40 protein-coding genes, 3 pseudogenes and 1 riboswitch (2 of these 44 only partly in view) are annotated in these 57,671 nt (G+C 72.0%); of the genes and pseudogenes, 24 read left to right on the forward strand and 19 right to left on the reverse strand.

All coding sequences use genetic code 11. From position 1 onward, the window contains the following. The 3 genes in view from OG867_RS28990 to OG867_RS29000 are tightly spaced (at most 52 nt apart) and all read right to left on the reverse strand, a layout consistent with a single transcriptional unit that may run on beyond the window. Positions 1-181, reverse strand: the start of a protein-coding gene (locus OG867_RS28990) for an isochorismatase family protein (RefSeq protein WP_328899004.1). The gene continues 452 nt to the left of window position 1, outside the view; only the first 181 of its 633 coding nucleotides appear in the window; it begins with the start codon at positions 179-181; its stop codon lies beyond the left edge, outside the window. 33 nt (positions 182-214) lie between these two features. Next, the gene (locus OG867_RS28995) at positions 215-1,873 is read right to left on the reverse strand and encodes a (2,3-dihydroxybenzoyl)adenylate synthase (RefSeq protein WP_406289810.1); all 1,659 of its coding nucleotides are present in this window, start codon (positions 1,871-1,873) and stop codon (positions 215-217) included. Positions 1,874-1,925: 52 nt separating this feature from the next. Then, entirely contained in the window at positions 1,926-2,771 is an 846-nt protein-coding gene (locus OG867_RS29000; RefSeq protein WP_328899002.1) for a 2,3-dihydro-2,3-dihydroxybenzoate dehydrogenase, read from the reverse strand. 421 nt (positions 2,772-3,192) lie between these two features. Further along, a riboswitch (cyclic di-AMP (ydaO/yuaA leader) is annotated at positions 3,193-3,377 on the forward strand. Between the two features lie 3 nt (positions 3,378-3,380). On the opposite strand from OG867_RS29000, the gene OG867_RS29005 reads away from it, so the two are divergent. The 3 genes from OG867_RS29005 (at position 3,381) to OG867_RS29015 (ending at position 7,385) form a co-directional block, all read left to right on the forward strand. Next, entirely contained in the window at positions 3,381-4,247 is an 867-nt protein-coding gene (locus OG867_RS29005) for a transglycosylase SLT domain-containing protein (RefSeq protein WP_406289813.1), read from the forward strand. 305 nt (positions 4,248-4,552) lie between these two features. Beyond that, a complete protein-coding gene (locus OG867_RS29010) occupies positions 4,553-4,741 on the forward strand; it encodes an antitoxin (protein ID WP_328899000.1) in 189 nt (62 codons plus the stop codon). Positions 4,742-4,880: 139 nt separating this feature from the next. Continuing rightward, the gene (locus OG867_RS29015; protein ID WP_406289817.1) at positions 4,881-7,385 is read left to right on the forward strand and encodes a SpoIIE family protein phosphatase; all 2,505 of its coding nucleotides are present in this window, start codon (positions 4,881-4,883) and stop codon (positions 7,383-7,385) included. A 36-nt stretch (positions 7,386-7,421) separates the two neighbouring features. Here OG867_RS29015 and OG867_RS29020 read toward each other — a convergent pair whose 3' ends face one another. Then, on the reverse strand, positions 7,422-8,894 hold the full coding sequence (locus OG867_RS29020; protein WP_406289820.1) for a DHA2 family efflux MFS transporter permease subunit: 1,473 nt from the start codon (positions 8,892-8,894) through the stop codon (positions 7,422-7,424). A gap of 79 nt (positions 8,895-8,973) precedes the next feature. On the opposite strand from OG867_RS29020, the gene OG867_RS29025 reads away from it, so the two are divergent. Next, complete coding sequence (locus OG867_RS29025) at positions 8,974-9,684, forward strand: TetR/AcrR family transcriptional regulator (RefSeq protein ID WP_406289822.1); 711 nt, start codon at positions 8,974-8,976, stop codon at positions 9,682-9,684. On the opposite strand, the gene OG867_RS29030 is transcribed toward OG867_RS29025, so the two are convergent. The 3 genes from OG867_RS29030 to OG867_RS29040 all read right to left on the reverse strand — a co-directional run bounded on the left by OG867_RS29030 (position 9,674) and on the right by OG867_RS29040 (position 12,487). Further along, a complete protein-coding gene (locus OG867_RS29030; RefSeq protein ID WP_406289824.1) occupies positions 9,674-10,471 on the reverse strand; it encodes a thioesterase II family protein in 798 nt (265 codons plus the stop codon). The two genes, OG867_RS29025 and OG867_RS29030, sit on opposite strands and share 11 nt — an antisense overlap. A gap of 67 nt (positions 10,472-10,538) precedes the next feature. Next, positions 10,539-11,858 (reverse strand): geranylgeranyl reductase family protein, encoded by a 1,320-nt coding sequence (locus tag OG867_RS29035; protein WP_406289827.1) that lies wholly within the window; start codon positions 11,856-11,858, stop codon positions 10,539-10,541. A 143-nt stretch (positions 11,859-12,001) separates the two neighbouring features. Further along, the gene (locus OG867_RS29040; RefSeq protein ID WP_406289830.1) at positions 12,002-12,487 is read right to left on the reverse strand and encodes a potassium channel family protein; all 486 of its coding nucleotides are present in this window, start codon (positions 12,485-12,487) and stop codon (positions 12,002-12,004) included. A gap of 301 nt (positions 12,488-12,788) precedes the next feature. Here OG867_RS29040 and OG867_RS29045 point away from each other — a divergent pair, with 301 nt between their 5' ends. Further along, the gene (locus tag OG867_RS29045) at positions 12,789-15,431 is read left to right on the forward strand and encodes a SpoIIE family protein phosphatase (RefSeq protein WP_406289832.1); all 2,643 of its coding nucleotides are present in this window, start codon (positions 12,789-12,791) and stop codon (positions 15,429-15,431) included. A gap of 90 nt (positions 15,432-15,521) precedes the next feature. On the opposite strand, the gene OG867_RS29050 is transcribed toward OG867_RS29045, so the two are convergent. Continuing rightward, positions 15,522-17,705, reverse strand: a complete 2,184-nt coding sequence (locus OG867_RS29050) for a discoidin domain-containing protein (protein WP_406289834.1) — start codon at positions 17,703-17,705, stop codon at positions 15,522-15,524. Between the two features lie 465 nt (positions 17,706-18,170). Between OG867_RS29050 and OG867_RS29055 the strand changes: the two genes are divergently transcribed. Further along, on the forward strand, positions 18,171-19,613 hold the full coding sequence (locus OG867_RS29055) for a helix-turn-helix domain-containing protein (RefSeq protein ID WP_406289837.1): 1,443 nt from the start codon (positions 18,171-18,173) through the stop codon (positions 19,611-19,613). Between the two features lie 67 nt (positions 19,614-19,680). Here the strand turns inward: OG867_RS29055 and OG867_RS29060 are convergent, their stop codons facing one another. Next, entirely contained in the window at positions 19,681-23,163 is a 3,483-nt protein-coding gene (locus OG867_RS29060) for a M28 family peptidase (protein WP_406291213.1), read from the reverse strand. A 346-nt stretch (positions 23,164-23,509) separates the two neighbouring features. Here OG867_RS29060 and OG867_RS29065 point away from each other — a divergent pair, with 346 nt between their 5' ends. After that, positions 23,510-24,430 (forward strand): aldo/keto reductase, encoded by a 921-nt coding sequence (locus OG867_RS29065; RefSeq protein WP_406289839.1) that lies wholly within the window; start codon positions 23,510-23,512, stop codon positions 24,428-24,430. Beyond that, complete coding sequence (locus tag OG867_RS29070; RefSeq protein ID WP_328898990.1) at positions 24,427-25,419, forward strand: aldo/keto reductase; 993 nt, start codon at positions 24,427-24,429, stop codon at positions 25,417-25,419. Before OG867_RS29065 ends, OG867_RS29070 begins: the two co-directional genes overlap by 4 nt. On the opposite strand, the gene OG867_RS29075 is transcribed toward OG867_RS29070, so the two are convergent. The 3 genes from OG867_RS29075 to OG867_RS29085 form a co-directional block, all read right to left on the reverse strand. Beyond that, positions 25,420-26,493, reverse strand: a complete 1,074-nt coding sequence (locus tag OG867_RS29075) for a serine/threonine-protein kinase (protein ID WP_328904241.1) — start codon at positions 26,491-26,493, stop codon at positions 25,420-25,422. It abuts the gene before it with no gap. Between the two features lie 203 nt (positions 26,494-26,696). Beyond that, the gene (locus OG867_RS29080; RefSeq protein WP_164398671.1) at positions 26,697-27,170 is read right to left on the reverse strand and encodes an Lrp/AsnC family transcriptional regulator; all 474 of its coding nucleotides are present in this window, start codon (positions 27,168-27,170) and stop codon (positions 26,697-26,699) included. Positions 27,171-27,310: 140 nt separating this feature from the next. Next, positions 27,311-27,901, reverse strand: coding sequence for a lytic polysaccharide monooxygenase auxiliary activity family 9 protein (locus OG867_RS29085; protein ID WP_328898989.1), 591 nt, complete (start codon positions 27,899-27,901; stop codon positions 27,311-27,313). A 333-nt stretch (positions 27,902-28,234) separates the two neighbouring features. Here OG867_RS29085 and OG867_RS29090 point away from each other — a divergent pair, with 333 nt between their 5' ends. Then, positions 28,235-29,728, forward strand: a complete 1,494-nt coding sequence (locus tag OG867_RS29090) for an FUSC family protein (protein ID WP_406289842.1) — start codon at positions 28,235-28,237, stop codon at positions 29,726-29,728. 103 nt (positions 29,729-29,831) lie between these two features. Beyond that, positions 29,832-30,878: a lactonase family protein gene (locus OG867_RS29095; RefSeq protein WP_406289844.1), complete on the forward strand. Its 1,047-nt coding sequence runs from the start codon at positions 29,832-29,834 to the stop codon at positions 30,876-30,878. An 87-nt stretch (positions 30,879-30,965) separates the two neighbouring features. Here OG867_RS29095 and OG867_RS29100 read toward each other — a convergent pair whose 3' ends face one another. Together OG867_RS29100 and OG867_RS29105 are read right to left on the reverse strand one after the other, a co-directional pair. Continuing rightward, entirely contained in the window at positions 30,966-31,889 is a 924-nt protein-coding gene (locus OG867_RS29100; RefSeq protein ID WP_406289846.1) for a sirohydrochlorin chelatase, read from the reverse strand. Positions 31,890-32,027: 138 nt separating this feature from the next. Next, positions 32,028-33,038, reverse strand: coding sequence for a BadF/BadG/BcrA/BcrD ATPase family protein (locus OG867_RS29105; protein ID WP_328898985.1), 1,011 nt, complete (start codon positions 33,036-33,038; stop codon positions 32,028-32,030). 85 nt (positions 33,039-33,123) lie between these two features. Between OG867_RS29105 and OG867_RS29110 the strand changes: the two genes are divergently transcribed. Continuing rightward, entirely contained in the window at positions 33,124-33,801 is a 678-nt protein-coding gene (locus OG867_RS29110; protein WP_328898984.1) for a uracil-DNA glycosylase, read from the forward strand. Between the two features lie 4 nt (positions 33,802-33,805). Here the strand turns inward: OG867_RS29110 and OG867_RS29115 are convergent, their stop codons facing one another. Both OG867_RS29115 and OG867_RS29120 read right to left on the reverse strand, forming a co-directional pair. Beyond that, positions 33,806-34,894 carry an exo-alpha-sialidase gene (locus tag OG867_RS29115; RefSeq protein WP_328898983.1) on the reverse strand — a complete coding sequence of 363 codons (1,089 nt, stop codon included), beginning with the start codon at positions 34,892-34,894 and terminating at the stop codon, positions 33,806-33,808. A 115-nt stretch (positions 34,895-35,009) separates the two neighbouring features. Further along, positions 35,010-36,068 (reverse strand): LacI family DNA-binding transcriptional regulator, encoded by a 1,059-nt coding sequence (locus OG867_RS29120; protein WP_328898982.1) that lies wholly within the window; start codon positions 36,066-36,068, stop codon positions 35,010-35,012. A 214-nt stretch (positions 36,069-36,282) separates the two neighbouring features. Between OG867_RS29120 and OG867_RS29125 the strand changes: the two genes are divergently transcribed. The 11 genes and pseudogenes from OG867_RS29125 to OG867_RS29175 all read left to right on the forward strand — a co-directional run bounded on the left by OG867_RS29125 (position 36,283) and on the right by OG867_RS29175 (position 49,697). Continuing rightward, a complete protein-coding gene (locus OG867_RS29125) occupies positions 36,283-37,536 on the forward strand; it encodes an extracellular solute-binding protein (RefSeq protein WP_406291215.1) in 1,254 nt (417 codons plus the stop codon). A 2-nt stretch (positions 37,537-37,538) separates the two neighbouring features. Continuing rightward, the gene (locus OG867_RS29130) at positions 37,539-38,468 is read left to right on the forward strand and encodes a sugar ABC transporter permease (RefSeq protein WP_328898981.1); all 930 of its coding nucleotides are present in this window, start codon (positions 37,539-37,541) and stop codon (positions 38,466-38,468) included. A 4-nt stretch (positions 38,469-38,472) separates the two neighbouring features. After that, on the forward strand, positions 38,473-39,366 hold the full coding sequence (locus OG867_RS29135) for a carbohydrate ABC transporter permease (RefSeq protein WP_328898980.1): 894 nt from the start codon (positions 38,473-38,475) through the stop codon (positions 39,364-39,366). Between the two features lie 52 nt (positions 39,367-39,418). Then, entirely contained in the window at positions 39,419-41,833 is a 2,415-nt protein-coding gene (locus OG867_RS29140) for a glycoside hydrolase family 3 N-terminal domain-containing protein (RefSeq protein ID WP_406289850.1), read from the forward strand. A 73-nt stretch (positions 41,834-41,906) separates the two neighbouring features. Continuing rightward, a pseudogene (locus OG867_RS29145) lies at positions 41,907-42,808 on the forward strand (endo-1,4-beta-xylanase); the annotation flags it as partial. A gap of 442 nt (positions 42,809-43,250) precedes the next feature. After that, positions 43,251-43,457 (forward strand): annotated as a pseudogene (locus OG867_RS29150) (RNA-guided endonuclease TnpB family protein); the annotation flags it as partial. 2 nt (positions 43,458-43,459) lie between these two features. Continuing rightward, a pseudogene (locus OG867_RS29155) lies at positions 43,460-44,215 on the forward strand (glycosyl hydrolase); the annotation flags it as partial. A gap of 39 nt (positions 44,216-44,254) precedes the next feature. After that, positions 44,255-44,635 carry a hypothetical protein gene (locus tag OG867_RS29160; RefSeq protein WP_328898977.1) on the forward strand — a complete coding sequence of 127 codons (381 nt, stop codon included), beginning with the start codon at positions 44,255-44,257 and terminating at the stop codon, positions 44,633-44,635. 63 nt (positions 44,636-44,698) lie between these two features. Further along, positions 44,699-44,977 (forward strand): DUF1876 domain-containing protein, encoded by a 279-nt coding sequence (locus OG867_RS29165; RefSeq protein ID WP_164399364.1) that lies wholly within the window; start codon positions 44,699-44,701, stop codon positions 44,975-44,977. Positions 44,978-45,095: 118 nt separating this feature from the next. Further along, the gene (locus tag OG867_RS29170) at positions 45,096-46,193 is read left to right on the forward strand and encodes an NADH:flavin oxidoreductase/NADH oxidase (protein WP_406289852.1); all 1,098 of its coding nucleotides are present in this window, start codon (positions 45,096-45,098) and stop codon (positions 46,191-46,193) included. 231 nt (positions 46,194-46,424) lie between these two features. Then, positions 46,425-49,697: a LamG-like jellyroll fold domain-containing protein gene (locus tag OG867_RS29175; protein ID WP_406289854.1), complete on the forward strand. Its 3,273-nt coding sequence runs from the start codon at positions 46,425-46,427 to the stop codon at positions 49,695-49,697. A 95-nt stretch (positions 49,698-49,792) separates the two neighbouring features. Here the strand turns inward: OG867_RS29175 and OG867_RS29180 are convergent, their stop codons facing one another. Then, the gene (locus OG867_RS29180; RefSeq protein ID WP_328898974.1) at positions 49,793-50,797 is read right to left on the reverse strand and encodes a LacI family DNA-binding transcriptional regulator; all 1,005 of its coding nucleotides are present in this window, start codon (positions 50,795-50,797) and stop codon (positions 49,793-49,795) included. A 156-nt stretch (positions 50,798-50,953) separates the two neighbouring features. Here OG867_RS29180 and OG867_RS29185 point away from each other — a divergent pair, with 156 nt between their 5' ends. Next, positions 50,954-51,793, forward strand: coding sequence for a phytanoyl-CoA dioxygenase family protein (locus OG867_RS29185; RefSeq protein ID WP_406289856.1), 840 nt, complete (start codon positions 50,954-50,956; stop codon positions 51,791-51,793). Between the two features lie 50 nt (positions 51,794-51,843). Here OG867_RS29185 and OG867_RS29190 read toward each other — a convergent pair whose 3' ends face one another. Together OG867_RS29190 and OG867_RS29195 are read right to left on the reverse strand one after the other, a co-directional pair. Further along, positions 51,844-54,114: an AbfB domain-containing protein gene (locus OG867_RS29190; protein WP_406291217.1), complete on the reverse strand. Its 2,271-nt coding sequence runs from the start codon at positions 54,112-54,114 to the stop codon at positions 51,844-51,846. Between the two features lie 148 nt (positions 54,115-54,262). Next, positions 54,263-56,707: a beta-L-arabinofuranosidase domain-containing protein gene (locus OG867_RS29195; protein ID WP_406289858.1), complete on the reverse strand. Its 2,445-nt coding sequence runs from the start codon at positions 56,705-56,707 to the stop codon at positions 54,263-54,265. A 510-nt stretch (positions 56,708-57,217) separates the two neighbouring features. Between OG867_RS29195 and OG867_RS29200 the strand changes: the two genes are divergently transcribed. Continuing rightward, positions 57,218-57,671: the start of an ABC transporter substrate-binding protein gene (locus OG867_RS29200; protein WP_328898971.1), read on the forward strand. The gene runs 635 nt beyond the window's last position; 454 of the gene's 1,089 nt are visible here — the first part of the coding sequence; it begins with the start codon at positions 57,218-57,220; its stop codon lies beyond the right edge, outside the window.

A 57,671-nucleotide genomic window follows, 5' to 3' on the forward strand; every position in this document is an offset into this window, starting at 1 on the left:
CGGTGTTCGCGAGCATGCCGGTCAGCGGCTCCTCGCCGGGGCGGTACGCGCGCAGGAAGTGGTTCTGGAGGTCGTGGACGAGCAGCACGGCGCGCGCCGGGTCGACGGTCCAGCCGACCCGGTTGGCCGGCAGCTCGTCGGCGCCGGGCAGGGGGTAGGGGACGATGGCGGGAAGTGCCATGAGGGGAGCCTTTCGGTGCCGCGCGGGACGGACTCAGTTCTGTGCGGGGGGAGTTGACACGGAGGCGGGGGCCGCGTCGGTACGCAGGCCCTTCTTGCTGACCTTGCCGATCCCCGTCTGCGGGAAGACGTCCACGAATGCGACGAGGTCGGGCACCTTGTACGCGGCGATGCCGCGTTCGCGTACATGCCGTTTGACGGCGAGCGCCCCGGGCGGTTCGGCGCCCTCGCGCAGAATCACGTACGCCAGCGTGCGTTCACCGAGATACGGGTCGGCCACACCGACCACCGACACGTCGTGCACCGAGGGGTGGGCGAGGATGATGTTCTCGATCTCCTCCGGCGCGACCTTCTCGCCGCCCCGGTTGATCTGGTCCTTCGCCCGCCCCTCCACGACCAGATGGCCGCTCGGGGTGCGGCGCACGATGTCCCCCGTGCGGTAGAACCCGTCCTCGGTGAACGCGGTCCTGTTGTGCTCGGGCGCGCGCCAGTAACCACGGATCGTGTACGGACCCCGGGTCAGCAGATGCCCGAACCGCCCGTCGGGGACGTCCTGTCCGGCGTCGTCCACGACGCGGATCTCGTCGTCCTCGGAGATCGGCCGGCCCTGGGTGGAGACGACGGTCTCGTGGTCGTCGTCCAGACGGGTGTAGTTGACGAGGCCCTCGGCCATGCCGAAGACCTGCATCAGCCGGCAGCCGAGCGCCGGTTCGAGGCGCCGGGCGGCCGTCTCGCTGTATTTGGCGCCGCCGACGAGGATCAGTTCGAGGCTCGACAGGTCCTGCTCCGCCGAGGCGGCCGCGTCCGTCCACACCAGGGCGAGCGGCGGGACCATGCCGGTCATGGTGACGCGCTCCCGCTCGATGACCGGGAACGCCGTGGCCGGGTCGGGGCGCGGGCACAGGACGACGGTGCCGCCCGCGTACAGCGTGCCGAGCCAGCCGGGCGAGCTCATCGGGAAGTTGTGCGCGGCGGGCAGGATCACGAGGAAGCGGGTGTCCGCGTCGACGCCGCAGATCTCGTTGGAGCCGCGCAGCGAGTAGATGTAGTCGTCGTGCGTACGGGGGATGAGCTTGGGCACCCCCGTGGTGCCGCCGGACAGCTGGAGGAAGGCCAGGTCGTGCGGCTCGGGCCCGTCCTCGGGCTCCCCGGACGCGTCGCACGGCACGTCGGACAGGGCGGTGTGCTCGCCCGGGTCGCCGACGACGAACACGTGCTTCAGGGTGGGCGCCTGTGCCTGTACGGCCGTGGCCAGCGCGCGGTGGTCGAATCCGGCGTGCCGGTCCGGGACGACATAGGCGACGGCCTCGGCGAAGGAGCAGAAGTAGCCGATCTCCGTCTCGCGGTGGGCGGGCAGCGCGTAGACGGGGAGCGCGCCGATGCGGAAGAGGGCGAAGACGACCTCGGCGAACTCGGGGATGTTGGGCAGCTGGACGACGACCCGGTCGCCCTTGGCTATCCCGTGCGCCCGGAAGCCGGCCGCCAGCCGGGCCGCGCGTTCGTCCAGCTCCCGGTACGTCCAGGCGCGGCGCTCGGGCGCGGGGTCGATCAGCGCGACGCGGTCGCCGTGGGCCTCGGCCCGTTCGCGCAGCATGCTCGTGAAGGTCTCGCCGCGCCAGTGCCCGGCCGCGCGGTAGCGGGCGGCGAACTCCGCGGGCCAGGCCGGGGCGTCTTCGTACGGTGAGGCAGTCATCGTTTCAGGTCTCCAGGGGGAGGTCCGGTTTCGGGGGCGCCGGGCGGACGGGTCAGGCGCGCAGGGTGGCGCCGCCGTCGACGTACAAGTCGTGCAGGGTGATGTGGCGGGCCCGGTCGGACACGAGGAAGGCGACCGCCTCGGCGATGTCGGACGGCTCGGCGATCCGGCCCAGCGGGATGCCCGTGCGGTAGCTCGCCAGGTCCCCGGCTATGACGCGCCGCGCGGCGGGCCCGTCGTCGTGCGCCTCACCGGCCGGCCACATCCCGCGCTGCATGTCGGTGAGCGTGGAGCCGGGCGAGACGGTGTTGCAGCGGACGCCCCGGGGGGCCAGTTCCAGGCCGAGGCACTTGGTGAACATGACGGACGCGGCCTTGGACGCGGCGTACGCCGCCATGGTCGTACGGGGGATGCCCGCGGCGTTGGACGCGACGGTGACGATGCTGCCCGCGCCCCGGTCCGCCATCCGGCGCGCGACGGACCGCGAGACGTGGAACACCCCGTCGGTGTTGACGGCGAACGTCGCCCGCCAGTCCTCGTCGGTCAGCTCGGTGACGGGTGAACAGCGCAGTATCCCGGCGACGTTGACCGCGATGTCGAGGGCGCCGAGCGTGTCCTCCGCCTCGGCGACCAGGGCCTCGACGGCCGCCGCGTCCGTGACGTCCAGTGCCCGGGCCACGACGCTCCCCCCGTACTCCCCGGCGAGGGCGTCGACGCCCTCCGGGGCCGCGTCGGTCGCCAGGACCCGGCAGCCGCGCGCGACGAGGGCCCGCACGACGGCCTCGCCTATGCCGCGTCCGGCTCCCGTCACGAGGGCCAGCCTGCCGGTGAGTTCCTCGTCGGCGGGGGCGGCGGGGGCGGCGGGACGAGGGGACGAAGGGGCGGAACGCGGCGCCATGGTTCTGGGGTCTCCCTATGACGGTGAACAAGGGGCGGCAATACTTAGGTAAGCCTAACCATAGAGTGATCGCGCGAACGAGGGGTCCGAACCGGCGATTCCGGCCGCTCGTGGGTCGTTTGATGTCCCTTTTGTTCCCGCATGGGAAAAAAGTCAATTACGGGCGATCGGGGCGGTTTTGATGCTGCCAAATGGACACAAAACGGACGAACGCGTCATTCCGGTCTCAGTGGGCAGCGTCACGTCGGCTGTTTCTGACGCGCAATCCGATCTCCCGGTTCCCAGTCGTCCCAAGAAATTTGACTTCCCCCGGCGCGGGCGATCATGAGCATTTCCTTTGATGGATCTTGCAAAACAATTGTGATCAGCAATTCCGGGCTTGTTCCGGCCGTCGTTTCTCGCTTACGGTCCCGTCATCAATCCGGATGGAACGCCGAATCCTGCCACCGTCCGGGAACCCGACCACTCACGTACGGCAGGAGCGGGGGAACCAGGTTTGCCGCCGGTCCGGAATCCGGAGCGGCTAGGGGTGAAGTCGCCATGCGCGACCGGACATCTCCCGTCCGAACCCGACAGCTCACCTCGCAGGCGATGGAGAGGAAATACCCCATGCCCATCACGGGTAAGCACCGTCGTGCCACGTCCGCGTCCCTGACCCGCGGTTTCATCGCCGTCAGCGCGGGCGGAGCCGTTCTCGCGCTCCCCCTGATCACGGCCGGATCGGCTTCCGCCGCCCCCGCCAAGACCGTCGTCGCCGAAAAGGCAGCGGCCCCGACTTCCGTCGCCGGCAAGGAAATTGCCGTGCGCAAGGCCGCGCCCACCACCTATTCCGTGGTGTCCGGCGATTCGCTTTACAAGATCGCCCAGGGGCATTCCCTCGGCGGTGGCTGGGAGCGGCTGTACAAGGACAACCGCGGTGCCGTCGGCGGCAACCCCGACCTCATTCACCCGGGCCTGAAGCTCACCATCGGTGCCAAGTCCGAGGCCGCCGCCCCGAAGGCCGCCGAGAAGAGCGCATTCAAGGCGGAGACCGCCGAGAAGAACGGCGACACCGCCCCCCGGACCGAGAGCGCCGACCGCGCCGACCGTTCCGAGCGCACCGTCGTCCCGGTCGCCGCCGAGAAGCCCGCCGAGACCAAGACGGCCGTCGCGTACACCGACGACCTCGACGGCTGGATCAAGGAATCCCTGGCGATCATGGCGCAGCAGGGCATCCCCGGCAGCTACGACGGCATCTACCGCAACATCATGCGGGAGTCCTCGGGCAACCCGATGGCGATCAACAACTGGGACATCAACGCCGTCAACGGCACCCCCTCCAAGGGGCTGCTCCAGGTGATCCAGCCCACCTTCGACGCGTACCACGTGCCCGGTACGTCGATGGACCTCTACGACCCGGTCGCCAACATCACGGCCGCGTGCAACTACGCCGCCGCCACGTACGGCTCGATGGACAACGTCTTCGGCGCGTACTGATCCAGACCGGCCCCGCCCTCGGGGCGGGATCGTGAGCAGGGGTGGAAAGAAGCGGAAGCGCTCCTTTCCACCCCTTTCGCATGCCGTACCGCTCTTGTCGCGGAAAAGCCGTACAACCCTTGTGGCACAAGCGATGTCGAACAGGGCGTCCGGGAAGACAGCGGGCTCTTCCCGGCACCCCCCGGGCGAAGGCCCACGTCGGCGAGGCGATTGGCGAGTAGGGCGTCCGGACCCGGCCGTCCCGGAATGCGAGGGCACGGCGGGGCGTGGATGCTGGAACGGTCAGCGTCTCTAGGAGGTCAGTCATGGGCATGCTCGACAAGATCAAGGACATGATCAAGGGGCATCCGGACCAGGCCCGCCAGGGAGTCGAGAAGGGCGGCGACTACGTCGACAAGAAGACCGGCGGCAAGTACGGCGGCCAGGTCGACTCGGCTCAGCAGAAGATGAACGACCAGTTCGGTGACCACCGCCCGCCCGACGAGGGCCGGTAGGCGCTTGCACGGACCGTGCGGGAGCGGTGGACGCCACAGTCGTGGTGTCCACCGCTCCCGCGTGTCCCGGCCCCCCAGGCCGCGCGGGCCGGGACGCCTCCGACGTGCCGCACCGGCCGCCCGGGAGCATCCTGGCTGTGTGACCTGGCACGGCGCGGCCGGGCGGCTGCCGTTCGGTCCGAACGACGGCCCGCCCCGAGGACCGGAGGACAGCCGGGCGCCGGACGACCTGTCCCTGGTGCTCGCCCAGTCCGTCGTGAACGCGATCGAGGCGGTCGACGGGCGGGCCGGCGGGATCTACCTCCCCTCGCGCACCCCCGGCCTGCTCCGGCTCGCCGTCCTCGCCGGATTCCCCGGCCCCCTGCTCCGCCCCTGGTGGCGGATGCACGTGAACCGGCCGTTCCCGGTCGCCGAGGCGTTCCGCACCGGCAGCCCGGTGTATCTCACCGATGCCGAGGACGCCATGCGGCGCTTCCCGCAGCTGATGGCCGGACTGCCGTTCCCCTTCGGCTCCCTGTACGTGCCGGTGCTGCGCCACCGCGAACCGGTCGGCGTCCTCGTCGTCCTGCGCGGTGCGACGGGCGACGAGCCGGTCCCCGCCGCCGACCGGGACCGGCTCCAGCGCATCGCCGACGGCCTGGGCGCCGAACTGGCCGGCCTCGCGGACGTCGGCACCCGGCCCGAGTGGGAGGGCGAGCCGCTCCCCGTACAGCTGCCCGCCAGGACCTCGCCGCCCGTGCGCATCGGCCGCTTCGACTGGAACCTCGCCACCGGCGCCGTGGAGGCGGACGCGGATCTCGACACGATCCTCGGCACCGGCACCGACGGCTTCCCCGGCACCATCGGGGCCCTGGCGGCCAGACTGGCGCCGGAGGACGTCTACGGCCTCTGGGCGCTGGCCCGGCAGGCGGCGGACTCCCACGGCCCCGTCGTCCGCCGGATGCGGCTGCGCGGCCCGGACGGCCGCTCCCACCTGCTGGAGGTCTCCGGACGCCGGGACGACGGCGCCGGCCGCGGCGGGCACCTGACCGGCTTCCTGGTGGACCTGGGCATCGGCCCCGTCGTCGCCGAGGCCGCCGACCGGCTGCCCCGCGGCATCTTCTCGCTCGACCGCTTCGGCCGGATCACCTACGTCAACCCGCTCGCCGAGGACATGCTCGGCCGGCCCCGGGCCGCCCTGGTCGGCCGGGTGTTCTGGGAGGCGCTGCCCTGGTTCGCGAACCCGGCGTACGAGGACCACTACCGGGCGGCGATGCTCTCCGACGCCCCGGTCCACTTCCTCGCCCGCCGCGACCCGCCCCCCTGGGTCTCGGTCTCCCTGTACCCGGGGCACGACGGCCTGACCGCGGTCCTCACGCCCACCGACACGCCCGCCTACACCCCGGACTCCGTCGTCTCGCCCGGACTGGGGCTCGGCTCACCGGCCGACCGGTCCGCCGCCCTCTACCGGCCGGTCGCCCTCGCCATCGCGCTCACCGAGGCCGTCACCGCCCGGCAGGTCTCCCGCGTGGTCACCGAGGAACTGCTCCCCGCCTTCGGCGGCCGGCAACTGGCGATCTACCTGCTCAAGGAGGGCCACCTCTACCTGGAGTGGGAGACCGGCTTCCCGCACGGCTTCCTGGACCGGTTCGACGCGGTCGGCCTGGACGCCCGTATCCCCGGCGTGGAAACGCTCACCACCGGGCGCCCCATCTTCTTCGAGTCGATGCAACGCCTGGCCGCCGCCTATCCGGGCATCCCCATGGACGCCGACGTCGGCGCCCGCGCCTTCCTCCCGCTCATCGCCTCGGGGCGGCTCGTCGGCTCCTGCATCCTCGGCTTCGACCAGCCGCGCGGCTTCAGCCCGGAGGAGCGTACGGTCCTGACCGCCCTGGCCGGGCTCATCGCCCAGGCCCTCCAGCGGGCCCAGCGCTACGACACCGAGGCGGCCCTCGCCCGCGGCCTCCAGGACGCCCTGCTGCCGCACCGGCTGCCCGCCGTCCGCGGCATCGACACCCAGGGCCGCTACCTCGCCGGCACCCAGGGCATGGACGTCGGCGGCGACTGGTACGACGTGATCGAGACGCACGGCCGCCTCGCCCTCGTCATCGGGGACGTGCAGGGGCACGGCGTGTCCGCCGCCGCGACCATGGGCCAGGTCCGCAGCGCGGTACGGGCCTTCGCGCTCAGCGGCCACGACCCCCAGGAGGTCATGAGCGGCACCAACCGCCTGCTCATCGACCTGGACACCGGCCAGTTCGCGAGCTGCTGCTACATCGTCACGGACCCGGCCACCGGCCGGACGCACGCCGTGCGCGCCGGGCACCCCCAGCCCGTCCTGCGCCGGCCCGACGGCACCACCGAGGTCATGGACCTCCCGGGCGGCATCGTCCTGGGCATCGACCCCGAGGCCGGCTACCCCGTCACCGAACTGCACCTCGACCCGGGCGCCACGCTCGCCCTGTACACCGACGGCCTGGTCGAGCAGGCGGGCATCGACATCGACGTCGGGGTCGAGCGGCTGCGCTCCACCCTCGCCGGCGTGGGCACCGCCCCGCTCGCCGACACGGCCGACCACGTCATCCGCCGGGCCCGCCAGGCCGCGGACCGGCCCGACGACATCGCCCTGCTCCTCGCGGCCCGGTGGACCGGGGACGACGCCTGACCGGGGGCAGCCCACCCAGGTCCGCCGCGCGCGCCGTCAGGTGGGGCCGGTGACCGGCTCCGGGCCTGCGGACGTCTCCTCCGGGGCCCCGGCGGCGGCCGGTACGGGCTCGGGCTTCCCGGGCAGCAGCAGACCCGCGGCGAAGACCACCACGGCCGCGGCGACCGGCCACCAGAAGGCGTCGGAGAAGGATTCGGCGGTGGGGGCGGCGTGGGAGCCGCCGCCCTGGAGGATCAGGGCGACGACGGCGATACCGAGCGAGGCGCCGATCTGGTTGAGGATGAAGACCGCGCCCGTGGCACCGGCGACCGACTCGCCCGGCACCGTCTTGTAGACCGAGCCCATCGTGGGCGCGCCCACCAGTCCCATGCCGAAGCCGGCGGCGAACTGCGCGGCGGTCAGGGCGGCCTGGGACGTACCCGGGCCCGAACCGGTGAAGACCAGGGCGCCGACGCCGATCAGCAGCGCACCGGCCGGGACCAGCCTCCGCGCGCCCACCTTGTCCGCGAGGCTGCCCGCGACCGGCATCCCGATCAGGGTGCCGAGGCCCAGCGGGGCGAGCAGCAGCCCGGACTCCAGCACGGTGTGGCCGCGCACCTGCTGGTAGTACAGCGGCAGCAGGAACAGCAGCGAGAACAGACCACCGCCGAGCAGGAACATCGTGGTCACGCTCGCGCCGAAGCCCCTGCCGCCGAACAGCCGGAGGTCCAGCAGCGGCGTCACCGAGGTGCGCAGCGCGTGCACGGCGTACGCGGCGAAGAGGGCGACGCCCACCGCGAGCCCGACGAGCACCTTCGTACTGCCGAAGCCGTCGCCGCCCGCCCGGGACAGCGCGAACACGATCGCGGCGAACCCGGGGGAGAGCAGCGCCACGCCCAGCGCGTCGAACGGCACGGGGTCGCCGCTCGGCGGCGGATCCGCCGGCAGCACCCGGACGGCCAGCACGATCGCGGCCAGCGCGAAGGGGATGTTGACCAGGAACATCCACTGCCAGGAGAAGTGGTCCAGCAGCAGCCCGCCGACCACGGGACCGACCACCGGGCCCAGCGTGATCGGCACGGAGACCAGGCCCATGACCCGGCCGATCCGGGCGGGCCCGGCGGCGCCCGCCACCACGGTCATCATGATCGGATCGACCATGCCGCCGCCGAAGCCCTGGACGACGCGGAAGGCGATCAGGCTCTCCGCGTTCCGGGCGAAGGCGCAGAGCGTCGAGCCGATCAGGAACACCGAGAGCCCGAGCAGCCACATCCGCTTGGCGCCGAACCGCGCCACGGCCCAGTCGGCCAGCGGAATCGCCAGGGCGACCGCGAGCAGATAGCCGGTGGTGACCCACTCGATGGTGGCCAGTGTCGCGTGGAACTCGCCGCCCAGCGTGCTGATCCCGACGTTGACGATCGTCGCGTCCAGATACGACATCATCCCGCCGAGCACCATGACGCCGACCAGCGTCAGCAGTGCGGCATCGAGCCGGGCGGGCCCGCTCCCCACCGGCTTTGTTACAGGCACGGCAACTCCTTTGAACTAGCTCAGTCAGAAAATTTAACTGGGTAGTTAAATCAGGTGGCTGGCACCGTAGCATGGGCGTATGAGCGTGGGCGAGAAGGAAGAGATGGGCGGGCGCCCGGCGGACCGCGGGCGCCTCGACAAGCGCCGGGCGATCGTGGAGGCGGCCCTGCGGGTCTTCGCGCAGGTCGGATACGCACAGGCGAGCCTGGACGTGATCGCCGCCGAGGCCGGGGTCTCCAAGCCGACGATCTACAACCACCTGGGCTCGAAGGAGAGGCTTTTCCGTTACGTCCTGACGGAGACGGCGGCCCGCTCCCACGCCAAGACCCTGGACGTCCTCACCGGCTTCCCCACCGACCCGGGCCGGCTGCGCCCCGCGCTCGAGGACCTGGCCGCCAAGCTGGTCGACTGCTACTGCGACGAGCAGTCCGAGGCCGTACGCCGGCTGCTGTACGCGGAGGCCGTGCGCTTCCCGGACCTCTTCGACGCGGTACGGGCCAGCGGGCCCGACCAGTTCACGGAGGCGCTCGCGGGCCGCCTCGCCCGGCTGGCCAACGCCGGGCACCTGCGGATCGGGGACCCGGTCAGGGCGGCCAACCAGTTCATCGCGCTGGTCTACGACGAACTGCCGGGGATGAGCGCGCTGGGCACCCGCCCGCTGGACCCGGCGGAGGTCGCCGAGGTCGTCACCGCGGGCGTCGACACCTTTTTGCGCGCTTTCGGCACCGAGAAAGCCCCCGACGCGCCGGGTGCGGCGGGGTCGGGGGCTTCCGGCGGGGTCAGCGGCTGAGCGGCCCCCGCGCCGGAGCGGCGGACAGCGAAACCGCCAGCTCCTCGACGGCCGGCAGATGGTCGTTCAGGAAGAAGTGCCCGCCCGTCAGGATCCGCATCGCGAACGGGCCCGTGGTCGTCTCGCGCCACGGCCCCACGTCCTCCGGCGTCACCTCCGGGTCCCCGTCCCCGGTGAGGGCGACGACCGGGCACGACAGGAGACCGCCGCCCGGCACGTACCCCGCGACGGCCGCGTAGTCGGCGCGCAACGCCGGCAGGATCACGTCGAGGAGTTCCGGACTGGCCAGCACGGCCGGGTCCGTGCCGCCGAGCTCGCGGACCCGGGCGAGCAGCGCCTCGTCCGTCTCCGGCCATCCGGCCCCCAGGCGCGAGGGCGCCCGCCGGCCGGACACGATCAGCGCCGCCGCCCCCTGGCCCGGTACGCCGGACAGCCGCAGCGCCACCTCGTGGGCGAGCGAGGCGCCCATGCTGTGCCCGAGGAGGACACGCGGCCCGGCCGGGGCCGGGCCGGCCGCCAGGGCCTCGGCGATCAGGTCGGCGAGCCGGTGCAGATCGTCGAGGGGCTCCTCGCGGTAGCGGTCCTGGCGGCCCGGATACTGCACGGCACGCACGTCCAGCGCGTGCCGCACGGCGTCGGACAGCGGGCGCCAGAACCCCGCCGCGCCGCCCGCGTGCGGGAAGCACACCAACTCGGCGCGGGCGTTTGTGGGGTGGTAGCGGCGCAGCCAGGTTTCCGGACGCGCGCCCGCTCCCCGGCCGGCCTCTTCGGTCTCTTGCTTGTGCATGGATCGCCTTCGGTTCCTACATCTGGTGTGCGGGGCGTCCACCAGTGAACGGTGGACACGTTCCGGATCAGCGTCGCCGGGCGCCCGGCGTGGGCACCAAACGGACCGCTGTGTTCAGGACATGGTCGATCGCGTCGCGCGAGGGGTGCTCCGTGAGGTTGGTGAGCAGCCGGGCCAGGGTGTTGAGCAGGGCCGGCGAGCCCATCACGTACCGGTTCAGCACCGGCTGGAAGCCCGACCGGCTGAAGACCAGATCGGCCGCCGTGTTGCCGAGCCGGTAGTAGCGGCCCCAGCGCCGGTTCATCTCGGCCGGGTAGTGGCGCAGTGCCCGCTCCCGCCTCGGCCCCGGCGGCAGTGCCAGCGCGAGCGCCGTCGTCTCGGCGGCGACCTCGCCCGCCTCCATCGCCTGCCCGATGCCCTCACCGTTCCACGGGCTCACCATGCCCCCGGAGTCCCCGACGAGCAGGAGCCCCCGGGTGTACAGCGGGTGGCGGTTGAAGCCCAGCGGCAGGGCGGCGCTGCGCACGGGTCCCTCGGCGTTCTCCTCCCGCAGCCCCCACTCCTCGGGCGTACGGGCGAGCCACCGGTCCAGCGTGGCCCGCAGGTCCGCGCTGCCGTGCCGGCGGTGGGGGAGCGCGCCCAGACCGACGTTGACCCGGCCGTCGCCCATCGGGAAGATCCAGCCGTACCCCGGCAGATAGGCGTCGCTCTTCGGGAAGCGCAGGTCGGCCCACAGCTCCAGGAAGTCCTCCCGCGAGCGCTCCGGGCTGCGGTAGTAGCGCCGGGCGGCCGTGGCGATCTGCCGCTTGGCGTCCCGCTCCAGGCCCATGGCCAGCGCGATCCGGGCCGAGGCGCCGTCGGCGGCGATCACGATGGGAGCCCGGTGCACCACCGTGCCCGCGCCGGACACCGCCGACACCCCGGTGATCCGCCCGGCCCGGTCGGTCACCGGTTCCTTCACCTTCACCCCGGTACGCAGCCGGGCCCCGGCCGCGACGGCGTGCCGGGCCAGGATGTCGTCGAAGTCGTGCCGGCTGCGGGTGAGCCCGAAGTCCGGGAAGCCGCCCAACGCCGGCCAGTCGATCTCCACCTGCCGGGGACCGGCCACCCAGCGCATCCCCCGCGACCGGGTCCAGCCCGGGGCCTGGATGTCGACGCCCATGCGGATCAGCTGGTGCACCGCGCGCGGGGTCAGCCCGTCCCCGCACACCTTCTCGCGGGGGAAGCGGGACTTCTCCAGGAGCAGCACATCGACCCCGGCCCGCGCGAGGTGGTAGGCGGCGGACGAACCGGCCGGGCCCGCGCCGACCACGATGACCTGCGCCTCCTCGGCCGCGCCGTGAGCGGTCTCCTCGTCCGACGGCGACTGCTCTCGCGTCTCCCGCATGGGGCTCCTCTGCTCGCTCGGCACCGCCGCCGGGACGACGGCCCTGTACACCGACATCCTGCCGGTTTCCGGAGCCCCCGGGGCGGGTGATCGAAAAAGGGGTGCCCGGACCCGCGCCGTTCACACCCGGAGCGCCCCGCCGCTCAGCCAGGCGGCCTGCGCCCCGCATCGGCGAGCAGCCGCTCGATGCGGTCGAAGCGCTCGTGCAGCAGCCGCTCCGTCTCGTCCCGCACCTGGCGCGCGGCGTGCCCGGCCTCGGCGGCGAGCCGGTGACGGCGCCGCTGCTCGTGCCCGACGAACCAGGTCGCGAGCGCGGCCGTGACCATCCCGTACGTCGTGATGCCGACGCCCATCACGACGGCGGCCACGACCCGCCCCCACGGCGTCACCGGGAAGAGATCCCCGTAACCGACGGTCGTCGCGGTCTCCACCGACCACCACAGCGCCCGCGGATAGGACGTGATCGTGGCGTCCGGCGCGTGCCGCTCGGCCAGGAGCACCAGCCAGGAGCCGGCCAGCATCGTCACGGCGAGCAGCACCGTCGCCCAGCCCGCCGCCTTCAGATGCAGCGAGCGGTTCTCCCGGCCGAGCAGCAGCTCGACCGCCTTGGTCAGGAATACAGGCACCATTTCCGGATCATCGGACGACCGCACCGCTCCCGGCGCCCGGGCACGCGCCCGTCGCCCGCGCGTCACCCGATCGCGCCCGGCCCGGCCCGCCGGGGAACGCGGACCGGTCCCGCACACCGATCGCCCTGCGACGATCCGTGTTAAACCTGGATATGTGGGTGGCACAGGTCGATTCCGGGCGATATTTCACCGCTCCGCCCGGCGTCCGCAGCGACACGAGGGCGGCCGCCCGGGCGGCGACGCACCCGCGCCCTCGAAGCCGCCCCGCGGGCGGACCTCCCGAGGACGCGGACCGATCTCGATGTTCAGCGTCCGCACCGTCGCCGGACAGTTCTTCGTCCTCATGCTCGGTATCGTCATCCTGCTCGACGCCGCCGCCGTCGTCGCCCTCGTCGTACAGGGCCGCCGCGACAGCATGAACGCGGCACGCACCCAGTCCTTGAGCGTCGCGCAGACCTTCGCCCACGCCCCGGGCGTGGCGGCGGCCCTCGACAGCAAGGACCCCACGTCCGTCCTCCAGCCGCGCGCCGAGGAGATCCGGCAGAGCACCGGCGTCGAGAACGTGGTCGTGGCCGGCACCGACGGCATCCGCTACACCCACCGCGACCTCGCCCTCATCGGCAAGAGGATCAGCGGCCCCTACAAGGAAGCGGTCGAAGGGGAAGCGGTCACCCGCACGGTAACGGGAAGCCGGGGCAGAGCGGTTACCTCGCTGGTGCCCGTCGAGCGCCGGGACGGCTCCGTGGCCGGGCTGGTGGCGGTCGGCATCAAGGTCGAGGCCGTCAACCGGCTCGCGTACCCGAGCGTCCCGCTGACCATCGGCGCCGGGGTCACCGCCCTCGCCCTCACCGCGGCCGGCGCCGCCCTGGTCGGCCGCCGGCTCAGCCGCCAGACGCGCGGGCTCGGCCCGGCCGAGATGACCCGGATGTACGAACACCACGACGCCGTCCTGCACGCCGTGCGCGAGGGCGTCCTCATCATCGGCGCCGACCACCGGCTGCTGCTCGCCAACGACGAGGCCCGGCGGCTGCTCGACCTCCCGGCGGACGCCGAGGGCCGCGCGGTGACCGACCTCGGGCTCGCGTCCGGCACCGCGGAGCTGCTGGCCTCCGGGCAGGTCGCCACGGACGAGCTGCGGCCCGCCGGGGACCGGCTGCTCGCCGTCAACCTCCGCCCCACCGAGGAGCGCGGCGGCCAGCCCGGCATGGTCGCCACCCTCCGCGACACCACCGAACTGCGGGCCCTCACCGGCCGCGCGGAGACCGTACGTGAACGGCTGACGCTCCTCTACCGGGCGGGCGCCCTGATCGGGACCACCCTCGACGTCACCACCACCGCCCAGGAACTCGCCGACGTCGCCGTCCCCGGATTCGCCGACTGCGTCACGGTCGACCTGGCCGACGCCGTCCTGCGCGGCGGGGAGCCGCGACCGCCCACCGGCGACACCCTGGACCTCCGCCGCACCGCCGTCCGCACCACCGCCGAGGACCAGCCGCTCTTCACGGCCGGCCGCGTCATCGGCTACCGGCCGACCACCGCCGAGGGCCTGGGTACCGGCGTCGGGCACACCTGGATCATCTCCGACCTGGCAGCCTCCCGGCAGTGGCGGGAGACCGAGCCGGAACAGGCCGGCCGCGTCCTGGAGCACGGCTACCACTCCCTGCTCTCGGTCCCGCTGCGGGCCCGCGGAGTCATCCTGGGCATCGCCAACTTCTGGCGCGCGCAGAACGAGCACCCCTTCGACCTGGACGACCTCTCCTTCGCCGAGGAACTGGTGGCCCGCGCCGCGGTCAGCGTCGACAACGCCCGCCGCTACACCCGCGAGCACGAGATGGCCGTCACCCTTCAGCGCAGCCTCCTCCCGCGCGGCCTGCCCGAGCAGAACGCCCTGGACGTCGCCTACCGCTACCTGCCGGCGCAGGCGGGCGTGGGCGGCGACTGGTTCGACGTCATTCCGCTCTCCGGCGCCCGGGTCGCCCTCGTCGTCGGCGACGTCGTCGGGCACGGACTGCACGCGGCGGCCACCATGGGCCGGCTGCGCACCACGGTCCTCAACTTCTCCACGCTCGACCTGGCGCCCGACGAACTCCTCAGCCACCTGGACGAACTGGTGGTCAGGATGGACCAGGACGAGGAGTCGGGCGGCGGCGCGATCACCGGTGCCACCTGCCTGTACGCGATCTACGACGCCGTGTCCGGCCGCTGCACGATCGCCAGGGCCGGCCACCCCGGGCCCGCCCTCGTGCTGCCCGACGGCACGGTCAGCTTCCCGGAGATCCCGGCCGGACTGCCCCTCGGGATCGGCGGCATGCCCTTCGAGATGACCGAGCTGGACGTCCCCGAGGGCAGCCGCCTCGTCCTGTACACGGACGGTCTGGTCGAGCGCCGCGACCGGGACATCGACGACGGCATGGAACTGCTGCGCCGCTCGCTCGCCGACCGCGACCGCACCCCCGAGGAGACCTGCGACGACGTGCTGGAGGCCATGCTGCCCAGCCGCGCCAGCGACGACGTGGCCCTGCTGGTCGCCCGGACCCGCACCCTGGACCCGTCCCGGCGCGTCCAGTGGGACGTGCCCCCGGACCCCGCCGCGGTCGCCGGAATCCGTAAACAGGCCATGCGCTGGCTCTCCGACCGGGGCCTGGACGAGGAGGGCTTCGTCACCGAGCTCATCCTGAGCGAACTCGTCACCAACGCCATCCGCTACGGCTCCGAGCCCATCACGGTCCGGCTGCTCTACGACCGGGCCCTGACCTGCGAGGTGTCGGACTGCAGCAGCACCTCCCCGCACCTGCGCTACGCCACCACGACGGACGAGGGCGGCCGGGGCCTCTTCCTCGTCGCCCAGTTCGCGGAGCGCTGGGGGGCCAGGTACACCGACCGGGGCAAGGTCATCTGGTCCGAGCAGACGCTCGGCGGCCCGCCGCCGTCCGGTCTGCTGTAGACGAAGGACCGGACGACGGACGCGGGGCCCGGCAGACTGCCGGGCCCCGCGCCGGTTCACCTCAGGTGCCGGATGTCCTGCGTGTCCCCGTCAGGGGTAGGACACCACCTGCGACGGCACGGTCGAGGTCCCGGAGGTCGGCGAACCCGTGTCGTTGATGACGTGGTTGTACTGGCCCTGGCCGCCGAGCGAGACGACGATCAGGTCGTGGAACTTCACGCCGGCCTTCACCGGGGCCTCGAAGCCGTGGTCCTGGCGGATGCTCGGGTCGACGTTGAAGTAGCAGTAGCTTCCCAGTCCCCAGCCCTCGTGGGTGTTGACCGAGTCGTCCACCTTGTAGGCGGCGTAGCCCTTGATGGTGCCGTTCTGCACAGCCGCCTGGTTGGGGGCGTCGTACGCCTTCTCGTTCTGGAAGAAGATCGTCTTGCCGTTCTCGCCGGACCAGCGGACGTCGTACTTGTTGAAGTGCTCCACGAAGAGTCCGGTGGCCAGGACGTTGTCGCCGTTGACCTGGAGGCCGTAGTCGGAGCGGTTGGTCTCCCAGCCGATGCCCTCGCCGTGGTCGGCGCGCCACAGCCAGGTGTGGTCGATGATCGTGTCGTTGCTGTTGATCACCATGCCCGTGGTCGCCTTGCCGGCGCCCGCGCCGCCGACCCGGACGAACACGTCCTGGACGCTGGTCGGGTTGGCGGAGTGGTTCGCGGAGGCGCCGTCGGGGCCGACCTGCACGAGGACCTGGGAGTTCTGCGGACCGGCGTCGACCAGGAGGCCGGCCAGCTTCACGCCGTCCACGTCACCGACCTTGAGGGCGGTGACCCCGTTGTCCGGGATGATCGTCGCCAGACCGAGGCCCAGCACGACCGTGTTGGCGCGGTCGATGTTGATCGTCTGGTTCACGTGGTAGATGCCGGGCGTGAACAGCAGGTGCAGGCCCTGCTGGACGGCCGCGTTGATGGTGGCGGCGGTGGCCCCCGGCTTGACGACGTAGAACTGGCTCAGCGGGATGGACTCGCCCTGCGGGGTCCCGTTCCAGGAGACGCCGCGCGCGTTGGTGCGCTTGGCCGGGACGAAGACCTTGTAGTCGTTGCCGTCCAGGTAGAGGAACGGCTTCTCGCGGGAGACCGGGGTGTTCTGGAGGGTGGTGTAGGGCGGCTCGGGGAAGCTCTGGGCGGGCGCGCCCTCGACGCCGGAGAACGTCATGTTCCAGACGCCGTTGCCCCAGCTGCCGATGGAACTGTCGCGGGTGTACCACTGCTGCTGCGAGTACGGGCCGACCTGGCCGTCGATCTTGCTGTCGGCGATGTACCCGCCGCTCGCCCAGCCGTAGCCGTTCGGGGCGAGGTTGAGGCCGCCCTTGACGTGCATCCGGCGGAACGGCGCGGCCTGGGAGACGGCCCAGCGGTCGGTGCCGTTGACCGGGTTCAGTGCCAGGTTCTCCGCCGAACGCCAGAAGTTCTGCGTGGCGTTGCCGTTGAACCAGCCCGCGTCCACGGTGACGTCACCGTTGAACGTGGTGTCGTCGGGCTTGAGGCCGAGACCGGCGATCGACGTGTAGAAGCCGATCTGCGCGTTGATGTTGTTGTACGTGCCCGGCTTGAACATCAGCGCGTAGCGGCCGTTGCCGAACTGCGCCGACTCCTGCTGGTGGAAGATCTCGTCCACCTTGGCCTGGATGTTGGGCGTCGACGGGTCGAAGACCAGGACGTTCGGGCCGAGGTCACCGCCGCCCGGGATCTGCGGCCCGCCGTCGCCGCCGGTGGTGCCGAACACCTGGAACTCCCACAGCGAGTAGCCGTACCCGGTGGCGCGGGCGGTGCCGGTGAGTCGCACGTAGCGGGCGGTGCCCGAGACGTTCAGCGTCTCGTTGCCGCCGGGGCCCGTGGTGGTCGAGTAGGCGGTGCTCCACGTGTTGTTGTCCGTGGAGAACTCGATCTTGTAGCTCTTGGCGTAGGCGGCCTCCCACTTCAGCGCGATCTGGCTGACCGAGGCGGAGGTGCCCAGGTCGACCTTGATCCACTGCGGGTCGGAGAACGCGCTCGACCAGCGGGTGCCGTTGTCGCCGTCGACGGCGGCGGTGGCGGGGGTGCCGCCGCTCTCCTGGCTGGAGGTGGTTACCGTCTTGCCCTGCGAGAGCAGGGAAGGGGCCGCGCTGACCGAGGCGGAGGGCACGAAGGCGAGGAGCGAGACGACGAGACCGGCGACGGCGGCCAGTACGCCGGTGCGTCTTCTTCCGGTCGAACGTGCGGGTCTGCGGAGCGAGGGGGGTCCATACATGGGGGCTTGTCTCCTGAGTCGCGGAACGGGTGCACGACACGAAGCCGGAGAGCGCTCTCTCCGGCGATGGGGATACTTCACCCCCGGCTCACGACACGTCAATAGGTGTGCACCGACGGCTTGTTCGGGTGGCCTTGAGGACAACAGTTGACGACGGAAAGCTCACGAGTGTCCGCGTTGCGGCCATCTTGACAGCGCCCGATGCAGGGGAACTGACGCAGCGTCGGTTCAGTTGATGGCGAGGTGCGTACGAGGAGTGAATGAGACGGCGCCGATCGTTGCCACCGCAACCACCGGGCGCGTACCGAGGGCGCCCCGGCCCCCGCACCGCGAACGCCCGCGCCTGTTACCGGACATGTTGTTCCCGCCCCGGGGACAGCGGGCCCGGCCCCTCGCTATCCTCCGGGACATGAGCCGTGAGCGAGGCGCGAGAAGCACCGCTGACCAGGCACGACGAGGCCCCGAGTGACCGAGGCGACGGGCCCCGCGCCCGCGGACGCCCGGAGTGTCCAGGCATGGCGGGCATTCGGCGCCCGGCTGCGTCTGCGGCGCAGGCGGGCCGGTCTCACCCAGGCCCAGGTGGGCGCCCGGGTCGGCTACGACCACACCGCCATCAGCAAACTCGAACACGGCAGCCGCCGCACCCCGCTCCCACTGGCCCGCCGCCTGGACCAGCTGCTGGGGGCCGACGGGGACCTCGTCGTCGCCTGCGAGGAGGCCGAGGAGAGGGAGCGTGCGGAGGCGGTGCCCGCAGCGCCCGGACCGCTGCCCGACCCGGTCCGGCAGGGTCCCCTGCCCGGCGAGCCCGCCGGCGGCGCACTCCCGGCGATGCTCCCGCCGGGGACCGTCCTGCCCGGGCGGCTGCCGGCGTACGGCCTGGTCTGCCCGCTGCACGGGCCCGACGGCTGCACGGTCCCCGCCCTCGCCGACGTCGTCGCCCTGCACGCGCGGTTCTGCGCCCTGGCGCCCGAGACCGCGGGCCGCCCCGCCCTGGACACCGACACGGTGCACGCCCTGACCGCGCTGCTCGCCGTCTGCCTGCGCGCCGACGAGGAGCGCGCCTGGCCCGGAGCGACCGCCGTGGTCGAGCGCACCCTGCACGCGATGCTCCGCTGGATGGCGCTCCCGGCCGCCCCGTACCAACGCCAACTCGCCCCGCTGGCAGCCGAGTACGCGCAGTCGGCCGGCTGCCTCAGGCTCCTCTGGGGGCGCAACGGCACCGCGATGGCCTGGCTCGACCGGTCCCTGGTGTGGGCGGCCATGTCCGGTCATGTCGGCGTGCGGGTCGCGGCGCTCAGCGACATGAGCACCCTGGCCCGGCTTGAGGGCGACGGCCCCTCCGCCCTCGCGTACGGCGCAGCCATCCGCCCGGCCGCGGCGGGCCGGCACTGGGCGGGGGCGATGAGCGACCTGTACCAGGCGCGCGGCCACGCGGTGCGCGGCGACGCCGGCCGCACCCTGCACCACATCGCCCGGGCCTGGGCGCAGATGGACCTGGCCGACGAGCGGGACGAGGCGGAGGCGCCCTGGCTCTCCGTCGCCTCCGTGCGCCTGCGGGTGGAGTCCGGCGCGGCGGGCGCGCTGCGCGACCTCGCCGTCGCGACGGGGGAGCGCCGTTACGCGTTGCGCGCCCTGGACGCGGCCGGCAGCGCGATCCGGCTGCTGCCACCGGGCCTGCACTCGGCCCGCAAGCTGTTCCTGGCCCGCACGGCGGACGCGTACGTCTGCGCGGGCGAACCGGCCGCCGCGTCGACGGTGGCCGGCTCGGTCCTGGACAGCACCGAGGTACACCCCGCGACCCTGCTCGGCCAGGAGTTGCGCGGCCTCCACGGACGACTGGCCGGCTGCGCCGACGGGAGTACGGAGACCGAGGAGTTCGTCCGGAGGCTGGCCGCCGTCGTCCACTGAGGGCGGACAACGCCAGGGGGCGGGGCGTGTGAACCACGCCCCGCCCCCGTACACGCGCCTGGTGGGATCAGCTCACATCGAGGGCCACATCGTCCACGACGAAGCTGGTCTGCAGATAGGCGTCCTCCTTACTGGTGAAGCCCAGCGTCACGGTCTGCCCGGCCGCCGACGCCACGTCGAAGGTCTTCAGCACATAGCTGTTGGTGGCGTCGAGGTTCGAGTACGTCGCCAGGGTCCGCGACCCCAGCTTCACGGTGAACGTGTCGTACGCGTTCCCGTCGGGCGTCTCGGCGGTGTCGGTCCGCAGATAGAACGACAGCCGGTACGTCGAGCAGCCGGCCGGAACGGTCAGCGACTGGGTGGCGGTGTCGCTGTGGGTGCTGCCCCAGCCGCCGAACCACGCCTGGTACGAGCCGCTGTGCGCGGGCTTCTCGGAGGTCCGGTTGTTGATGACGCCGCTCGTCTGCGTCCAGGGCGAAGTCCCGTTCTCGAAACCGCCGTTGCTCACGGCCTGCCGGGGCGGGCAGTTGCCGCCGCCACCGACCACCAGCGAGTACGTGGTGGTGTGGGTGGCCGTGCCGGTGCCGGTCACGGTGAGCGTGTACGTACCCGCCGCGGCCTGGGCACTCGCGGAGACCGTCATCGTGGCCGACGACCCGGACTGCACGGAGGTGGGCGAGAAGGAGACGGTGACGCCGGCCGGCGCACCGGACGCCGTCAGCCGCACGCTCTGCGCGGAGCCGCTGGTGGTGGCCGTGGACACGGTCGCGGTGACCGAGGAGCCCGGTTGGACGCTGCCCGAGACCGGGTTCGCCGAGACGGAGAAGTCGTCGGCGGGCGCGGTGGAGCCGACCGCCGTCTTCCACAGCGTGTACGCGACCCCGTCGGCGCTGCGGTCGAGTGCGGTGGCGTTGATGTTGGCGGTGGTGTCGCACGACTGGTGGTAGCAGGGGTCGTACGAACGGCCCGCCGTGCCGCCCCACTTGGCCGCCTGCGCCGAGGTCTTGGTATCACTGGCACCGGTGGCGTAGCCGGAGGTGGCGATCCCGCCCTGCTGGAAGGAGTAGTCGTCGGAGCGCCCCTGGCCCTCGACGTTCTCCTCCGGGGCGAGCCCGAGGGAGGCCCAGTACTCCTTCATCGGGGCCGAGGCCGCCGAGTTGAGGTTGTTGATGAAGTAGCCGCCGTTGACCGAGGCGACCATGTCGAAGTTGTAGTACGCGGTGATGGCGCTCCGCTGCGCCGAACTCAACTGGCTGACGTAGTACTGGGAGCCCTGGAGCCCCTGCTCCTCGCCGTTCCACCAGGCGAACCGGACGTGCTTGGTCATGGTGGGGTTCTGCTGGGCGAGGGCGAGCGCGTTCTCCAGCAGGGTCGCCGAGCCGGAGCCGTTGTCGTTGATGCCGGGCCCGGCGGAGACGCTGTCCAGGTGGGCGCCGAACATCACGGTGCGGTCGGCGGGGTCGCCCGGCCAGTCCGCGACGAGGTTCTTGCCGGTGTAGGTGCAGGTGGCGCAGGTCTGCTCGGTGACGGTGTAGCCGGCCGCCTGGAGCTTGCCCTTCACATAGGCGAGCGAGGCGTTGTACCCGCTGCCGCCGGCCCGCCGGTTGCCGCCGTTCTGCGAGGCGAGGGTGTTGAACTGCGTCAGGTGGGCCTGCACGTCGGCGACGCTGATGTCGGGCGCGGTGCCGCCGGGGTTGCCGCCGCCGTCGTTGACGGTCAGCGTGTACTGGGCGGTGTGCTCCTGGGTGCCCGCGCCCTTCACGGTGAAGGTGTACGCGCCGGGGGTGGCGGCCGACGTGGTCGACACGGTCATCGTGGACGTGGCGCCGGACTGCACCGAGGACGGGCTGAACGAGACGCTCACCCCGCCGGGCAGGCCACTCGCGGACAGGTTCACGGTCTGGGCACCGCCGGACGAGATCGTCGTACGGACGGTGGCCGTCACCGGGCTGCCGGGCTTCACCGAGCCGGAGGCCGGGTCGAGGGACAGCGAGAAGTCGTTGTTGCCGCTCGGCGAGCAGGCCGGGTCACCGCTCTGGGCGGGCACGCTGACCGCGTCCCACGCCGCCTTGGCGCGGTTGTACAGGGTGCAGGTGGTGTCGAGGTTCTTGGCCGCGGTGAGGGTGGCCGTGCGGTAGCGCTTGTACGTCATGCCGCTGGTCTTCAGGAGCATGCCGCCGTAGAACACCTTGCCGGCGCTCTGGATGCCCACACCGGTGACCGAGGAGTTGTTGCAGGTGGGGCTGGAGGGCTTGCCGCCACCGGGGTTCGAGCCCTCGGCGAGCAGATAGAACCAGTGGTTGAGGGGCCCGGCCGCCGCGTGCTCCTCGGTGCTGGGTATGGAGGAGCTGTAGCAGTTCGGGTCACCGATCTGACCGGGGTTGTACATGATCCGGATCGGCCCGTCGCCGACGAGGTTGATCTTCTCGCCGACGGTGTAGTCCGGATCGTCGTACGGGGCCGGCTCATTGGTGTACGCCTCGGTCAGCGCGCCCATGATGTCGCCGGTGGCCTCGCCGAGCCCGGACTCGTTGTTGGCGCCGCCCGGGGTGTACTGGTCGATGCCGTGGCCGAACTCGTGGCCCACCACGTCCATGGCGCCGATCCACTGGTTGGCCTGGTTGTGGCCGATCGAGACCGTGGAGCCGTCCCAGTAGGCGTTGACGTCGTTGAGGCCGACCTTCACCGGCCAGCTGCGGCCGTTGCCGTCGTGGCCGTTGCGCCCGAGCCAGTCGCGGAGCATGTCCCACTCGTGCTGGGCCGCCCACATCACGTCGACGCAGCCGGTCTCCTTGCTGGACGCGCTGCCGGTGCCCCAGGAGTCGGTGGACTTGGTGAACACGCTCCCGGTGCTGTGGTCGGCGCAGCTCAGCCCGGGGCGGTTCGGGTCGCGCAGCGAGTAACTGCTCCCGGAAGAGGTGGTGTTGATGGTGAGCGGACTGGGCCCGTTCCACTGGCTGTTGCCGGTGCCGGCCCGGACGTCGTCGTAGCTGTCGATGACCGCTCCGGTGCCCGCGTCCACGAAGACGTGCAGCCGGCTGGGCGCCTTCGCGGTCCGGCCCGTGAGCACGGTCTCCCAGGCCAGCCGGGAGCGCTTGTCGGTGGCCCGTACGACGAGCCGGTGGCTCTCGACCCCGTCCACCGCGCGCAGTTGCCTGCGCGAGGTGGTCTCGGCCGCCTTCGCGGAAACGGTCGCGGTGGTGGGCACGTTGATGCGCCGTGAGACCGCCGACTGCGAACCGCGCACCCGGCCCTTGGAGTCGGCCACCACGACGGCGTCCCCGCCGACCACGGGCAGGCCGCGGTAGGTGCGCTCGTACGCGACGGAGTAGAGGCCGTTGATCCACGGGGTGACCATCCGGCGCTCGTAGCGCTCCTCCGGCCCCTTGGCCAGAGTGTCGAGTCCGCTGGCCGCGGCCTTGTCGGCAGCCGCGACGGCGGTGGTGAGTGCCTTGGGGGCGGGCGGCGGGGTGGGGTCCGCCGAGGCGGACGGGCCGCTGACGGCGACCAGCATTCCGGCGAGGACGGCCAGGGTCGTCCCGGCCGTCATCGGTCTGCGTTTCATCGAGGCTCCTCATGGTGTCCGTGATCGAGCGACCGAACACTCACATGTGGTCATGACCCCGTCAATGAACTGCGAGCCCCTGCAAGGGAGTTGGCAAGTCTCGTCAAGTCGGGCGGACGCGCCGCGGGAAACGCATGCGAAAAAGGAGGATGGACAGGCGGGGAGGCGGACGGTATCCTGCACTCTCACCAGAACGGTGATCTACACGCAACTGTCGAGGCGAGAGTATCACTGAATCGGCAAGTCGCGCAAGCACTTCCGGCCCCCTTCACACGGACCCCTCCTCATACGGGCCCTCTTCTCACCCGAACCCACAAGGAAGGCACCAGCCTTGACCTCGCACTCCCTCACCGCAGCGGCCGCCGGCACCTGGCGGCTCGGTGATCTGACCGTCAACCGGATCGGCTTCGGCGCCATGCGGCTGACGCAGAACGGCGCGGCGCTCAGTGACGAGCGCACCCCGCACGACCGGGACCGGGCCGTCGCGGTGCTGCGCCGCGCCGTCGAGCTCGGCGTGAACCACATCGACACGGCGGCCTTCTACTTCTCACCCCTGCGCTCGGCCAACGAGCTGATCAACCGGGCGCTCGGCCCCTACCCGGACGACCTGGTCATCACCACCAAGGTGGGCCCGGGCCGGGGCCCCGCCGGCGACTGGATCGACTGGGCCCGCCCCGAGCAGCTGCGCGGCCAGGTGCAGGAGAACATCCGTCAGCTCGGCCGCGACCACCTAGACGTCGTCAACCTCCGGATGAACGGCAACCGCCCCGTCTCCGACCTCTTCGGCGCCCTGGCCGAACTGCGCGAGGAAGGGCTCATCCGCCACCTCGGCCTCTCCAACGTCTGGCCGGAGCAGATAACCGAGGCGCGGGCCATCGCCCCCGTCGTCTGTGTACAGAACCCCTACGGCATCGGCGAACGGCGCGCCGACTCCCAGGAGGTCCTGCGCAGGTGCGGTGAACTGGGCATCGCCTTCGTCCCCTTCTACGCCATCGCGGGCGCCGGGGCCGAGTCCGGGGCCGGCGAGGAGCACGAGGCACTGCTCGACGTGGCCCGCGCCCACGACGCCTCGCCCGCCCAGGTCCGACTGGCGTGGACCCTCCAGCAGGGTCCGCACGTCCTCGCCATCCCGGGCACCGGCAACCCCGATCACCTGGAGGCCAACGTGGCGGCGGCCGCCCTGCGGCTCACCGACGAGGAGATGGCGCGGCTCACCGCGCTCGGGCAGGCCACCGGGGCGGACGTAGCATGATCCCCATGGAACAGCGCGAACTGGGCAGGACGGGACGTAACGTCTCGGTCGTCGGACAGGGCACCTGGCAACTCGGCGGGGACTGGGGCGAGGTCCGCGAGGAGGACGCTCTCGGGGTGCTCGACGCGGCCGTCGAATCGGGGGTCACCTTCTTCGACACGGCGGACGTCTACGGGGACGGCCGCAGCGAGCAGCTCATCGGCCGCTATCTGAAGGAGCGGCCCGACGCCGGGGTCTTCGTCGCGACGAAGATGGGCCGCCGCGTCGACCAGGTGCCGGAGAACTACACCCTGGACAACTTCCGTGCCTGGAACGACCGTTCCCGCGCCAACCTGGGCGTCGACACCCTCGACCTCGTGCAGCTGCACTGTCCGCCCACCGCCGTCCACTCCTCCGACGAGGTGTACGACGGGCTGGACACGCTCGTCGCCGAGCAGCGGATCGCGGCCTACGCGGTCAGCGTCGAGACGTGCGCCGAGGCGCTGACGGCCATCGCCCGCCCGGGGGTGGCGAGCGTCCAGATCATCCTCAACCCGTTCCGCCTCAAGCCGCTGGACGAAGTCCTGCCGGCGGCGCGGGCGGCCGGGGTCGGCATCATCGCCCGGGTGCCGCTGGCCTCGGGTCTGCTCTCGGGCAAGTACACCGCGGACACCGTCTTCGCGCCCGGCGACCACCGCACGTTCAACCGGCACGGCGAGCAGTTCGACCAGGGCGAGACCTTCTCGGGCGTCGACTACGCAACCGGTGTGGCGGCCGCCGCCGAGTTCGCCGCGCTCGCCCCCGAAGGCGCCACCTCGGCGCAGACGGCGCTGCGCTGGATCATCCAGCAGCCGGGCGTCTCCAGCGTCATCCCCGGCGCGCGCTCGACGGAGCAGGCCCGGGCCAACGCGGCCGCCGCCGCGCTCGCCCCGCTCCCGCAGGGCACGCTGGACGCGGTGCGCGACCTCTACGACCGCCGGTTCCGCGCGACGGTCCACGGCCGCTGGTAGTCACCGCCCGGAGAACAGGCTCATCCCCAGGAACACGGCCGCCAGAAAGGCGATCGCACCCGCGATGGCACTGGCCACCCGGGGCCGGCGGCGGATCGCCTCACCGGCGGTCCGCCGCCGGGCCTTCCCGGTCCTGGCCGCCGCACGCCGCCCGTGCCCCGGTCCGGGCCCGGGCGCCGGCGCGTGTCCCGCCGGTGCCTGCGGGAGCCGGTACGTGGTCGGCGCACCCGGGTCCGCTCCGGGCGGCGCGGCGGGAGCGGCGGGGAAGGGCGCGAGGGCGGGCGCCGGGTGGTGCGGCGGCAGTGCTTCCGGGCGGCCCCGCCAGGCGTCGCCCTGGAACCAGTCGGCGACCTGCTGGGCGGTGGGCCGGTCCTCCGGCTGCTTGGCGAGCAGGCCGAGCAGGTACGTATCGAAGGCGGCGGAGACGTCCACACCGCGCTGACGCAGCGGCACCGGAGGCGTGTCCACGTGCTGGTACAGGGTGGCCGTCGCGGTGTCCGAACGGAACGGCGGGTCACCGAGCAGCAGTTGGTAGACGACACAGCCGAGCGAGTACATGTCGGACGCGGCGTCGGCGGTGCGGCCGAGCGCCCGTTCCGGGGCGAGGTAGAGGCTCGTCCCGACGATGTGACCCGTCGTCGTCAGCGCGGCGGACGGGTCGTCCACGAACTGCGCGATGCCGAAGTCCCCGATCTTGACGGTGCCTTCGCCGTCCAGCATGAGGTTCCCGGGCTTGATGTCGCGGTGGACGATGCCCTGCCGGTGCGCGGCGGCCAGTCCGGCGGCGGCCTGGCCCGCGATGCGGGCGGCCTGTTCGGGACCCAGCCGTTCCTGGGCCAGCAGCAGATCCGCCAGGCTCCGGCCCTCGACCAGCTCCATCACGAGGAAGAGCCGGTTCTCCCAGGCCCCGAAGTCGAAGACGGCCACCAGATGAGGGTGGCTCAGGCGGGCCGCGGTCTGGGCCTCCAGGCGGAACCGGGCGGTGGCCGACTCGTCGGCGTGTTCCCCGAGGAGCAGTTTCACGGCGACGGCACGGCCGAGGACTTCGTCGGTGGCCCGCCAGACCTCACCCATTCCGCCCCGGCCGATGGCGGATATCAGCCGGTACCGACCAGCAACCAGCACCTGTGCACACCAATCTCGATGGCTCGGGCCCAGGGCCTGGCCGAGGACCGCTTCGACTGCCGCGGCGACGGCCTCGCCGGGGCGAGAGCGGGGTGGGGGAGCGCGGCAAGATCAGGATATCCGGCGCGCGGAGCCCGGATGACCGGCCCTCCTCAACGGGCGGCGCCGCCCAGCGATTCGACCAGGGGAAGCAGCCGGTGCGGCACACGTTCGCGCAGCGCGACCTCGGTCCGGGTCCTGACCACGCCGGGCAGCCGGATGAGCCGCTGGATGACGTCCTCCAGGTGCCCGTTGTCCCGGGCGACCACGCGGGTCAGCAGGTCGCCGCCGCCCGTGGTCGAGAACGCCTCGATGATCTCGGGCACGGCGGCGAGCGCGTCGCCGACCTCGTCCAGATGGCCCTGCGTGACCTCCAGGTGCACGAAGGCGAGGACGGGGTGGCCGAGTGCGGCGGGCGAGAGGAAGGGGCCGCTCCCGGTGATCACACCGTCGCGCTCCAGCCGGTCGATGCGCGCCTGGAGGGTGCCCCGGGCGATGGACAGGATGCGTGCGTACTCGCGCACGCTCGTCTGCGGCTGCTCGATGAGCAGCCGCAGGATACGGGTGTCGAGCGCGTCCACCGCCATGCTTCGCCGGCCTCTTTCGGTGCGTCCTCCGGGGGCCAGCGACTGTATCAACGGCCTCCGTGCGCGGCGGTCCGCACGTCACCGTCCCGGCCGGATGTGCCCCGCGCACGGGCGGGTGGCGCGGGGCACGGACCGGACGGTCAGAACTGCACGTCGGAGCAGGCGTAGAACGCGTTGCCGGTGTCGGAGATCGTCCACACGCCGAGGATCAGGTGCTTGCCGGACTTCTGCGGCAGTACGCCGGAGTGGCTGACCGTCGAGCCGGGCAGCCGTCCGCCGAAGGGCACCGTGAGGAACGGCTGTGTCTCCAGGTCGGCCCGGGTGAGCGGCTTGGTGGGGTCGTAGCCGTCCTTGGTGATGTAGTAGCGGAAGTCGGTCGTGGCGTGCCGGGCCTCGATCCGCCAGTTGAAGGTGTAGTTCTGGCCCGCGGTGACCTTGGTGGCGGGCCAGGCGCCGCCGCGCGGGTCGTCCAGCTCGGAGAAGCGGCCGATGCCGCCCGAGCAGATGTGGCCGTCGGCCGGTCCGCGGGTGGGGAAGCCCTTGGGGCCCTCGACGCTCGGCGGCTCCCACTGGATCTGCCCGCAGCGCTTGACGGTGCCGATGCCGCAGAGCTGCTGCCGGCTGATCGGCGAGTCGGTGTAGCCGTGGCTCTGGGCGGGGGCCGAGGTGGCCAGCAGGGCCGCGGCGGCGACCGCCGACCCGGCCAGTAACGAAGTGATCTTCCTGCGCATACGTCGCTCCTGGAGATGCGGGGTGATGTCCGGAGAGTGCTGCGGTCTAGACCAAGGGTGAGCCTAGCGATGGCGATTTGACATGTCTAGACCAAGGAAAGGGGCCTCGCTCGACGCCTTCCCGGCAAGGCTGGTCCGTTGGTCGCCTATTGGTAGCCCGAATACGCATTGGAGTGGGCCAATGGTCCAGTGAATCGAGTTCAGTTTGAGCCAACCGCCCTTCAGGTGGTCTGATGGATCCGTCGATGGCGCTGCGGACCTCCGCGGCGCCTTTTTCGTGCCTGAACTCGTGCCTGGAACGGAGAGCCGGTGGACCGGAGTGGGGGAGCAGTAGTGCTGAGGAAAGCGTTCGTGTCCCGGGACCCCGGCCGGATGCGGCTGCGTTTCGCGTGCCGCGCGGTGCTCGGCATCGGACTCGCCGTCGTGGTGTGCGGGCTCGCCGGCCACTCGCTCGTGGCGGCCATCACCGGCGGCCTGGCGGCGCTGCTCGCCCTGTTCACCGTGACCGACCCCACGGTCCGGGGCCAGGCGGTCACCACCGCGCTGCTGCCCGCCGTCGGCTTCCCGGTGCTCGCGCTGGCCGCCCTGCTCCACGACCACCCGCTCGCCCGCGACACCGCGTTCCTCGCGGTCATGGGGGCGGGGGTCTACGCGAGGCGGTGGGGGCCGCGCGGGCACTCCCTCGGCGTCTTCGCCTTCATGGCCTTCTTCACCACGCAGTTCCTCCACACCCTGCCCGGCCAACTCCCCGAGCTGTACTCCGCCGTCGCGCTCTCCCTGCTCTCCGCGTCGGCCGTCCGCTTCGGCCTCTGGTGCTACGAACGCCGGCTGACCGCCCCCGCCGTGCCCGCCCCGCCCGCCGGCACCGGCCTGGCCAGGATCACCACCCGCCAGGCCGTCCAGGCGGTCACCGGCGGAGCCGTCGCGCTCATGGCCGGGCAGCTGATGTCCGACCAGCGCTGGTACTGGGCCGTCGGCGCCACCTGGTGGGTCTTCGTGAACACCGCCTCGCGCGGCGAGACCCTGGTACGCGGCTTCCGCCGGGTCCTCGGCACCCTCATCGGCATCCCGGTCGGCCTCGCCGTCGTCGTCCCGCTGCACGGGGCGCCCGTGCCGACCGCCCTCGTCGTCGCCGCCGGGGTCTTCGGGATCTTCTACACCGCCGCCGTCTCCTACACCTGGATGATGTTCTCGGTGACGGTCATGGCCGGTGCGCTCTACGGCTCGCTGGGCGTGCTCGACCCCGGGCTGCTCGCCCTGCGGCTCGGCGAGACCGCCGTCGGCGCGCTCGGCGCGATGCTCGCGGTGCTGTGCGTCCTGCCCGTCACCACGCACGCCACGACCGACGCCTGGATCCAGCGCGCCCTGCGGTGCGTGCACGCCTGCACCGAGGAGGCCGCCGCCCGACTCTCCGGCTCCGCCGCCGCCGACCCGGCGCCGCGCATCGCCGAGCTGGAGTCGCTCCTCGGACGCGTCCGCCTCTCGCTCGCCCCGCTGGTCCACCCGCTGAGCCCGCTCCGCGCCCGCCGGGCCCGGGCCGGACACGTGCTGGCCCTGCTGGACGAGTGCGCCCGCGAGGTGCGGGGGCTCGCCTCGGTGGCCGCCGACCCGGAGGCGTCCCACGACGCGCGGCTCGCCGCGGCCTGCTGGCGCGTCGAGAACGCGGTCGAGGCCCTGACCGGCCGTACAGCCGTCGCGTCCGCCGTCCCGGCGCACCCGGCCGTCGCCGAACCGGCCCTGGCCCACCTGCACAGCCTGGAACGCGCGCTCGCCGAACTCGCCGCGCCGCTGCACAGCTCGCCGGGCGCCCCGCTGGTCACCGCCTGATCGAGCCACCCTTGGTCCAGACCGCACCGTCGCACTGCTACCGTCGCCGCAAAAGATCACGACGGCCACGTCCGCCGCGCACAGCCGGCGGGGAGGAGCAGCGGTGGACAGCAGCAACGGAGCGGGACGGGCATTCATCGGGTCGTTCACCTCGGCGGGCGGGCGGGGCGTCATCGTCGCCGCCGTGGACGCGGAGACCGGCGCGCTCACGGTCCTGGGGGCCACGGACGCCGTGCCCGACCCCTCCTACCTGGCACTCGGACCCGGCGGCACGGTTCTCTACGCGGTCAGCGAGACCGAGCCGGGCGGTGCGGCGGCCCTCGACGTCAGCACCGACGAACCCCGTCCGCTCGGCGAGCTCCGGGCGGTGGACGGCGACGGCCCCACCCACCTCACCCTCGCCGCCGGCCACCTGGTCACCGCGAACTACGGCTCGGGCAGCGTCAGCGTGCTGCCCGTCGCCGGGGACGGCACGCTCGGCCCCGTCGCCGCGGTCCTCGCGCACGAGGGCGGCGGCCCGGTCGTGGACCGCCAGGAGGGCCCGCACGCCCACCAGGTCCTGCCCGACCCCACCGGGGCCTGGGTGCTCAGCGTCGACCTCGGCACCGACTCGGTACGGGTCTGCGCGGTCGACCCGGCCACCGGCGAGCTGCGCCCGCACGGCGAGACGGCCCTGCGCCCCGGCACCGGCCCGCGCCACCTGGCGTTCCACCCCTCGGGGCGCCACGCCTATGTGCTCAACGAGCTGGAGCCCACCCTCACCGTGTGCCGCTGGGACGCCCGCACGGGCGTCCTGGAACCGGTCGGCGAGACCCCGGTGCTGCCCGAGGGTGTGACCGTGGAGAGCTACGCCTCCGAGGTCGTCGTCGCCCACGACGGCCGGTTCCTGTGGGCGGCCAACCGGGGCCACGACAGCATCTCCGTCCTCGCGCTCGACGCGACCGGCGCGCACCCGTCCCTGGTCACGACCGTGGGCTGCGGCGGCCACTGGCCCCGCGACCTCGCGCTGGATCCGGCCGGGCGCCGGCTCTACGCGGCCAATGAGCGCAGCGGGAACGTCGCCTGGTTCGCCGTGGACCCGGAGACCGGTGTCCCGGTCCAGGAGGGCACCCTGGACGCCCCGGCGGCCTCCTGCGTGATCTTCGGCTGATCCCCCTCGGCCGATCCTTCTCGGACACGACCGAGGCCCCGGTGCCGGACTGCCGTCCGGGCCGGGGCCTCACGCATGCCGAAGAGGTCAGCGGGCCGGCGCCCCCTGGGCCACCGGGGGAGCGATCCCGAGGGCCGAGGTGTACATCGAGAGGACCAGCTTGCCGATCGCCGGGTACGCGCCCAGCGGCTCGGCGCTCGCGCAGCCGGCCTCCTTCGCCGCGGCGTCGAGCAGGCCCTCCGCCACCTCGGGGCCCACCAGGTACGGGGCCACGGCCAGCTGGAGCGAGCCGGAGCCCTTCAGCTGATCGGCGATGGCGGCGACCGAACCCTCCACGTCGAGAGCGGCGGCCATGACCGGCACCGCGAGCCGGGCCGCGAGCAGCATGCCCGTGATCCCCGCCGCCTGCACGGCCTCCTCGCCGCCCACCGTGGCGAGCACGATGCCGTCGGCGGCCGTCGCCACCGTGAAGAGCCTGGCCCGGTCCGCGCGGGCCAGCCCGGCCTCCGACAGCCGGACGTGCAGCGCCTCGGCCAGCAGCGGGTGCGGACCGAGCACATCGGTCAGCTCCGCCGGGGCCTCGCTGTCGGTGATCGCCTGACGTATCCGCTGCACCAGCGCGCTGTCCGGACCCGCGAGCAGCGGGACCACCACGGCGGCCGGGCCCGCGGGCTCGGCGACCTCACGGCCCACGGCCAGCGCCTGCTCGTAGCGCGCGGTGCGCTCGGCGGCCGAATGCGCGATCACGGAGGCCAGCGCCGGGTACTCGGCGTCGTCCCCGTCCACGTAACCGATCAGGGCGTTCAGACCGGGCAGCTCGGAACGGGCGATGCTGATGACCTCCTCGGCCAGACTGCGGCTGGTCGAGGAGGGGGTCCCGGGAACGGCGAGAACGAGCGCGGCAGCGCCCTCGGGTGCGGCCACGGGCTCCGGGCGGCGGTGCCGTCCGGACTGGCGAGGTCGCGGCATTCGTACAGGCAGGCCGGAAGCGGGCCCAGTGGGGGTGCTCATGGCGCCGCATGCTACTGGTTTCGGACGCCTCCCTGCTCGGGGAGGGTCCGGTCGAGCGGCCTCTGTCCGCTTTTATCCGATCAGCGGCTTACCGGGCAACTGCCCTGATCTGTCGTCAGCGTGCGCGCGCCCGTCTCCCTACGAGCGGGGCCCGGGTGCCGGAACGCAGAGCAGCGTCGGGTGGTGCGGCAGCCGCAGCCCTCCGGTGTCGAGGGCCTGGGCGATGCGCAGCGCACCGATCAGGGGATCACCCGAACCGGGGACCGCCCGTGCCCGCGGCAGCAGTCGCGCCAGCTCCTCGCGCAGCGGTACGAGCAACGGCTCGCCCATCCGGAACAGCCCGCCCGTCAGCGCGACTTCGCAGGCGTCCTCGTCCGCCTTCGCCTCCGGGCACACCGCCGCGGCCGCCTCCGCGATATGCGCGGCGGCGTCCCGCAGGATGCCCTCGGCGACCGGATCGCGGTCCGCGCACGCGGCCACCTCCGGCGCGAACGAGGCCAGCAGCGCGGGCCGGTCCGCACGCGGGTAGAGCAGACCGGGCAGCTCCTGCGGCGGCCCGAACACCGCCTCCAGGCGGGCCAGCAGCGCGGATGAACCGCCGCGCCGCCCGTCGTACGCGCGCATCGCGGCATCGAGCCCGGCCCGCCCGATCCAGGCGCCGCCCCCGCTGTCGCCCAGCAGGTGCCCCCAGCCGTCCGCCCGCCGCCACGTCGTCAGGTCCGTGCCGAGCGCGATCAGCCCCGTGCCGGCGGCCACCACCGCGCCGGGCCGCTGCCCGACCGCCCCGGCGTACGCGGTCACCGCGTCCGCCGCGAGCGCGATCCGGCGTACCCCCAGCGCGTCCGCCAGGGCGCCCGGCAGTTCGGCGCGCAACGCGTCGCCCAGCGTGGCCATCCCCGCGGCGCCCACCGCCGCGGCGGTGATCCGCCCGCCCGGGCCGTGCGCGTCGAGCAGGCCGCGTACGGCGGGCAGCACCTGATCCAGGAGGTGGGCGGCGTCGATGCCGCGCGGTCCGGTGCGCACCGGACCGCCGCACGCGACGGTCGCCAACGGGGCGTCCGCATCGGCCGTGCCCAGCGCCACCCGGAGCCCCGAGCCGCCCGAATCCACACCGAGTACATAAGTGCCCGGTTGTCCGTGTGACGTCATGGACCGGCTCCCGGGGGCGAAGGGGTGAGGGACGGGCAGCACCCTATCCCCGGGGGACCGCGTTGCGCCGGTAGGGTGATCTTTCGTGACAGCGCGACCGTTGAACGAAGTAGTCGAGCCCGGCTGGGCCGACGCCCTCGCCCCCGTGGCCGGGCGCATCGCCGAGATGGGCGATTTCCTGCGTGCGGAGGTCGCGGCCGGCCGCACCTACCTCCCCTCCGGGGCGAACGTGCTGCGCGCGTTCCAGCAGCCCTTCGAGGACGTACGGGTCCTGATCGTCGGTCAGGACCCCTACCCCACACCGGGGATGGCGATCGGGCTGAGCTTCGCGGTCTCGCCGGACGTGCGCAGGCTGCCGGGCAGCCTGGAGAACATCTACCGGGAGCTCAACGCCGACCTCGGGCTGCCCAGGCCGTCGAACGGCGACCTCACCCCGTGGACCCGCCAGGGCGTGCTGCTGCTGAACAGGGCGCTGACCACCGCGCCCCGCTCGCCCGGCGCCCACCGCGGCAAGGGCTGGGAAGAGGTCACCGAACAGGCCATCCGTGCCCTGGCCGCCCGGGGCAAGCCGCTGGTGTCCGTGCTCTGGGGCCGCGACGCCCGCAATCTGCGGCCGCTGCTCGGCGACCTGCCGGCCATCGAGTCCGCCCACCCCTCCCCGATGTCCGCCGACCGAGGCTTCTTCGGGTCCAGGCCGTTCAGCCGGGTCAACGAACTGCTCGTCGCCCAGGGCGCCCAGCCCGTCGACTGGCGGCTTCCCTAGAAGCTCACACCTCGACCGCCGCCGCCCGTACGCACAGCACGTCCGGAAGATGCGAGGCCAGCTGTTCCCAGCTGTCGCCGTCGTCCGCGCTCGCGTACAACTCGCCGTTGCGGTTGCCGAAGTAGACCCCGGCCGGGTCCGCGTCGTCCGTGCAGAGCGCGTCGCGCAGCACCGTGCCGTAGTGGGCGCTCTCCGGCAGGCCCGCCGACAGCGGCTCCCAGTGGGCGCCCGCGTCGGTCGTCCGGAAGACCCGGCAGCGGTGCTCGGCGGGCACCCGGTCGGCGTCGGCGTTGATCGGGAAGACGTACGCCGTGTCCGCGCGGTGCGGGTGGGCGGCCACGGCGAAGCCGAAGTCGGAGGGCAGGCCCGCGCCGATGTCCGTCCAGTCGCCCCCGGCGTCGTCGCTGCGGAAGACGCCCCAGTGGTTCTGGAGGTAGAGGCGGTCCGGATCGGCCGCGTCCCGGCTGACCTTGTGCACGCACTGGCCGAACTCCGGGTCCGGGTCGGGCAGGAACACGGCCGAGACCCCCTTGTTGGCCGGGGCCCAGCTCGCGCCGCCGTCGGTCGTCCGGAACACCCCGGCGGTGGACACCGCGACCGTCACGGCGCGCGCGTCCCGCTCGTCGGTCAGGATCGTGTGCAGTCCCTCGCCGCCTCCGCCCGGCACCCACCGCGCACGCGTCGGGTGCTCCCACAGCGGGCGCACCAGCTCGAACGACTCGCCCCCGTCCCCGGACCGGAAGAGCGCGGCCGGCTCCGTGCCCGCGTAGACGACGCCCGGCGCCTCGGGCCCCGCCGGCTGCAACTGCCACACCCGCTCCAGGGAAGTCCCGGTGAACTCCGGGAACTTCACCGCCGGGGTCTTCGGCTCGACCCAGCTCGCGCCCAGGTCGTCGGAGTGGAAGACGGACGGGCCCCAGTGCGCGCTGTCGCCGCCGACCAGCAGCCGGGTCCGGCCGTCCCGGGTGTCGATGGCGACCGAGTAGATCGCCTGGGCGTTGAAGTGCGGCCCTTCGAAATCCCACGCACCGCCGCGCCTGCGGCCGATGAAGAGCCCCTTGCGGGTGCCCACGGTGAGCAGTACATCGGTCATGACCGAACCTCCCGAAACGCCGTTGTGCCGGATATCGGTCAGTCTGCACCCCGGCACTGACAGCGGCCCGGACCACGGCCCGGGGTGTCCCTCCCCGGCCCGGGCGGACCGTGTCTCAGCGACAGGGCGGGGCCGTACTGCTGCGGACCACCAGATTCGTCGCCAGGTCCACCCGGGTCGTCGCGGGCTGCCGGCCCCGGCCCAGGTCCAGGACCAGCCGGGCCGCCGTCTCGGCCATCTCGATCAGGGGCTGGCGCACCGTGGTGAGCGGTGGCCCGATCCACCGGGTGAGCGGCAGGTCGTCGAAGCCCACGACGCTCAGGTCCTCCGGGATGCGCAGACCGAGCTCGCGCGCCGCCTCGTACACGCCGAGCGCCTGGAGGTCGTTGCCGGCGAAGACGGCGGTCGGCCGCTCCGCCGAGCGCAGCAGCTCCATCCCGGCCGCGTACCCCGCCTCGTGCGAGAACTCGGCCTCGCGGATCAGTGACGGGTCGATCGGGATGCCCGCCGTCTCCAGGGCGGCCCGGTAGCCGTCCACCCGGGCCCGGCTGCACATCATCCGGGTCGGTCCGCCGACCACGCCGATCCTGCGGTGGCCGAGGCCGGTGAGGTGGCGGGTCGCGGCGAGGCCGCCCTGCCAGTTCGTCGTGCCGACCGACGGGATGTCGTCGCCCGGGTCTCCGGCCGGGTCGACCACCGCGTACGGGATGCTGCGGCTGGTGAGCTGCGCGCGCTGGGCGGCGGTGAGGTCGGACAGCACCAGGATGACCCCGACCGGCCGGCGGGCCAGCACCCCGTCGACCCAGGTCTGCCCGGGGCTGAGGCGGCCGGCACTCTCCGAGAGGACCAGGCTCAGCCCCTCCTCGCGTGCGACGTTCTCCACCCCGCGTACGACCTCCATGGCCCACGCGCTGTCCAGCTCGTGGAAGACCAGGTCGATGAGTTGCGACTGCGTGGTCGAGCCGCGTCTGCGGCGGTAGCCGTGCTGCAGCAGCAGCTCCTCGACCTTGGTGCGCGTACCGGGCGCGACATCGGCGCGCCCGTTCAGCACCTTCGAAACTGTCGGAGCCGAGACTCCGGCCGCTCGGGCGATTTCCGCCAGCGTGGCAGTGCCGTCCGACGGCGCTGCGGCAGGCGCATTCTCCTGATGTGACTGGACGTTTGCGGGGCTCATACAGCGAATCGTAACCGCCCGGCGCCCGAACGGGCGCGGGAGCCCGGGCGAAGAATTCGCGGTCCGCGACCTCTTGACTGGCCCGAAACCCAACCGTACGGTTCCGGCAACATTCGCAAGCAACTCCGAAAGATTCGACAGAGGTGCGGTCATGCGGTCGGGAATTTTCACTCAGGGCAGGCGTGCGGCGAGATGGACCGCCGCCGGTGCGGCCATGGTCATGGCGGGAGTCCTGGCGGGTTGCGGATCGGACACCGGCAGCGGCGGCGGCGGTGGCGGCGGCACGCTGACCGCGTACGTCTACGGCGACGACGCGGTGAAGGTGCAGCAGGCGGCGGTCAAGGAGTTCAACAAGACCTCCGACGTCAAGGTCAAGCTCGTCTCGGTGCCCGGTACCGACTACGTCAACAAGCTCCGCAGCGCCATGGGTTCCCCGAGCGCCCCCGACATCTTCTTCAACTGGGGCGGCGGCTCCATCAAGCCGTACGTCGACGCGAACCAGCTGGTCGACCTCACCTCGACGTTCAAGAGCGACGCCACCCTCAAGGACGGCTTCCTGCCCTCGATCGTCACCGCCGGCAGCCTCGACGGGAAGGTCTACGGCGTCCCGATGCGCGGTATGCAGCCCGTGATGCTCTTCTACAACAAGACCCTCTTCGCCGAGAACGACGTCCAGGCCCCCAAGACCTGGGAGGACCTGCAGCAGGCCATCAAGACCTTCAAGGGCAAGGGGATCACCCCGTTCGCCCTCGGCGGCTCCGACAAGTGGCCCGAGCTGATGTGGATGGAGTACCTGCTCGACCGGATCGGCGGCCCCGACGTCTTCCGCAAGATCCAGAACGGTGACAGCTCGGCCTGGGGCGACCCGGCCGTCCTGAAGACCGCCCGGACCGTCAAGCAGCTCGTGGACGACGGCGCCTTCGGCAAGAACTTCAACTCCGTCGACTACGGCAACGGCGGCGCGCCCACCCTGCTCAACAAGGGCAAGGCGGCCATGCACCTGATGGGCTCCTGGGAGTACTCCACCCAGCTCGGCAAGGCGCCCGACTTCGCCAAGAAGGACCTCGGCTGGACGAACTTCCCGACCGTCGCCGGCGGCGTCGGCGACCCGGCCGACGTGGTGGGCAACCCCACCAACTACTGGTCGGTGAACACCCGCACCAAGCACAAGGACGCGGCCATAGCCTTCCTCAAGACCATGGCCTCCAAGTCCTACGCGCAGGCCCTCGTGGACAACGGCGACGTGCCCACCACCTCCAACGCCGCCTCCATGCTGAGCGGATCGCCGAACCCGGAGTTCGCCACCGACCAGTACGAGATGGTCCAGAAGGCCCCCGACTTCACCCTGTCCTGGGACCAGGCGCTCGAATCCCAGACCGCCACCCCGCTGCTCACCGAGATCAGCAAGCTGTTCGCCGGCAAGTCCACGCCCGAGCAGTTCGTCGCCGCGATGAAGGCCGTCAAGTAACGATGTCCCACGTCTCCTCGTCACCGAAGGTGCGCGGAGGACGGAAGGCGGCCGCCGGAAACGTCGGCCGCCCGCCGGTCGCCTGGGCGCTGCCCGGCATCCTCTTCTTCGCCCTCTTCGCGATCGTCCCGCTGGCGATCGCCGTGTACCTCTCCTTCTGCCACTGGGACGGGCTGAACTCCCCGACCTCCGCCGGCACGGCCAACTGGACCAGGCTCTTCAAGGACCCCGAGTTCCGCCAGGCCGCCTGGCTCAGCCTGCTCCTCACCACCGTCAGCTGGGTCTTCCAGACACCGGTGGCCCTGCTCCTCGGGGTCTGGGCGGCCGGCCGGCAGCGCAGCCGCGCCGTGCTCTCCGCGGTCTTCTTCGTCCCGCTGCTGCTGTCCACCACCGCCATCGCGATGCTGTTCCACGCGCTCCTCGACCCCAACTTCGGCGTCATCAAGGAGATCGGGCCCTGGTTCGGCATCGACCCGAACATCATGGGCTCGTCCACCGGCGCCCTGCTCACCGTGGCGTTCGTCGGCGGCTGGCAGTTCATGCCCTTCCACACCCTGATCTACCAGGGCGGCACCCGGCAGATCCCGCAGGTGCTCTACCAGGCCGCCGAGATCGACGGCGCCGGCATGTTCCGGCAGTTCTTCCACATCACCCTGCCGCAGCTGCGCAACACCATCACGACCTCCTCGGTCCTGATGATCGTCGGCTCGCTGACGTACTTCGACACCGTGCTCATCATGACCAAGGGCGGTCCGGGCACGGACACCACGATCCTGCCGTACCTGATGTACCGCACCGGCTTCCAGACCTACGACCTCGGATACGCCGCCGCGATCGCGACCGCCCTTGTCGTCGTGGCCACCGCGATCTCGCTGATCCTCGTCCGCTTCAGCGGCTTCGGGAACATGCGCTCCACCCGGGAAGGTATGTGACGCGATGTCGACCGACACCCGCCCCGCGACGCGCCCCGCACGGCCCCTGACCCGCACCCGCCCCGCCACCGCGCGGCGCCGCCGCAGGTGGGGCAACCCGCTGGCCGGCCTCGGCTCGCTGGTCTGGCTCGCGCTCGTGATCGTCCCGCTCTACACGCTGGTCTCGTCGTCGCTGATGCACCAGGACGAGGCGCTGAACGGCGACCCGCTGGCCCTTCCGACCGACCCGACGCTCGACAACTACCGCACGGTGCTGGACAGCGGCTTCTCCACGATGCTCTCCAACACGGCGATCGTCGCCGTCGCGACCACGGCGATCGTGCTGGTCCTCTCGATCCCCGTCGCGTACGTCGCGGTACGCACCCGCAGCAGGCTCTCCGGACTCGCCTTCCGCACCTTCCTGCTCGGCGTCGCCATCCCCGCCCAGGCCGTGATCGTGCCGCTCTACCTGCTCATCACCAAGATGGGCCTGTACGACAGCCTGCCGGCCATCATCCTGCCGACCGCGGCGTTCGCGATGCCCGTGGCGGTGCTGATCCTCAGCGGCACCATGCGCGACGTCTCCGAGGAGATGTACGAGGCCATGGCGCTCGACGGTGCCTCGTCGCTGCGGATGCTGTGGCAGCTGGCGATCCCGATGTCCAAGGCGGGCATCAGCACGGTCGCGATCTACACGGCGCTCCAGGCGTGGAACGGCTTCCTGTTCCCGCTGATCCTGACCCAGTCGGAGGAGAACCGGGTGCTGACCCTCGGTCTCTTCAACTTCATGTCCCAGTTCGGGGTGAACATCCCGGCCGTGCTCGCCGCGATCGTGCTCTCCGTCGTACCGATCTTCGCCGTGTACCTCGTGGCACGGAAGGCACTGGTCAACGGACTGATGGGGGTGGGCGGCAAGTAGCGCACCCATGCCGCCGCGTACCACCGCACTCTTGAGAGGAATCCCCGCCGCCATGGCAAACCCCCCTGTTCCGCATGCCCGCAGGACCGAAGCGGCCACCGCCGTCGACGGCCCCTGGCAGGACCCCGCGCTCGTCCCCGAGGAGCGTGTGGCCGACCTCGTCTCCCGGATGACCCTCCAGGAGAAGACCGCCCAGCTGTACGGAATCTGGGTGGGCGCCGACGCCGACGGGGACGGGGTCGCCCCGCACCAGAACGAGATGGTCGACGCCATCGACTGGGACGCGCTGATCCCGCGCGGCCTCGGCCAGCTGACCCGCCCCTTCGGCACCGCCCCTGTCGACCCGGCCGTCGGCGCCATCTCGCTGGCCCGCGCCCAGCAGGCCATCGCGGGCGCCGGCCGCTTCGGCATTCCGGCACTCGCCCACGAGGAGTGCCTGGCGGGCTTCACCGCCTGGGGCGCCACCGCCTACCCCGTCCCGCTCTCCTGGGGCGCCGCCTGGAACCCGGACCTGGTCACCGAGATGGCCCACCGGATCGGCAGCGACATGCGGTCCGTCGGCATCCACCAGGGCCTCGCCCCCGTCCTGGACGTCGTGCGCGACCTGCGCTGGGGCCGCGTCGAGGAGACCATCGGCGAGGACCCCTACCTCGTCGCCACCATCGGCACCGCGTACGTGAAGGGCCTGGAGTCCGCCGGCATCGTCGCCACCCTCAAGCACTTCGCCGGGTACGCGGCATCGGCCGGCGCCCGCAACCTCTCCCCGGTCCGGGCCGGGGCCAGGGAGCTCGCCGACGTCATCCTGCCGCCCTTCGAGATGGCCCTCATCGACGGCGGCGCCCGCTCCGTCATGCAGTCGTACGCGGAGATCGACGGCGTCCCGTCGGCGGCGGACCCGGCCCTGCTCACCGGGCTGCTCCGCGACACCTGGGGCTTCGAGGGCACCGTCGTCGCCGACTACTTCGCCATCGGCTTCCTGGAGACCCTGCACAAGGTCGCCGAGGGCCGCGCCGACGCCGCCCGCCTCGCGCTGCACGCCGGGGTCGACGTGGAGCTGCCGACCGTCCGCAGCTACGGTGACGAACTCGCCGCCGCCGTGGTGTCCGGCTCGGTCCCCGAGGACCTGGTCGACCGCGCGCTGCACCGGGTCCTCCTCCAGAAGTGCGAACTCGGACTGCTCGACCCCGACTGGACCCCGCTCCCCGCGCTCCTGCGCGACTCCGACCCGGAGCAGGCGCGCGAGTCCATCGACCTGGACCCGCCGCGCAACCGCGCGCTCGCCCGCGAACTCGCCGAACAGGCCGTGGTCCTGCTCGCCAACCCGCGGGGGGCGCTGCCGCTCGCCGGGACCGGGCGGATCGCGGTGGTCGGACCCCGTGCGGACGACGCGCTCGCCATGCTCGGCTGCTACTCCTTCCCGAGCCACGTCGGCGTCCAGCACCCCGAGACCGCCATGGGCATCGACATCCCCACCCTGCTCGACGCGGTGCGCGGCGAGTTCCCCGCCGCCACGGTCACCGGCGCCCCCGGCTGCGAGGTCGACACCACCGACACCTCGGGGTTCGCGGAAGCGGTGGACCTGGCCCGGGACGCGGACGTGTGCGTCGCCGTGCTCGGCGACCGGGCCGGGCTCTTCGGGCGCGGCACCTCGGGCGAGGGCTGCGACGCGGACGACCTCGCGCTGCCCGGCGTGCAAGGCGAACTGCTCGACGCGCTGCTGGACAGCGGCACCCCCGTCGTCCTGGTCCTGCTGACCGGCCGCCCGTACGCGCTCGGCCGCTGGGCGGACCGCACCGCCGCCGTGGTCCAGGCGTTCTTCCCCGGTGAGGAGGGCGGCCCGGCCCTGGCCTCCGTGCTCTCCGGCCGGGTCGGTCCGTCCGGCCGGCTGCCGGTCTCCGTGCCACGCCTCCCGGGCGGCCAGCCCTGGACCTACCTCCAGCCGCCCCTCGGGCTCGCCAGCGACGTCAGCAACCTGGACCCGACGCCGCTGTACCCCTTCGGCCACGGCCTCACGTACACCTCCTTCGCCTGGGAGCCCGGCGCCCCCGCCCCGGAGGAGATCCCCACCGACGGCTCCGCCGACATCGAGCTGACCGTCCGCAACACCGGGGACCGGGCGGGCGCGGAGGTCGTCCAGCTCTATGTGCACGACCCGGTCGCCCAGACGACCCGGCCGGACAACCGGCTCATCGGCTACGCCCGGGTCCCGCTCGACGCGGGCCGGGAGGCGCGGGTGCGCTTCCGGTTCCACGCCGACCTGGTGTCCTTCACCGGGATCGGCGGGCGGCGCGTCGTGGAGCCGGGGGCGCTGGAACTCCGACTCGCGACGTCCAGCGGTGCCGAGGACGTCCGGCACACGGTGCACCTGCGCCTCACCGGTCCCGAGCGCACCCTCGACCACCGGCGCCGGCTGGTGTGCGACGCGGTGGTCGAACCCGTGCCGGCGACCGCCCCCGTACGGGGCTGACCGCACCCGTGAACACCGGGCGGGGGCGCCGTGCCCCCGCCCGGTCCACAGCTCCACGAAACTTTCGGAACTCCCCCTGGCGGACGACGCGCCCTACCGCGCGAAGGCCGCGAGCGAGTTCAGCTCGGTCACCCCCGAGAACGTCATGAAGTGGGAGGTCGTGGAGCCGAGCCGCGGCCAGTACGACTGGAAGCAGGCCGACAAGCTGGTCGACTTCGCCCGCGCCAACGGCCAGCTGGTGCGCGGCCACACCCTGCTCTGGCACAACCAGCTGCCCGCCTGGCTCACCACCGGCGACTTCACCGCCGACGAGCTGCGCGCCCTCCTGCGCAAGCACATCACCGACGAGGCCCGCCACTTCAAGGGCCGCATCTGGCAGTGGGACGTCGTCAACGAGGCGTTCAACGACGACGGCACCCTGCGCGACTCCCTCTGGCTTCACAAGCTGGGCCCCGGCTACATCGCGGACGCCTTCCGCTGGGCCCACGCGGCCGACCCGAAGGCCAAGCTGTTCATCAACGACTACAACATCGAGGGCGTCAACGCGAAGAGCACCGCCCTCTACGACCTGGTCGTCAAGCTGCGCAAGCAGCACGTACCCATCGACGGCGTCGGCATCCAGGGCCACCTGTCCGTCCAGTACAACGCCCCCACGACATCGCCGACAACATGCGGCGGTTCGACGCGCTCGGCCTGGAGACCGCGATCACCGAGGCCGACGTCCGCGTCCCGATGCCCTCCGACAGCACCAAGCAGGAGGCGCAGGCCGAGGGCTACGACGTCCTGCTGCGCGGCTGCCTGCTCACCCGCAAGTGCACCGACTGCACGGTCTGGGGCTTCACCGACACGTACTCCTGGGTGCCCGACACCTTCAGGGGCGAGGGCGCGGCCAACCTCTTCGACGAGCACTACAGGGCCAAGCCCGCCTACAGCGCCCTGCGCGACGACCTGCTGCTCGCCGCCGGCCGCAACTGAGCACCGAGAAGGAGAGCAGCATGGACAGCGACACCCCCGACACCTTCCGGCACACCAGCCGCAGATCGGTGCTGGGCCTCGGCTGGTCGCGGACGGCCGGCTCGACGTCTCCTCGATCCGGGGCAGGTGGGAGACCAGCCTCCAGACCGTCATCGACCACCCGCTGCCCGGCGTCGAACGCGCCCTCGTCATCGCGGGCAGCGACCAGCGCGGGACGATCTTCGGCGCGTACGACGTCTCGCGCGGCATTGGCGTCTCGCCCTGGCACTGGTGGGACGACGTCACCCCACCTGCACGCGCTGCGCGAGGCGGAGTTCGCTGCACGTGGTCCTGACCTGCACGTTCTTCCGTTGTCAGTGGGGCCTGTCAGGTTGCGGATCATGGCGACGACGCAGCGGCTGGGCGGGGTTTCGGGCTTGCCCGGTACACCTTCCGGCTGCGTGTGTCGTCGACCGCGCTTGCCCGGTTGGAGGGTGAGTGGGGGCGGTGTCGGTGGGTGTGGAACGAGTGCGTGGCGATGTCCCGCAAGGTCCACGCCGCGAACCGGGACGCCGTCGAGAAGACGACGTGTGGTCCGGGCCGGCTCGACAGGTTGCTGACCGAGGCCCGGCAGTCGATGTCCTGGCTGCGGGAAGGGGTGAGCGTTCCGCACACACGAAGATCGCCGGCGGCAAGTGGCAGGGCTTCCAGACCCAGCCGCACATCGACTACGGCGACGTCGAACGCCACGGACCCAACGCCCCCTGGCAGCAGCCCGAGACCGACAACGTGGCCCTCAAGGACGTGCTCTTCCCGGCCGTCAAGCGCATCGACCCGCCCGCACGGGCCGCGAGGGGCGTCGCGGTGGACGGTTCCGCGTCGTGGTGGCCGCACGGGACCGCGCCCGCCGTGCTGCCGGTGTTCAGCCCGTACCAGACCCGGCCCGCGCAGTACATCGAGGTGTTCAACCGGGGCCGCGCCCCCTTCGACTACCGGGTGCGGACCGGGGCGTCCTGGCTGACCGCGGCCCGGCAGACTCCCGGCGGCCGGAGCCCGCGCCCGGAGTACCGGGTCAGCCTGTTCACCACCGGGCCGGTCACCGTGTACGCGTACCTCTCGCCCCGTAACAACGCGTTGCCGACCGACGGGCTGACCTACGCGGTCTCCTTCGATGACGCCGCCCCGCAGCGGGTGAACGTCACGAAGGCGACGGGGGCCGACGACGGGACCATGAACGCCCAGTGGGCCCGGCACACCTCCGACAACGTCAATGTCACCGGCACGGTCCACCGCGTCACCGGACCCGGGGTGCATGTGCTGAAATTCTGGATGGTCGACCCGACGGTGGTCCTCCAGAACCTGGTGATCGACACCGGTGGCCTCGAACCCAGCTATCTGGGCCCGCCGGAAAGCCTCCGGCTGGACTGAGCCCGGCGGCACGGAACGTACACGGGAAGGTGCGCAGCGATGACGGACGAGCACGGGAACAGCGGAATCCTGGAGGTCGCCCCCGCCGGGGCGGAGGTCGGGATCACCGTCGCCACCCCGTCCGGCGAGCACACCCTCCTGTGCACCCCGGCCCGGGCCCGGGAACTGGCGGCCGCTCTCGGCTTCGCGGCGGACGAGGCCGAGAGCGGACCGGCCCACCACGTCACCGTCCGGGCGGACGAACTGCACCGGGGCGATGTGCGCGACGGCGACCGCGCCATGACCGTCGACACCGTCCGCGTCGAAGGCGGCACCGCCCACGTCACCTGGACGTCCGGCGCCGGACGCAGCTGGAACCAGCTGTACGACGCCGATGCCTCCATCCCGCTCCGGCGCCGGGGCCGGCTGCCGGGGGCGTGAGCGTTCGCGCGCGGCGCGGCGGCGGGCGCACCCTGGAAGGGAGACCTTCCGGAGGTGAACGCCATGACCCGAACCGCTGTCGGATGGCACATCGAGCTTGCATTCGAGGAGGACACCCACCGCACCCGCGCGGCCGCCCTGGTGCGGCTCTCCGACGGACAGGAGGTACGCGCCCACGGCTATGCCAGCCGCCACCCCTCCGACGCCGAGCAGCCCCGGGTGGGGGAGGAGATCGCCGGAGCCCGCGCGCTCAACGAACTGGCGATGAAGCTCCTGACCAAGGCGCACGACGAGATCGACGACGCGGCCGGCCGCAGCTCGTACCCGCTGAAACCCCGCTGACCCGGACCCCGCGAAGCCGCAGGCCGCTTGTACGAGAGTGGTCTTAATTTGACGGGCGTCGTACTACGGGATGTATCGTACTAGCGATCCTTCCGTACCCGGCGAAACGGAGTCCGTCGTGAGTGCCCTCTTCGAGCCCTACACCCTCAGGTCGCTTGTCGTGCCCAACCGGGTGTGGATGGCGCCCATGTGCCAGTACAGCGCCGCGGTGGAGGGGCCGGAGACGGGTGTGCCGGGCGACTGGCACTTCGCCCATCTCGCCGCCCGCGCCACCGGCGGTACCGGCCTGATCCTCACCGAGGCCACCGCCGTCAGCGCCGAGGGCCGCATCAGCCCGGCCGACCTCGGCATCTGGAACGACACCCAGGCCGAGGCGTTCCGCCGGATCACCGAGTTCGTCAAGGCGCACGGCTCCGTGATCGGCATCCAGCTCGCCCACGCCGGGCGCAAGGCGTCGACCGCCGCGCCCTGGACCGGCGGCGGGCCCATCGGCCCCGAGGCGCACGGCTGGACCCCGGTCGCCCCCAGCCCGCTGCCCTTCGACGAGGGCCACCCGGTCCCGCACGAGCTGACCACCGACGAGATCGCGGGCGTCGTGGACGACTTCCGCCAGGCCGCCCGCCGCGCCGTCGAGGCGGGCTTCCAGGTCGCCGAGGTGCACGGTGCGCACGGCTACCTCATCGGCCAGTTCCTCTCCCCGCACAGCAATCACCGCACCGACGAGTACGGCGGCGGCTTCGAGAACCGCGTCCGCCTCGCCCTTGAGGTGGTCGACGCCGTGCGCGAGGTGTGGCCCGAGGAGCTGCCGGTCTTCTTCCGCGTCTCCGCGACGGACTGGCTCACGGAGAACCCGGAGGACGAGCGCGAGGGCTGGACGGCCGACGAGACCGTGCGGCTGGCGGCGCTCCTGCGCGACCACGGCGTGGACCTGCTCGACGTCTCCACCGGCGGCAACGCGCCCCGCGCCCGTATCGCCACCGGCCCGGGCTACCAGGTGCCCTTCGCCGAGCGCGTGAAGCGGGAGACCTCGCTGCCCGTGGCGGCCGTCGGCCTCATCACGGACCCGCAGCACGCCGAGAAGATCCTCACCGAGGGCCGCGCGGACGCCGTCCTCCTCGGGCGTGAACTGCTGCGCAGCCCCTCCTGGGCCCGGGACGCCGCCCGCGCGCTGAACGGCACGGTGCACGCCCCCACCCCGTACGGCTACGCCATCTGACCCACCCTCAGGGCGCTCCCTTTCGCCCCGGCCGCCCCCTTCGCACCCAAGGTGTGCGAAGGGGGCGGTCTGCGTGGCCCCGCCGACCGGCTCGTACCGACCGTGCTTTCTATCGTTGAAAAATCCTCGCGCACGACTGTTGTTTTACGTTTGATGCTGTGGCTCAATGTTCGATTGTGTGCTGTGCCTCACAGGTTCGAGGCACTTGAGCTCTCTCGACAGGACGACGCCTTGAGACCACAAACGCCCCACCCCCGCGCTCTGTTCAGGACGGCGGCCTGCGCCGCCGCGCTGCTGATCCCCCTCGGTGCCACGCTCGTCCCGGCCGCCGCGGCCGCCCCCGCGAGCGCCGCCTCGACCACGTTCAAGGCCGGAAACCCGGCCACCGAGGTCCACGGGCTGAAGGGTGAGTACTTCAGCATGTCCGCGCCCGGCGCGCGGGACTTCGACAAGCTCGGCGGAGTCGCCCTCGACCCGAACATCAACTTCCCCGGTCTCACGGGCACGTTCGAGTCGACCACCGGCCGGACCGAGAACACCACGGCCCGTTGGACCGGTTTCCTCACCGCCCCCGAGGACGGTGACTACACCTTCTCCGCCAGTGGCGACAACGGCTTCCGGCTGTTCATCGACGGCAAGGCCGTCATCGACCACTGGGAGCCCGACTGGGACAACGAGCAGACCAGCAAGCCGATATCGCTGAAGGCCGGCGAGGCGCACGAGTTCAAGCTGGAGATGTTCCAGGACACCGGCGGCGCCAACATGTTCCTGCGCTGGTCCAGCGCGAAGCTGGCCAAGCAGGTCGTCCCGGAGTCCGCCTTCACCCCGCCCGCCGACTTCGAGGTCTACCCGGTCGGGCTGAGCGTCCCGGACAAGGGTACCGAGCTGCACGCCGTCTTCGACGACAAGGTCAGCGACTACGCGGACCTGAAGAACCACCTCACCGTCGAGGCCGACACCACCCCGATGCCGGTCAAGTCCGTCAGCGTCCGCGGTGGCAAGGAAATCGTCGTCAAGCTGGACGCGGCCGTCCTCAAGGGCCAGCGCGTCACGATCGCGTACGACGGCAAGGCCGGCCTGAAGTCGGGCGGCGAGACCGTCCCCGAGATCAACCGCACGGCCACCAACGACTCCACGCACCGCCTCACCACCAAGTGGGGCGACAAGGTCGACCGCAACCACCCGCTGCCCGAGTACCCGCGGCCGCAGCAGGTGCGCGACAAGTGGAAGAACCTCAACGGCCAGTGGGAGTTCGCCGGGGCCAAGGCGGGCGAGAAGCCCGTCTTCGGCAAGAAGCTCGGTGAGCGCATCACCGTGCCGTACCCGGTCGAGTCGCAGCTCTCCGGCCTGGAGCGCCACGAAGACCACATGTTCTACCGCAAGCTTGTCACCGTCCCGCAGAACTGGGCCGTCAAGGCTGACAAGCACGGCAAGAAGAACCGGCTGAAGCTCAACTTCGGTGCCGTCGACTACCAGGCGACCGTCTGGGTCAACGGCAAGAAGGTCGCCGAGCACACCGGCGGCTACACCGCCTTCACCGCCGACATCACCGACGCGATCAAGGGCAGCGGCCCGCAGGAGATCGTCGTCGGGGTCACCGACACCACCGGCGCCGACCAGCCCACCGGCAAGCAGTCGGCCAACCCGGGCGGCATCTTCTACACCGCCTCGTCCGGTATCTGGCAGACCGTCTGGATGGAGCCCGTCGCCCCGGCGGCCGTCGACTCCCTGACGACCACCCCGGACATCGACAAGGGCAACCTTGCCCTGACGGTCAACTCCGAGGACGCCTCGAAGTCCGCGACGGTCACCGCCGTGGCCCGGGACAAGAAGGGCAAGGTCGTCGGCAGGATCAGCGGCCCGGCCAACCGCGAGCTGAGCCTCCCGGTCGCCAAGCAGCACCTGTGGTCCCCGGACGACCCGTACCTGTACGACCTGGAGGTCACCCTCAAGGACGGCAGCTCCAAGGACACCGTCGACAGCTACTTCGGCATGCGCTCCGTCGGCATCGCCAACGTCGGCGGCTACCAGAAGATCGTCCTCAACGGGAAGCCGTTCTTCTCGCTCGCCCAGCTCGACCAGGGCTTCTACCCGGACGGCCTGAACACCGCGCCCAGTGACGACGCGCTGGTCTTCGACCTGAAGGCGCAGAAGGATCTCGGCTTCAACTCCGTGCGCAAGCACATCAAGGTCGAGCCCGCCCGCTGGTACTACCACGCCGACCAGCTCGGTCTGTTCGTGTGGCAGGACTTCGTCTCCGGCAACCTCACCAACGAGAAGGGCCACCAGGCTTTCATCGACCAGGGTGCCGAGGAGATGGAGCAGCTCCACAACTACCCCTCGATCGGTTCCTGGATCGTCTTCAACGAAGGCTGGGGCGAGTGGGACCGCACCGAGACCGGCAAGATCACCGAGCAGGTCCAGGCCGCCGACCCCTCCCGCATCGTCAACGCCCACAGCGGTGTGAACTGCTGCAACTCCAAGGGTGACTCGGGCAAGGGCGACATCATCGACCACCACGACTACAACAACACCGACCCGGCCTTCCCGGACGCCAACCGCGCCGCGATGGACGGCGAGCACGGCGGCTTCACCCTGCGGATGCCCGGTCACATGTGGCCCGGCGCCCCGACCGCGATCTACAGCGGTGTCGCCGACAAGGCCGCGCTGACCGCCAAGTACGTCGAGAACACCCGCAAGTACTACCTGGAGGCGGCCGGCGCCGAACTCTCCGGCTCCATCTACACCCAGGTGACCGACCTGGAGAACGAGCTCAACGGCCTCTGGACGTACGACCGCCGCGAGATCAAGGTCGACGCCGCCCAGGTCCGTAAGGTCAACCGCGAGGTCATCGCCGCCGGCGCCGCGGCGGGCACCCGCACCCCCGTCAAGGGCGGCGGCTCCTGGTCGCTGGACGAGAACAAGGGCACCAAGGCCGCCGACAGCGGCCCGAACCACAAGGACCTCACCCTCTCCGAGGGCGCGTCCTGGACCAGCGGCGTGCACGGCTCGGCGCTGAAGTTCAACGGTGCGGGCCAGTACGCGGAGACCAACGGCCCCGTGGTCGACACCACCGGCGACTACACCGTCTCGGCCTGGGCCTCCCTGGACGCCCTCCCGGGCAACTACGGCACCATCGTCAGCCAGGACGGCCGGCGCCAGGAGAACCCGTTCTACCTGCAGTACGGCCAGGGCGGGTTCGCCTTCTCCACGCCGGGCGCCCACCGGGCCCGCCTGGACATGAAGCCGGAGCTCGGCCACTGGTACCACGTGGTCGGCGTCCGCAGCGGTGACGAGATTAAGCTGTACGTGGACGGCAAGCTCGCCTCCACCGCCCCGGCCGGATCGGCCGACGTCAGCAGCGGTGCCCTGTCCGTGGGCCGCGCCAAGTGGTCGGGCAACAACACCGACTTCTGGAACGGCTCCGTGGACCAGGTCCAGGTGTACGACAAGGCGCTCACCGACCAGGAGGTGACCGCGCTGTACGACGGCGGGAAGGCGTAAGCACTCCCGCTCCCAGGACCGCTCCCGGCGGTGCGCGGCACGAGCCCGCACCGCCGGGAGCTTCCGGCTGCCCGGAGACCGCCCCCCGGGAATGCTCAGGCCCCGCTGCTCTCCCGCACCAGCAGCCGGTGCGGCACCACGATCCGGCGCGCCGCCAGCCCCGAGAGCCGCCCGAGCACGCGCTCGCTCAGACACTGCACCGCCCGCTCCGCGATCTGCGCCGGGTCGGGCGACACCGTGGTCAGCGAAGGCGTGGCGAACCGCCCGTCCTCGATGTCGTCAAAGCCCACCAGCGCCAGGTCCCCGGGCACCCGCACCCCCCGCTCACCGGCCGCCCGCAGCGCCCCCAGGGCCAGTTCGTCGCTGAAGCAGAACACCGCGTCCGGGCGCTCCGGCAGCTCCAGCAGCTCACGCAGCGCCCGCGCCCCCTCCGCCCGGTGCAGGTCCGCCACCTCCACCTCGGCAACCGGGCTCAGCCCCGCCTCCGCGAGCCCCCGCCGGAAGCCCTCGGCCCGCAGCTCGGCCGTGCCGTGCCCCAGCGCGGACTGGAGTCCGATCGCGGCGACCCGCCGGCGGCCCGTCGCCACCAGATGCCGGGCGGCGTCCCGGGCCGCCGCCACGTTGTCCAGCGCCACATGGTCGATGGACCCGTGCGGATCGAGCTCGCCGAGGACGACGAGCGGCAGGCCGCCCGCGAGCGCGGACAGTTCGGCGGGGGGCGTCGACCAGGGGCTGATGATCAGCCCGTCCACCTGGTGCCCCTCGGAGCCGTCCAGCAGCCGCCGCTCCAGGTCCGCCCGGCCCCCCGTGCGCTCCACGAGCACCGTCCAGCCGCGCTCCTGGGCGGCGTCGATGAGGAGGCCCGTCAACGCGCCGAAGTAGGGGGAGTGGATCTCCGGGACGGCCACCCCGATGAGCCCCGTGCGGCCCTGGCGGAGGTTGCGGGCGGCGAGGTTGGGCCGGTAGCCCAGCTCCTCCACCGCGGCGAGCACCCGGGCCCGGGTGCCGGGGGCGACGGCGGCCGTGTTGCTCACCACGTTGGAGACGGTCCTGACGGACACACCGGCGAGCGCGGCCACGTCCTTGAGTCTCGCTGCCACGTTCGGTGCTCCTGCTCTCTGCCGGCGGGCGAAGGCGCCCGCGCCCTGTGCGCAGTGACCGTAACAGGTGGTGCGAGGTCCGCCCGCACAGACTCTTGCCACGTTGGTTGCAACGTTGCAATATGAGGGTGCTCCGAACGAAGGAAGGACCACACCATGACCGAGGCCGCGACCACCACCGCCCCGTTCCCGCCCGCCGAGGACGCGGTGCGCGACCTGTACGGCGCCGGGATCACCGCCTGTCGCGGGGCGTTCAGCCCGCGGTGGGCCGACCGGATGCGCGAGGACATCGACGCGGCGTTCGCCGAGGCGCGCGGCCGGGAGGGCGGCGCGGTCGGCCGCGGCCCGCACCGCTATTACGTGGAGATCCACCCCGAGCAGCTGCGCGGCTTCGTGGACCTGGTCGACCACCCCTGGGTGCGCGCGGTGAGCGAGGCGGTCCTCGGCCCCGGTTACCGGATCGTGGAGCTGGGCTTCGACGTGCCGCTGGCCGGGGCGGTGAACCAGCCGTGGCACCGCGACTTCCCGATGCCGGAGGAGACCCGCCGCGACCGCAGGCTCACCTCGCTGGCCTTCAACCTCACGGCCGTCGACACCCGTGCGGACATGGGCCCGTTCGAGATCGCGCCCGGCACCCAGTGGGACGACGACGCCCGCTTCGGGCACGCGATGTTCCCGCGCCGCGAGGACTACCCGCGCTACGAGGCCCTGGCCGAGCGCAAGTACCCGCAGCGCGGCGACCTCTCGGCCCGGTCGGCCCTGACCATCCACCGGGGTACGGCCAACCAGTCGCAGGACCCGCGCCCGGTCCTGGTCCTCGGCGTGGACGCCCCGGGCGCGGGGAACGACGGCCACCACGACATGGCGGTCACCCGGGGCTTCTGGGAGTCGCTGCCCGAGCGGGTCCGGGCGCACCTGGGCTGCCCGGTGGTCGACGAGCTCGTGCCCCTCGTGCAGAAGCACACCATCGAGGGCCTGGTCATGGGGGACGCATAAGGAAACCGGGGTCCGGCGGCAGGCCGCCGGACCCCGGTCCTCATCTCAACTCAGGGTGCCCAGGGCGCCTCCACCGCCCAGGTGGTGTCCTCGGTGAAGGTGGCCGGGTTGTCCCAGTCGTGCCCGCCGCCCGGGGTGGCCAGCCACACCTCCGACTTGATGTGCCGCATGTAGCTGCCCGGCAGGTTCGCGCTGGTCAGCCGCACACCGCCATTGCCGGCGACCGCGCACCAGGTGGCGTCGGCCTTGAAGAGCGCGGACCCGTCGCTCGCGTCGCGGTGGACCCGGAAGTCCCGGTGGCGCAGATACTCGCCCGGGTAGTTGCGCGACTCGAACGAGTAGCAGTTGCCGTTCGCCAGGCCCGGCACGATCTTCCAGGTGGCGTCGTTCTTCAGCAGCGCGCCGCTGTTGCCGTCGACCACCTCGGTGAAGGCCAGCGCGTCCTGGTGGCGCAGATACTTGTTGGTGTAGCCGGGCGTGGTGACCCGCAGGGACTTGTAGCCCCCGGTGGGCAGGGTCACCGGCGGGGCCGGGTTCTTCGAGGCGTTGATCAGGGCCTGGTTCGCGGCCCGCACCCGCGCCGTGTCCACCTTGACGACCTGGCGGTCGTACGTGAGGAGCCCGTTGGCCTCGTTCTCCACATCGGTGATCTCGGTGTAGACCGAGGCGGAGAGGCCCGCCGGGAGCTGGCCGATCCGGATGCCGTCGATCAGCCCCACGAACCGGTCGTTCAGCGCGGAGATGCTCGGCTGGTCCTCGTAACTGAAGCCGCCGCCGGGGAACCACTCGTGCCCCGGGACCTTGTAGCCGAGGCCGCCGAACTCGCCGAGGACGGCCGCCCGGGTCGCGGTCGGCGCGGTGTTGCCGGGGCCGACGTAGATGTGGTTGTCGACCACGTCACCGTTGCCGCCGTCCACCGAGCCGCAGCAGTTGACCCCGCTCATGTTGTCGACCAGCCGGGTCGGGTCGTACGCCTTGACCTCGTTCGCGATCCTGGCCTGGTCGTACTGCCCCCAGCCCTCGTTCTGGTCCACCCACATGACCAGCGACGGCGAGCTGCGGTGCTGGTCGATGATCGCGTGGAACTCGGTCTCCCACTGGGTGCGGGCCGCCGAACTCGGGGACTTGCCGGTGTCCATGGCCGGCATGTCCTGCCAGACCAGGAGCCCCAGCTTGTCCGCCCAGTAGAACCAGCGCTGCGGTTCGACCTTGATGTGCTTGCGGACCATGTTGAACCCGAGGTCCTTGTGGGCCTGGAGGTCCGACTTCAGGGCGGCGTCGGTCGGCGCGGTGTAGATGCCGTCCGGCCAGTAGCCCTGGTCCAGGGTGCCCGTCTGGAAGACGAACTTGCCGTTCAGGACCGGCCGCAGGACGTTGTCGACCTTCGCGATCGCGATCGACCGCATCCCGGTGTAGCTGCCGACCGAGTCCGTCACCGCCGAACCGTCGAGCAGTTCCGCCCTGACGTCGTAGAGGAACGGGTCGTCCGGAGTCCACAGATGCGTGTTCGGCACCGGTACGGAGACGGTCGAGCCGACCGTACCGGTGGCCGAGCCGACCACGGTGCCGCCGCTGGACACGGTGACCCTGGCCGCCCGCCCGGACGCCGAGTCGGCCTGCACCTTCACCCGCAGGGTGCTGTCGCCCAGGTTCGGCGTCATGTCCAGCCGGGTGATGTGCGCGGCGGCGACCGGTTCCAGCCACACCGTCTGCCAGATGCCGGAGGCGGCGGTGTAGAAGATCCCGCCCCCGCTGTGCGGCTGCACATCATTGATGCGCTGCTTGCCGACCGCCTGGCCGCCGGTCTGCGTCGGGTCGTAGACGGACACCACGATCGTGTTCGTACCGCCGTTGAGCTGCGGCGTGATGTCGTACGAGAACGAGTCGTAGCCGCCCTTGTGCGCGCCCACCTGGGTGCCGTTGACCCAGACCGTGGTCTGCCAGTCGGACGCGCCGAAGTTGAGCACGGTCCGGCGGCCGTTCCAGTTCGAGGGCACGGTGAAGGTGCGCTTGTACCAGAGCTTGTCGTTCTCGGTGACCTTGCGCTGGATGCCCGAGAGCGCGGACTCGGCGACGAAGGGCACCCGGATCTGGTCCGGCCACGACGACGGCTGCCCGGCGTCCCGTCCGGTGACCGCGAAGTCCCAGATGCCGTTGAGGTTGGCCCAGTCGGACCGGGTCAGCTGCGGGCGCGGGTACTCCGGCAGCGGCTTGTCGACCGGGACCTGGTTGGTCCAGGGCGTCGTCATCGGCGGGGTCTTGGGCGACCAGGACGCGGCGCCGGCCGGCGAGGCGCCGACCCCGACGAGGGCGGAGGACACCAGCGCCAGCAGGCCGGTCGTCGCGATCGCCCGTCTCCACCACGGCCTTCGGCCGGGTACTCGTAAACGGTGCACAGGTTCGTCTCCTTGATTCGGTGCGGCCCCCGGGGACGGGAGCGGTATGGGGGAGGGCGCGGAGCGCCGGGAATCAGACGAGCTGCCAGAGGTGGTCGTCGGTGCCGTTGTCGTCGTACTGCACGACATGGGCGCTGTCGGCGGTGGACATGGTGTCGACGCCGAGGACCTTGCCGGAGTGGCGGTTGCGGATGCGATACCAGCCGCCGCCGTCCGGGACGAGCTGCCAGAGGTGGTCGTCGGTGCCGCTGTCGTCGAACTGGACGACGTGCGCGCTGTTGTCCATCGACATGTTGTCGACGCCGAGCACCTTGCCCGAGTGATGGTTGCGGACGCGGTACCAGCCGTCGCCCTCCGCGACCAGCCGCCAGTCGTGGTCGTCGGTCCCCGTGTCCCCGAACTGCACGACGTGCGCGCTGTTGTCCATGGACATGTTGTCGACGCCGAGCACCTTGCCGGAGTGGCGGTTGCGGATGCGGTACCAGCGGTCCGCGAGCCACGGTTCCGCGCCCGGGTCCGTGGTCGGGAACGAGGTGATGCGCAGCCGGGCCGCCCCCATCGGGACGAGGGTGACCTCCTCCACGGGCTCGGTGCTGCGGGCGGGCGAGTCCTGGAGCGGGGCCACCACGTGCTCGTCGTCGGCCGTCCACTCCGGGATGCGGCGCGCCTTCGCGGTGATGGACAGCGGGGTGCCGTCGAGCGTGAAGGGGTTGCCGGCCTTCACCCTGCGCGCGCCGTGGTGGCGCAGGGACGCGGCGGGCTTCTTCGCGTCCAGGACGAGCCCGTAGTTCCACGGGCCGGTCGCGTGGACCGCGTACTCGGGGAACTGGTCGCTGCCGCCGATGCGCTCGTACGTCTCGCCGATGCGCAGCGAGTACGTGAGCGGGCCGTGGTCCACGCTGACGGAGCCCCGGTTGTCCGCCCAGGTGCGTACGGTGGTGCGCTGCGGGAAGCGCAGGGTGACCCGGTCCCCGTCGGCCCAGGTGCGGTCGACGCGGGTGAAGGCGGGGCCGGCCGGGGCGTCGACGCGCCGGCCGTTCACCGCGATCTCGGGGGCGTCGCACCAGGCCGGGACGCGCAGCACCAGCGGGAAGGCCAGCCGCTTCGGGGCCTTCAGGGTGAGGGTGACCGCGTCCGTGAAGGGGTAGTCCGTCTCCTCGGTGAACGTGACCTCGGTGCCGTCGGCGACCTTGGCCGTCACCTCGCAGGCGGCGTACATGGCGGCGGCCAGGCCCCCGTCGGGGGTGGCGAGCCACAGCTCCTCGGTGAAGTACGGCCAGCCCATGCCGTAGTTGTGCGGGCAGCAGCGGTACTGGTCGACACCCGGCAGGAACGCCTGCATGGCGAACCCGTTCTGGAACTGGCGCTCCGACTTGGGCACGTTGTCCAGGTCGACGCTGTTGGCGCTGGTGATGTAGTGGATCGCCCTGCCCGACGGATCGAGCGAGGCGGGCAGCGAGTTGAACGCCAGCTCCTCGCAGCGGTCGGCCCACAGCGGGTCGCCGGTGATCCGGGTCAGCAGCTGGTGGCTGGCCATGAACTCCACGATCCCGCAGGTCTCGAAGCCCTGCCGGGGGTCGCCGTGCCCGGGCCGCGCGTTCTCGTCCCCGGCGAATCCGCCGCCGGGGAACTGCCCGTACTGGTCCATGGCCTTGCCGTACGTCCCGTACGTGTCCCGGGTGTCCTGCGCCGAGCCGCTGCGCAGCGCGTACTGGGCGGGCTCGCGGAAGCCCTGGGCGATGTTCACGTTGTGCGGGTTGACCAGGTTGTCGCCCCAGTCGGCACCGTACGTGTGGATCTTGTCGGCGAGGTCGAGGAGGAAGGTGTCCCCGGTGCGGTTGAACAGCCAGAAGACGCTGTCCAGGCCGTCGCCCCAGCGCAGGGCGATCCAGCTGGTGTTGAAGGCGCCGGGGCCCTGGGCGTTCATGTACCGGAAGAACCGGCTCAGGAACGGGATGATCCGGGCGTCGCCGGTGTACTCCTGCCAGGAGCGCAGCGCCTGCACCAGCGGCAGGAACGGCCAGAAGTCAGGGCCGCCGTTCAGTGAGGTGCGCAGCGCCTCCGGGCCGAAGAACCCGTCGGACTGCTGGGTGGCCAGGATCGCGTCGAACCAGCGGCGCACCGAGGCCAGCGCTGTCGCGTCGCCGGTGACGATCGCCAGGTCGGTGTAGCCGCGCAGCCAGTACGGGACCTCCTCCCAGCCGCCGAGTTCGGGGCGGACCCAGCCGGTGGCCGAGAAGTCGAGGAAGTGCGAGAACTCCTCGTACCGGCCGCACAACCCGTCGAGCTGGAGCTTCAGCTGTCCGGCGAGCCAGCCGCGCGCGGTGACCTGGCCGGGCGGGAGCTTCAGGAAGGCGGTGGGGTGCAGCGGAGCGGCGTTGGGGGAGTAGTGGCCGCCGTGCGCGGGCCGCACCCGGTGCTCGGCGGCGGTCGCGGTGGCCGACCAGCGGCCGGCCGCGGTGGTGGCGGCGACGGTGGCGAGCGCGGCGGTCACGAGCTGTCTGCGGTTCAGGGGCATGGGGGAGGGCTCCTGCTCTGCCGGACATGCAACTCCGGCGTGGGAATGCGCATGACAAGAGAGTGCTGTCGCGGCGCGGCCGCACGGACCGGCCGCGCGCATGACGAAGAGCGCCTTCGCGATCCGTACGGAGGGCGCGGCACTTTTCTGCAACGTTGGAAAATGGGGTTCCGGCGGTATGACAGCACGCCGTCGGGCGGCTGTCCAGAGGGGCGACGGCATCGCGTGGGCCCGGCTGCCGCGCGAGCCCGAAGCGGCTCCGACACATTTTGGAAACGCATCGACAACGCTCTTGCCGCCCGTGCCGCACCGCCTATATAACGTTGTAAACCGAGCCGCCGAGAGGCCGCGCAGGCTCTCACGACCGCAGTTTGTGCAGCTAGGGGCCGTCTCCTAGCGGGGTCGTGAGTGCAGTGACATCAGCCGCCGCGCAGCGGCCGATGCATCGTCCAGCCATGACCGACCGCACGCCCCTCGGCGTGCCGTCATCCCGCCAAGGAGCTCCCGCGCATGATGATCCAGCGTCGATCCCGTACCCTCGCCGTGGCCTGCGTCCTCGCCGCCACCGCCACGCTGGCCGTTTCCGGCTGCTCCAAGTCGGAGGGCTCGGACAACAACGCGAGCAGCGACAGCAGCCAGGCCGCACAGGCGGCCAAGACCCCCGAGTCGTCGTCCGGTTCCGGCTGCTCGCTCCAGAGCTACGGCGCGCCGAAGCTCGACCTGAAGAACGCGGTGGTCGGCTTCTCCCAGTCGGAGAAGGAGGCCAACCCCTTCCGCATCGCCGAGACCCAGTCCATCAAGGACGAGGCGAAGAAGCTCGGCGTCAAGAAGGTCCTCACCACCAACGCCCAGTCGCAGCTGCCCAAGCAGATCAGCGACATCCAGGACATGCTCGCCCAGGGCGCCCAGTTCCTCATCGTCGCCCCGCTGAACTCGGACGGCCTGGAGCCGGCCCTCAAGGCCG

Source organism: Streptomyces sp. NBC_00209, from assembly GCF_045206345.1.
Lineage (GTDB): Bacteria > Actinomycetota > Actinomycetes > Streptomycetales > Streptomycetaceae > Streptomyces.

What these genes read in the sequence shown, in the direction of transcription:
- OG867_RS29105 (WP_328898985.1), bottom strand. Translation starts at nt 33,038, where the DNA reads ATGACGTCACACGGACAACCGGGCACTTATGTACTCGGTGTGGATTCG.
- OG867_RS29070 (WP_328898990.1), top strand. Translation starts at nt 24,427, where the DNA reads ATGATCCCCATGGAACAGCGCGAACTGGGCAGGACGGGACGTAACGTC.
- OG867_RS29005 (WP_406289813.1), top strand. Translation starts at nt 3,381, where the DNA reads ATGCCCATCACGGGTAAGCACCGTCGTGCCACGTCCGCGTCCCTGACC.
- OG867_RS29135 (WP_328898980.1), top strand. Translation starts at nt 38,473, where the DNA reads ATGTCGACCGACACCCGCCCCGCGACGCGCCCCGCACGGCCCCTGACC.
- OG867_RS29130 (WP_328898981.1), top strand. Translation starts at nt 37,539, where the DNA reads ATGTCCCACGTCTCCTCGTCACCGAAGGTGCGCGGAGGACGGAAGGCG.
- OG867_RS29195 (WP_406289858.1), bottom strand. Translation starts at nt 56,707, where the DNA reads ATGCCCCTGAACCGCAGACAGCTCGTGACCGCCGCGCTCGCCACCGTC.
- OG867_RS29040 (WP_406289830.1), bottom strand. Translation starts at nt 12,487, where the DNA reads ATGGTGCCTGTATTCCTGACCAAGGCGGTCGAGCTGCTGCTCGGCCGG.
- OG867_RS29010 (WP_328899000.1), top strand. Translation starts at nt 4,553, where the DNA reads ATGGGCATGCTCGACAAGATCAAGGACATGATCAAGGGGCATCCGGAC.
- OG867_RS29060 (WP_406291213.1), bottom strand. Translation starts at nt 23,163, where the DNA reads ATGACGGCCGGGACGACCCTGGCCGTCCTCGCCGGAATGCTGGTCGCC.
- OG867_RS29125 (WP_406291215.1), top strand. Translation starts at nt 36,283, where the DNA reads ATGGTCATGGCGGGAGTCCTGGCGGGTTGCGGATCGGACACCGGCAGC.
- OG867_RS29115 (WP_328898983.1), bottom strand. Translation starts at nt 34,894, where the DNA reads ATGACCGATGTACTGCTCACCGTGGGCACCCGCAAGGGGCTCTTCATC.
- OG867_RS29080 (WP_164398671.1), bottom strand. Translation starts at nt 27,170, where the DNA reads ATGGCGGTGGACGCGCTCGACACCCGTATCCTGCGGCTGCTCATCGAG.
- OG867_RS29025 (WP_406289822.1), top strand. Translation starts at nt 8,974, where the DNA reads ATGAGCGTGGGCGAGAAGGAAGAGATGGGCGGGCGCCCGGCGGACCGC.
- OG867_RS29165 (WP_164399364.1), top strand. Translation starts at nt 44,699, where the DNA reads ATGACCCGAACCGCTGTCGGATGGCACATCGAGCTTGCATTCGAGGAG.
- OG867_RS29120 (WP_328898982.1), bottom strand. Translation starts at nt 36,068, where the DNA reads ATGAGCCCCGCAAACGTCCAGTCACATCAGGAGAATGCGCCTGCCGCA.
- OG867_RS28995 (WP_406289810.1), bottom strand. Translation starts at nt 1,873, where the DNA reads ATGACTGCCTCACCGTACGAAGACGCCCCGGCCTGGCCCGCGGAGTTC.
- OG867_RS29085 (WP_328898989.1), bottom strand. Translation starts at nt 27,901, where the DNA reads ATGCGCAGGAAGATCACTTCGTTACTGGCCGGGTCGGCGGTCGCCGCC.
- OG867_RS29160 (WP_328898977.1), top strand. Translation starts at nt 44,255, where the DNA reads ATGACGGACGAGCACGGGAACAGCGGAATCCTGGAGGTCGCCCCCGCC.
- OG867_RS29030 (WP_406289824.1), bottom strand. Translation starts at nt 10,471, where the DNA reads ATGCACAAGCAAGAGACCGAAGAGGCCGGCCGGGGAGCGGGCGCGCGT.
- OG867_RS29140 (WP_406289850.1), top strand. Translation starts at nt 39,419, where the DNA reads ATGGCAAACCCCCCTGTTCCGCATGCCCGCAGGACCGAAGCGGCCACC.
- OG867_RS29050 (WP_406289834.1), bottom strand. Translation starts at nt 17,705, where the DNA reads ATGTATGGACCCCCCTCGCTCCGCAGACCCGCACGTTCGACCGGAAGA.
- OG867_RS29000 (WP_328899002.1), bottom strand. Translation starts at nt 2,771, where the DNA reads ATGGCGCCGCGTTCCGCCCCTTCGTCCCCTCGTCCCGCCGCCCCCGCC.
- OG867_RS29035 (WP_406289827.1), bottom strand. Translation starts at nt 11,858, where the DNA reads ATGCGGGAGACGCGAGAGCAGTCGCCGTCGGACGAGGAGACCGCTCAC.
- OG867_RS29075 (WP_328904241.1), bottom strand. Translation starts at nt 26,493, where the DNA reads ATGGGTGAGGTCTGGCGGGCCACCGACGAAGTCCTCGGCCGTGCCGTC.
- OG867_RS29045 (WP_406289832.1), top strand. Translation starts at nt 12,789, where the DNA reads ATGTTCAGCGTCCGCACCGTCGCCGGACAGTTCTTCGTCCTCATGCTC.
- OG867_RS29185 (WP_406289856.1), top strand. Translation starts at nt 50,954, where the DNA reads ATGACCGAGGCCGCGACCACCACCGCCCCGTTCCCGCCCGCCGAGGAC.
- OG867_RS29100 (WP_406289846.1), bottom strand. Translation starts at nt 31,889, where the DNA reads ATGAGCACCCCCACTGGGCCCGCTTCCGGCCTGCCTGTACGAATGCCG.